General features: G+C 58.8%; 66 protein-coding genes and 1 pseudogene (2 of these 67 cut by a window edge). 24 read left to right on the plus strand and 43 right to left on the minus strand.

The window, feature by feature from the left end:
- Nucleotides 1–507, minus strand: the 5' end (the start) of a protein-coding gene (locus tag JL474_RS16170) for an isocitrate lyase (RefSeq protein ID WP_123636517.1). The gene continues 1,086 nt to the left of window position 1, outside the view; the window shows 507 of its 1,593 coding nt (coding positions 1–507); the start codon lies at nt 505–507; the stop codon falls past the left edge of the window.
- Nucleotides 508–834: 327 nt separating this feature from the next.
- Here JL474_RS16170 and JL474_RS16175 point away from each other — a divergent pair, with 327 nt between their 5' ends.
- The 15 genes from JL474_RS16175 (at nt 835) to JL474_RS16245 (ending at nt 17,372) form a co-directional block, all read left to right on the plus strand.
- A complete protein-coding gene (locus tag JL474_RS16175) occupies nt 835–1,914 on the plus strand; it encodes a PA0069 family radical SAM protein (RefSeq protein WP_203142882.1) in 1,080 nt (359 codons plus the stop codon).
- 71 nt (nt 1,915–1,985) lie between these two features.
- Nucleotides 1,986–2,384: a GtrA family protein gene (locus JL474_RS16180; protein ID WP_203142883.1), complete on the plus strand. Its 399-nt coding sequence runs from the start codon at nt 1,986–1,988 to the stop codon at nt 2,382–2,384.
- Entirely contained in the window at nt 2,377–3,399 is a 1,023-nt protein-coding gene (locus JL474_RS16185) for a glycosyltransferase family 2 protein (protein WP_203142884.1), read from the plus strand. Before JL474_RS16180 ends, JL474_RS16185 begins: the two co-directional genes overlap by 8 nt.
- A complete protein-coding gene (locus JL474_RS16190) occupies nt 3,383–4,849 on the plus strand; it encodes an ArnT family glycosyltransferase (RefSeq protein ID WP_203142885.1) in 1,467 nt (488 codons plus the stop codon). The genes JL474_RS16185 and JL474_RS16190 overlap by 17 nt, the downstream gene beginning before the upstream one ends.
- 9 nt (nt 4,850–4,858) lie before the next feature.
- Nucleotides 4,859–5,590: a response regulator transcription factor gene (locus JL474_RS16195; protein ID WP_203142886.1), complete on the plus strand. Its 732-nt coding sequence runs from the start codon at nt 4,859–4,861 to the stop codon at nt 5,588–5,590.
- Nucleotides 5,587–6,906 carry a sensor histidine kinase gene (locus JL474_RS16200; RefSeq protein ID WP_203142887.1) on the plus strand — a complete coding sequence of 440 codons (1,320 nt, stop codon included), beginning with the start codon at nt 5,587–5,589 and terminating at the stop codon, nt 6,904–6,906. The genes JL474_RS16195 and JL474_RS16200 overlap by 4 nt, the downstream gene beginning before the upstream one ends.
- 398 nt (nt 6,907–7,304) lie before the next feature.
- A complete protein-coding gene (locus JL474_RS16205) occupies nt 7,305–8,870 on the plus strand; it encodes an ABC transporter substrate-binding protein (protein WP_203142888.1) in 1,566 nt (521 codons plus the stop codon).
- 230 nt (nt 8,871–9,100) lie between these two features.
- Nucleotides 9,101–10,150 (plus strand): ABC transporter permease, encoded by a 1,050-nt coding sequence (locus JL474_RS16210; RefSeq protein WP_203142889.1) that lies wholly within the window; start codon nt 9,101–9,103, stop codon nt 10,148–10,150.
- Nucleotides 10,147–11,085, plus strand: a complete 939-nt coding sequence (locus JL474_RS16215; protein WP_203142890.1) for an ABC transporter permease — start codon at nt 10,147–10,149, stop codon at nt 11,083–11,085. The genes JL474_RS16210 and JL474_RS16215 overlap by 4 nt, the downstream gene beginning before the upstream one ends.
- A gap of 3 nt (nt 11,086–11,088) precedes the next feature.
- Nucleotides 11,089–12,087, plus strand: coding sequence for an ABC transporter ATP-binding protein (locus tag JL474_RS16220; protein WP_203142891.1), 999 nt, complete (start codon nt 11,089–11,091; stop codon nt 12,085–12,087).
- Nucleotides 12,084–13,103: an ABC transporter ATP-binding protein gene (locus JL474_RS16225; RefSeq protein WP_203142892.1), complete on the plus strand. Its 1,020-nt coding sequence runs from the start codon at nt 12,084–12,086 to the stop codon at nt 13,101–13,103. Before JL474_RS16220 ends, JL474_RS16225 begins: the two co-directional genes overlap by 4 nt.
- A 100-nt stretch (nt 13,104–13,203) precedes the next feature.
- Complete coding sequence (locus JL474_RS16230) at nt 13,204–14,118, plus strand: LysR family transcriptional regulator (protein WP_123636505.1); 915 nt, start codon at nt 13,204–13,206, stop codon at nt 14,116–14,118.
- Nucleotides 14,111–15,406 carry a Xaa-Pro dipeptidase gene (pepQ, locus tag JL474_RS16235; RefSeq protein WP_203142893.1) on the plus strand — a complete coding sequence of 432 codons (1,296 nt, stop codon included), beginning with the start codon at nt 14,111–14,113 and terminating at the stop codon, nt 15,404–15,406. The genes JL474_RS16230 and pepQ overlap by 8 nt, the downstream gene beginning before the upstream one ends.
- A 28-nt stretch (nt 15,407–15,434) precedes the next feature.
- Complete coding sequence (locus tag JL474_RS16240) at nt 15,435–16,472, plus strand: threonine aldolase family protein (RefSeq protein WP_203142894.1); 1,038 nt, start codon at nt 15,435–15,437, stop codon at nt 16,470–16,472.
- A gap of 96 nt (nt 16,473–16,568) precedes the next feature.
- A complete protein-coding gene (locus tag JL474_RS16245; protein ID WP_203142895.1) occupies nt 16,569–17,372 on the plus strand; it encodes a PaaX family transcriptional regulator C-terminal domain-containing protein in 804 nt (267 codons plus the stop codon).
- Here the strand turns inward: JL474_RS16245 and JL474_RS16250 are convergent, their stop codons facing one another.
- From JL474_RS16250 to hmpA, 6 genes are all read right to left on the minus strand, one after another.
- A complete protein-coding gene (locus tag JL474_RS16250) occupies nt 17,373–18,137 on the minus strand; it encodes a substrate-binding periplasmic protein (RefSeq protein WP_203142896.1) in 765 nt (254 codons plus the stop codon).
- Between the two features lie 103 nt (nt 18,138–18,240).
- Nucleotides 18,241–18,699: a protein tyrosine phosphatase family protein gene (locus JL474_RS16255; RefSeq protein WP_203142897.1), complete on the minus strand. Its 459-nt coding sequence runs from the start codon at nt 18,697–18,699 to the stop codon at nt 18,241–18,243.
- A 28-nt stretch (nt 18,700–18,727) separates the two neighbouring features.
- Entirely contained in the window at nt 18,728–18,943 is a 216-nt protein-coding gene (locus tag JL474_RS16260; RefSeq protein ID WP_203142898.1) for a hypothetical protein, read from the minus strand.
- A gap of 35 nt (nt 18,944–18,978) precedes the next feature.
- Complete coding sequence (locus JL474_RS16265; protein ID WP_123636499.1) at nt 18,979–19,767, minus strand: sulfotransferase family 2 domain-containing protein; 789 nt, start codon at nt 19,765–19,767, stop codon at nt 18,979–18,981.
- 161 nt (nt 19,768–19,928) lie between these two features.
- Nucleotides 19,929–20,948, minus strand: a complete 1,020-nt coding sequence (locus JL474_RS16270; protein ID WP_203142899.1) for a branched-chain amino acid aminotransferase — start codon at nt 20,946–20,948, stop codon at nt 19,929–19,931.
- 255 nt (nt 20,949–21,203) lie between these two features.
- Nucleotides 21,204–22,427: an NO-inducible flavohemoprotein gene (gene hmpA, locus JL474_RS16275; protein ID WP_203142900.1), complete on the minus strand. Its 1,224-nt coding sequence runs from the start codon at nt 22,425–22,427 to the stop codon at nt 21,204–21,206.
- Between the two features lie 157 nt (nt 22,428–22,584).
- Here hmpA and JL474_RS16280 point away from each other — a divergent pair, with 157 nt between their 5' ends.
- Nucleotides 22,585–23,025: an RrF2 family transcriptional regulator gene (locus JL474_RS16280; protein ID WP_123636496.1), complete on the plus strand. Its 441-nt coding sequence runs from the start codon at nt 22,585–22,587 to the stop codon at nt 23,023–23,025.
- On the opposite strand, the gene JL474_RS16285 is transcribed toward JL474_RS16280, so the two are convergent.
- The gene (locus JL474_RS16285; RefSeq protein WP_203142901.1) at nt 23,022–23,246 is read right to left on the minus strand and encodes a hypothetical protein; all 225 of its coding nucleotides are present in this window, start codon (nt 23,244–23,246) and stop codon (nt 23,022–23,024) included. The two genes, JL474_RS16280 and JL474_RS16285, sit on opposite strands and share 4 nt — an antisense overlap.
- A 145-nt stretch (nt 23,247–23,391) precedes the next feature.
- Between JL474_RS16285 and JL474_RS16290 the strand changes: the two genes are divergently transcribed.
- On the plus strand, nt 23,392–24,375 hold the full coding sequence (locus JL474_RS16290; protein WP_203142902.1) for a zinc-dependent alcohol dehydrogenase family protein: 984 nt from the start codon (nt 23,392–23,394) through the stop codon (nt 24,373–24,375).
- 25 nt (nt 24,376–24,400) lie between these two features.
- Here JL474_RS16290 and JL474_RS16295 read toward each other — a convergent pair whose 3' ends face one another.
- The 30 genes and pseudogenes from JL474_RS16295 to JL474_RS16435 form a co-directional block, all read right to left on the minus strand.
- On the minus strand, nt 24,401–24,799 hold the full coding sequence (locus JL474_RS16295) for a GFA family protein (protein ID WP_203142903.1): 399 nt from the start codon (nt 24,797–24,799) through the stop codon (nt 24,401–24,403).
- 153 nt (nt 24,800–24,952) lie between these two features.
- The gene (locus tag JL474_RS16300) at nt 24,953–25,285 is read right to left on the minus strand and encodes a YnfA family protein (RefSeq protein ID WP_203142904.1); all 333 of its coding nucleotides are present in this window, start codon (nt 25,283–25,285) and stop codon (nt 24,953–24,955) included.
- A 29-nt stretch (nt 25,286–25,314) separates the two neighbouring features.
- Entirely contained in the window at nt 25,315–25,746 is a 432-nt protein-coding gene (locus JL474_RS16305; RefSeq protein WP_203142905.1) for an SgcJ/EcaC family oxidoreductase, read from the minus strand.
- Nucleotides 25,747–25,847: 101 nt separating this feature from the next.
- On the minus strand, nt 25,848–26,225 hold the full coding sequence (locus JL474_RS16310; protein WP_203142906.1) for a nuclear transport factor 2 family protein: 378 nt from the start codon (nt 26,223–26,225) through the stop codon (nt 25,848–25,850).
- A 171-nt stretch (nt 26,226–26,396) separates the two neighbouring features.
- On the minus strand, nt 26,397–27,170 hold the full coding sequence (gene map, locus JL474_RS16315) for a type I methionyl aminopeptidase (RefSeq protein ID WP_203142907.1): 774 nt from the start codon (nt 27,168–27,170) through the stop codon (nt 26,397–26,399).
- On the minus strand, nt 27,163–27,369 hold the full coding sequence (locus JL474_RS16320) for a ParD-like family protein (RefSeq protein ID WP_203142908.1): 207 nt from the start codon (nt 27,367–27,369) through the stop codon (nt 27,163–27,165). The genes map and JL474_RS16320 overlap by 8 nt, the downstream gene beginning before the upstream one ends.
- Nucleotides 27,370–27,601: 232 nt before the next feature.
- Nucleotides 27,602–27,763 (minus strand): annotated as a pseudogene (locus JL474_RS21795) (IS1182 family transposase); the annotation flags it as partial.
- Between the two features lie 172 nt (nt 27,764–27,935).
- Nucleotides 27,936–28,283, minus strand: coding sequence for a DUF3024 domain-containing protein (locus JL474_RS16325; protein WP_203142909.1), 348 nt, complete (start codon nt 28,281–28,283; stop codon nt 27,936–27,938).
- Nucleotides 28,284–28,387: 104 nt separating this feature from the next.
- A complete protein-coding gene (locus tag JL474_RS16330) occupies nt 28,388–28,726 on the minus strand; it encodes a DUF2750 domain-containing protein (protein ID WP_203142910.1) in 339 nt (112 codons plus the stop codon).
- A 167-nt stretch (nt 28,727–28,893) separates the two neighbouring features.
- A complete protein-coding gene (locus JL474_RS16335; protein ID WP_203142911.1) occupies nt 28,894–29,286 on the minus strand; it encodes a hypothetical protein in 393 nt (130 codons plus the stop codon).
- Nucleotides 29,287–29,759: 473 nt separating this feature from the next.
- Entirely contained in the window at nt 29,760–30,119 is a 360-nt protein-coding gene (locus tag JL474_RS16340; RefSeq protein ID WP_203142912.1) for a VOC family protein, read from the minus strand.
- A gap of 119 nt (nt 30,120–30,238) precedes the next feature.
- Complete coding sequence (locus JL474_RS16345; protein WP_203142913.1) at nt 30,239–30,631, minus strand: contact-dependent growth inhibition system immunity protein; 393 nt, start codon at nt 30,629–30,631, stop codon at nt 30,239–30,241.
- A gap of 99 nt (nt 30,632–30,730) precedes the next feature.
- On the minus strand, nt 30,731–31,093 hold the full coding sequence (locus JL474_RS16350; protein ID WP_236012306.1) for a 2OG-Fe(II) oxygenase: 363 nt from the start codon (nt 31,091–31,093) through the stop codon (nt 30,731–30,733).
- A gap of 83 nt (nt 31,094–31,176) precedes the next feature.
- Nucleotides 31,177–31,620, minus strand: a complete 444-nt coding sequence (locus JL474_RS16355; protein ID WP_203142914.1) for a hypothetical protein — start codon at nt 31,618–31,620, stop codon at nt 31,177–31,179.
- A 96-nt stretch (nt 31,621–31,716) separates the two neighbouring features.
- Entirely contained in the window at nt 31,717–32,226 is a 510-nt protein-coding gene (locus tag JL474_RS16360; protein ID WP_203142915.1) for a hypothetical protein, read from the minus strand.
- A gap of 109 nt (nt 32,227–32,335) precedes the next feature.
- Nucleotides 32,336–32,608 (minus strand): hypothetical protein, encoded by a 273-nt coding sequence (locus JL474_RS16365; RefSeq protein ID WP_203142916.1) that lies wholly within the window; start codon nt 32,606–32,608, stop codon nt 32,336–32,338.
- Between the two features lie 95 nt (nt 32,609–32,703).
- Entirely contained in the window at nt 32,704–33,045 is a 342-nt protein-coding gene (locus JL474_RS16370) for a hypothetical protein (protein ID WP_203142917.1), read from the minus strand.
- 103 nt (nt 33,046–33,148) lie between these two features.
- Entirely contained in the window at nt 33,149–33,469 is a 321-nt protein-coding gene (locus JL474_RS16375; protein ID WP_203142918.1) for a low molecular weight protein tyrosine phosphatase family protein, read from the minus strand.
- A gap of 91 nt (nt 33,470–33,560) precedes the next feature.
- Nucleotides 33,561–33,929: a hypothetical protein gene (locus tag JL474_RS16380; RefSeq protein WP_203142919.1), complete on the minus strand. Its 369-nt coding sequence runs from the start codon at nt 33,927–33,929 to the stop codon at nt 33,561–33,563.
- A gap of 99 nt (nt 33,930–34,028) precedes the next feature.
- Entirely contained in the window at nt 34,029–34,562 is a 534-nt protein-coding gene (locus JL474_RS16385) for a hypothetical protein (RefSeq protein ID WP_203142920.1), read from the minus strand.
- A gap of 45 nt (nt 34,563–34,607) precedes the next feature.
- Complete coding sequence (locus JL474_RS16390) at nt 34,608–35,132, minus strand: hypothetical protein (protein WP_203142921.1); 525 nt, start codon at nt 35,130–35,132, stop codon at nt 34,608–34,610.
- Between the two features lie 91 nt (nt 35,133–35,223).
- Entirely contained in the window at nt 35,224–35,580 is a 357-nt protein-coding gene (locus tag JL474_RS16395) for a hypothetical protein (RefSeq protein WP_203142922.1), read from the minus strand.
- Nucleotides 35,581–36,411: 831 nt separating this feature from the next.
- Nucleotides 36,412–37,095: a DUF2314 domain-containing protein gene (locus tag JL474_RS21730; protein ID WP_203142923.1), complete on the minus strand. Its 684-nt coding sequence runs from the start codon at nt 37,093–37,095 to the stop codon at nt 36,412–36,414.
- A gap of 477 nt (nt 37,096–37,572) precedes the next feature.
- Nucleotides 37,573–38,001 (minus strand): hypothetical protein, encoded by a 429-nt coding sequence (locus JL474_RS16405; protein WP_203142924.1) that lies wholly within the window; start codon nt 37,999–38,001, stop codon nt 37,573–37,575.
- Between the two features lie 100 nt (nt 38,002–38,101).
- Nucleotides 38,102–38,455, minus strand: a complete 354-nt coding sequence (locus JL474_RS16410; RefSeq protein WP_203142925.1) for a hypothetical protein — start codon at nt 38,453–38,455, stop codon at nt 38,102–38,104.
- Nucleotides 38,456–38,550: 95 nt separating this feature from the next.
- Nucleotides 38,551–39,024 carry a L,D-transpeptidase family protein gene (locus tag JL474_RS16415; RefSeq protein WP_203142926.1) on the minus strand — a complete coding sequence of 158 codons (474 nt, stop codon included), beginning with the start codon at nt 39,022–39,024 and terminating at the stop codon, nt 38,551–38,553.
- 82 nt (nt 39,025–39,106) lie between these two features.
- Complete coding sequence (locus JL474_RS16420) at nt 39,107–39,529, minus strand: hypothetical protein (protein WP_203142927.1); 423 nt, start codon at nt 39,527–39,529, stop codon at nt 39,107–39,109.
- Nucleotides 39,530–39,658: 129 nt separating this feature from the next.
- The gene (locus tag JL474_RS16425) at nt 39,659–39,991 is read right to left on the minus strand and encodes a hypothetical protein (RefSeq protein WP_203142928.1); all 333 of its coding nucleotides are present in this window, start codon (nt 39,989–39,991) and stop codon (nt 39,659–39,661) included.
- Between the two features lie 403 nt (nt 39,992–40,394).
- Entirely contained in the window at nt 40,395–40,898 is a 504-nt protein-coding gene (locus tag JL474_RS16430) for a hypothetical protein (RefSeq protein WP_203142929.1), read from the minus strand.
- 39 nt (nt 40,899–40,937) lie between these two features.
- Nucleotides 40,938–41,141, minus strand: coding sequence for a hypothetical protein (locus tag JL474_RS16435; protein WP_203142930.1), 204 nt, complete (start codon nt 41,139–41,141; stop codon nt 40,938–40,940).
- Between the two features lie 135 nt (nt 41,142–41,276).
- On the opposite strand from JL474_RS16435, the gene JL474_RS16440 reads away from it, so the two are divergent.
- Complete coding sequence (locus tag JL474_RS16440; protein ID WP_236012307.1) at nt 41,277–42,260, plus strand: integron integrase; 984 nt, start codon at nt 41,277–41,279, stop codon at nt 42,258–42,260.
- A gap of 29 nt (nt 42,261–42,289) precedes the next feature.
- Here the strand turns inward: JL474_RS16440 and JL474_RS16445 are convergent, their stop codons facing one another.
- Nucleotides 42,290–42,883: an NADPH-dependent FMN reductase gene (locus JL474_RS16445; protein WP_203142932.1), complete on the minus strand. Its 594-nt coding sequence runs from the start codon at nt 42,881–42,883 to the stop codon at nt 42,290–42,292.
- Nucleotides 42,884–43,109: 226 nt separating this feature from the next.
- Here JL474_RS16445 and JL474_RS16450 point away from each other — a divergent pair, with 226 nt between their 5' ends.
- Nucleotides 43,110–44,426, plus strand: a complete 1,317-nt coding sequence (locus JL474_RS16450) for an SAM-dependent methyltransferase (RefSeq protein WP_203142933.1) — start codon at nt 43,110–43,112, stop codon at nt 44,424–44,426.
- 1 nt (nt 44,427) lies between these two features.
- Nucleotides 44,428–45,558, plus strand: a complete 1,131-nt coding sequence (locus JL474_RS16455) for an NAD(P)/FAD-dependent oxidoreductase (RefSeq protein WP_123636369.1) — start codon at nt 44,428–44,430, stop codon at nt 45,556–45,558.
- A gap of 260 nt (nt 45,559–45,818) precedes the next feature.
- Here the strand turns inward: JL474_RS16455 and JL474_RS16460 are convergent, their stop codons facing one another.
- The gene (locus JL474_RS16460; protein ID WP_203142934.1) at nt 45,819–47,744 is read right to left on the minus strand and encodes a choice-of-anchor I family protein; all 1,926 of its coding nucleotides are present in this window, start codon (nt 47,742–47,744) and stop codon (nt 45,819–45,821) included.
- A gap of 173 nt (nt 47,745–47,917) precedes the next feature.
- The gene (locus tag JL474_RS16465) at nt 47,918–48,391 is read right to left on the minus strand and encodes a Dps family protein (RefSeq protein ID WP_123636367.1); all 474 of its coding nucleotides are present in this window, start codon (nt 48,389–48,391) and stop codon (nt 47,918–47,920) included.
- A 254-nt stretch (nt 48,392–48,645) separates the two neighbouring features.
- Between JL474_RS16465 and JL474_RS16470 the strand changes: the two genes are divergently transcribed.
- Nucleotides 48,646–48,912, plus strand: a complete 267-nt coding sequence (locus JL474_RS16470) for a DUF2061 domain-containing protein (RefSeq protein ID WP_203142935.1) — start codon at nt 48,646–48,648, stop codon at nt 48,910–48,912.
- Nucleotides 48,913–48,982: 70 nt separating this feature from the next.
- On the opposite strand, the gene JL474_RS16475 is transcribed toward JL474_RS16470, so the two are convergent.
- Nucleotides 48,983–50,425, minus strand: a complete 1,443-nt coding sequence (locus JL474_RS16475; protein WP_203142936.1) for a dihydrolipoyl dehydrogenase — start codon at nt 50,423–50,425, stop codon at nt 48,983–48,985.
- A gap of 163 nt (nt 50,426–50,588) precedes the next feature.
- On the opposite strand from JL474_RS16475, the gene JL474_RS16480 reads away from it, so the two are divergent.
- Both JL474_RS16480 and JL474_RS16485 read left to right on the plus strand, forming a co-directional pair.
- A complete protein-coding gene (locus tag JL474_RS16480) occupies nt 50,589–51,236 on the plus strand; it encodes a LysE family translocator (protein WP_203142937.1) in 648 nt (215 codons plus the stop codon).
- A gap of 126 nt (nt 51,237–51,362) precedes the next feature.
- On the plus strand, nt 51,363–53,300 hold the full coding sequence (locus JL474_RS16485) for a methyl-accepting chemotaxis protein (RefSeq protein ID WP_203142938.1): 1,938 nt from the start codon (nt 51,363–51,365) through the stop codon (nt 53,298–53,300).
- A 354-nt stretch (nt 53,301–53,654) separates the two neighbouring features.
- Here JL474_RS16485 and JL474_RS16490 read toward each other — a convergent pair whose 3' ends face one another.
- Nucleotides 53,655–54,734: a 3-deoxy-7-phosphoheptulonate synthase gene (locus JL474_RS16490; protein WP_203142971.1), complete on the minus strand. Its 1,080-nt coding sequence runs from the start codon at nt 54,732–54,734 to the stop codon at nt 53,655–53,657.
- A gap of 484 nt (nt 54,735–55,218) precedes the next feature.
- Here JL474_RS16490 and JL474_RS16495 point away from each other — a divergent pair, with 484 nt between their 5' ends.
- Nucleotides 55,219–55,436: the 5' end (the start) of a secretin N-terminal domain-containing protein gene (locus tag JL474_RS16495; protein ID WP_203142939.1), read on the plus strand. The gene runs 571 nt beyond the window's last position; the window shows 218 of its 789 coding nt (coding positions 1–218); the start codon lies at nt 55,219–55,221; its stop codon lies off the right edge, out of view.

The following is a 55,436-nucleotide window of genomic DNA, read 5'->3' on the forward strand; positions in this document are numbered from 1 at the left end:
CTTGTTCAGCAGCTCTTGCTCTTTGGCGCTGTCGCCGGCTTTCTTGGCTTCTTCCAGGTCACGGAACAGGTGGTTCAGTTCCCAGGCATCCGCCTGACGCAGGAAGGTGTACAGCTCTTCGATCAGCGCAGCAACGGAGGTCTTCTCGTGCATGGACTGGTCAGGCAGCGGACCGAACTCGGAACGCAGGGCCGCAACCATCCAGCCGGACAGGTACAGGTAACGACGCTTGGTGGAACCAAAGTGCTTCTTGATGGAGATCAGCTTCTGCTGACCGATGAAGCCGTGCCAGCAGCCCAGGGACTGGGTGTACTGGGCGGTATCCGCGTCGTAGTTCGCCATGTCTTCACGCATGATCTTCGCGGTGTACTTGGCGATATCCAGACCGGTGTGGAATTTGTTCTGGGCGCGCATGCGAGCGGCGTGCTCAGGGTTGATCGCATCCCAGCCCTTCATCTTTTCCTTCAGAGCTTTGATGGCCTCAATGTCTTGGTTGTACTGTGACATGGTCGATCCTGTTATCAGTTGATGAGCCAACGTTCGGCCGCAGCACTTCACCCAACCCGCTGCTGACCGACGATGGGGGCCATTCTACGAACGTCGAATCCATCATTAAAATTTATATCGTGTATTCCGGATATTTTTTTGGTGAATGTAGAAAAACGGACGCCAACACCCTGTTTGGTCGAAAAATAATCAGGACGGCGACATGTCATGTCGACGCACCCAGCGCCTTGCGTCCATCCCCACCCTTGGTTATGCTTTAATCAGATACTGTTTATATATACAGTATTCAATGATCCTCGGCTTCCATCAACAGGGCAGGACGTCACCATGCGCACACGCGGCACCGGCCGGAATCCCCACAACCGCTATCAGCCCCTGACCTCGGACCGGACCACCAACGACGGCTGGTACCGGGATCCCGACGACATGCTGTGTCCGGACTCCCTGGCAACGACCGTGGTCGAGGAGCAGGTCAAATCCATCATCAGCTTTAACCAGTCGCCGGATGTGCCTTTTGATCAGTCCATCAACCCGTACCGGGGCTGTGAGCACGGTTGCGTCTACTGCTTTGCGCGACCCACCCACGCCTACTGGGATCTCTCACCGGGCCTGGATTTCGAGACCCGGTTGATCGCCAAACCCAACGGCGCGCGTCGTCTGCGGGAAGCCCTCGACAAGCCCGGCTACCAGTGCAAGCCCATCGCCCTGGGCGTCAACACCGACGCCTACCAGCCGCTGGAGAAACGGCGCCGCCTGACCCGGGAACTGCTGGAGGTGATCCGCGAGTACAACCACCCGGTCTCCATCATCACCAAAGGGGCGCTAATCCTGCGGGATCTGGACCTGCTGGCCATCCTGGCGGCCGACGGCCTTTGCTCCGTCCGGATCAGCCTTACCACCCTCGACAACGACCTCAAGCGGCGCATGGAACCAAGGACCGCGTCGCCGGGAACGCGCCTGCGCATGATCCGGGAGCTGTCCGACGCCGGCATCCCCACCGGCATCATCCTGGGCCCGGTCATTCCCTTTATCAATGACGCGGAAATCGAAGCCATCCTGGACGCCGCAGCCGACAACGGCGCCACCCGCGCCAGCTGGATCATGCTGCGCCTGCCACTGGAAATTCATGAGCTGTTCGAGGACTGGTTGCTGCGCCATTTCCCCGACCGCGCCCGCCACGTCATGAGCCGCATTCGCGACATGCGCGGCGGTCAGGTCTACGACAACCGCTTCGGCCACCGCATGCGCGGCCAGGGCATCTATGCCGACCTGATCCGCCAGCGCTTCAACCGCAAGGCCCGCAAAGTCGGCCTCAACCTGCACGAGTCGGAACCCCTGCGGACCGACCTGTTCCGCCGGCCCGGCGGTGAACAGCTGGATCTGATCCCCCTGCAGACCGTCGGCTAAGTCCCACTTTGATACTTTCCTGACATTTCCTGAACGCCTGCCTGACGGGCCGCCCATTAAGGTGTCGGCCCATGAAAGCACTCGTCAGCGTGATTGTGTCCGGCCGTCGGCCTTACCTCGGATTCCTGGTTTCAGGCGGCACGGCCACGCTGGTCCATTGGGCCACTATGGCGCTGTTGATGAGCAGTGGCCTGTCCGCCGCGATGGCCACGGCCATCGGCAGCCTGACGGGTGCGGCAGCAAACTACGGATTGCAACGGCGGCTGGCATTTCGCAATGCCGGCCCGCACACACGGACCCTGCCGCGATATGTGCTTTCCTGTGCGACGGGCTGGCTCGCCAATCTCGTCGTTTTCCGTGTGTTGTTTGAGGTCGCCGGCCTGCCGGCGGCACCCGCCCAGGTGCTGACCACCGGACTCGTGACCGGCCTCAACTACCTCATGTATGAGAGGCTCGTCTTCCATGAATAGTCCGCAATCCCGTATACCGGCTACGCCACCGTTGCTGTCGATCGTCGTGCCCGTCTACAACGAACGGGCGGTCCTGCCGCTGTTTCTCGACCGCATCCGCGAAGTGCTGGCCGGTCTGCCCCACACCGCCGAGCTGGTCTTTGTCGACGACGGCAGTGACGACGGCAGTGACGCCTTCCTGATCCAGGCGCTGCGTTACCAGGCCAACATCCGCCTGGTCCGGTTAAGCCGCAACTTCGGCAAAGAAGCCGCGCTGACCGCCGGCATCGAGCACGCCCGGGGAGAAGCCGTCATTATCCTCGACGCCGATCTGCAGGATCCGCCGGAACTGATTCCCGACATGATCCAGCGCTGGGAGGCCGGCGCCGACGTGGTGCTGATGCAGCGGCGTTCCCGCGCCGGCGAGAGCTGGTTCAAACGCGCCAGCGCCTACACGTTTTACCGGTTACTGAACCGCACCTGCCGCACCACGATCCCGGTGGACACCGGCGACTTCCGGCTGATGAGCCGCAAGGCGGTGGACGCCCTGCTCAGGCTGGGTGAACGCAACCGCTACATGAAAGGCCTGTTCGCCTGGATCGGTATGCCCACCGTGGTCCTCACCTACGACCGCGAAGCCCGGCCGGCCGGACAAACCAAGTGGGATGTCCTGGGCCTGGTCGGTCTGGCGCTGGAAGGGCTGACGTCGTTTTCCGTCGCACCGCTGCGCTGGGCCACCGTGATGGGCCTGCTGGCGGCTACCGTCGGCGCCATTTTCGGTTTGTGGATCGTGGTCAAGGCGACCCTCCTCGGTGACGCGACCGCCGGCTATCCGTCGCTGGTGGCCATCATTACATTCCTGGGCGGCATCCAGCTGATGGGGCTGGGCATCCTCGGGGAATACGTGGGTAAAACCTACATCGAAACCAAACAGCGGCCGGTGTACCTCACCCGCGATGTCATTGAGCAGACGCGAGCCACAACCGGTCATGCCGTACCCCGTACCGAGGATTCGTCGTATGTTGAAGCGGGTTGAACCCTGGCTGTGGGCCCTGCTGGCCATCCTCGCCACCCGCCTGATCGGGATGGCCCTGTTCCCCCTGGTGGACACCACCGAACCACGCTACGCCGAAATTGCCCGGCTGATGGCCGAGACCGGGGACTGGATCACGCCCTGGTTCTCGCCGGGCGTGCCGTTCTGGGGCAAGCCGCCCCTGTCGTTCTGGCTCCAGGCCCTGTCGATCCTGACCTTCGGCCTCAGTGAATTTGCCCTGCGCCTGCCGGCCTGGCTGGCCAACCTGGGCCTGGTCTACCTGATCTGGCGCTTTGCCCGGGAGCTGTATGGCGAACAGGTGGCACGCTGGACGGCGATCATCTTTGCCAGTATGTCGCTGACCTTCATCAGCGCCGGTACCGTGATGACCGATCCGTTCCTGACCCTGGGCACCACCCTGAGCCTGGTCAGCTTCGGCATGGTCGCCAATGGCCGTGAACGAGGTTGGCGCTGGCTGTTTTTCCTGGGGCTGGTGATCGGCCTGCTGGCCAAAGGGCCACTGACGCTGGTCCTGACGGGATTACCGATTGGCCTGTGGCTGATCATGGCCCGCGACCGTTTTCGTCTGCTGGGTGCGTTCCCCTGGGTTCGGGGGACTCTGCTGACACTGGCCCTGGCCCTGCCCTGGTACATCGCGGCGGAGCTGAAAACACCGGGCTTTATCGACTACTTCATCATTGGCGAGCACTTCAAACGTTTCCTGGATCCGGGTTGGGCGGGCGACCTGTACGGCACCGCGCATCTGCAGCCGAAGGGCATGATCTGGATGTTCTGGATCTGGGCGTCCTTCCCCTGGGGCATTGTCGGGTTGACGGTGGCGGCCTGGCTGCTGTTCCGTCACGACGGGCGGGCGAGACTGGCCATCGGAGTGAGCGGCGCTAATGCCCAGTTTGTGCTGATGGCCGCCCTGGCCCCGATGCTGTTCTTCACGATGGCGAGCAATACGCTGTGGACTTACGTGCTGCCGGCCCTGCCCTTCTCGGCCCTGGTTCTGGCCCGGCTGCTGCTGTCGCTCAACCTGTCCTGGCGGGGATTCCGGCGCATGGCGGTGTCCGCGGCGGTGTGCGTACCGGTGCTGACCACCGGGTTCGTCTTCTACGCGATGCACGACACCCGCCAGCTCAAGACCGAACAATCGATCGTTGACGACTACGTCAGCAACCGCCAGCCCGGCGACAGCCACCTGTTCTATCTGGATGACCTGCCGTTCTCGGCCCAGTATTACAGCCAGGGGCAGGCCAGACAGATCACCATGGAACAGCTGGGCGTTATGCGCCAGAATCACCGGTATCAACGGTATTTTCTGGCCGTTCCCAATAAAAAGACGGATCGTCTGTTGAATCGGCTGCCCCCGACCGCACAGGTTCATGACAGCAACCGGCGTTACTCCCTGTTGTCGTTTACCGATCCGGCGACCACTAACAAAGGCTAAATACTCACGATGTCTGCATCCGCTCCTGCCAACCGGCAGGCCCTGAGACTGCTGATTGTCGAAGATCAGATCGATCTGGCTGAAAACCTGTTCGAATTCCTGGGAGATACCCGGTATGCCCTGGATTTTGCAGCGGACGGGCTCACCGCCCTGCACCTGCTGGCCACCAATCCTTACGATGTGATCGTGCTGGATCTGATGCTGCCCGGCGTCTCCGGTTTCGACCTGTGCCAGCGCATCCGCCAGGATCTGCAGTGCGACACGCCCATCATCCTGATGACGGCCCGCGGCGCCCTGGCCGACAAGGAGCGGGGCTTCGAATGCGGCGCCGATGATTACCTGGTCAAACCGTTTGAGCTGCGCGAGCTGCAATTGCGCATCGATGCGCTTTACCGCCGCTATACGCCGCGCAGGACCAGCCTGAAGGCCGGCACGATCCACTTTGAACCCGGTACGTTGAGGGTCGAGCTCAACGGCGCCGACACCGAGTTGACCGGCATCCCGGCTCGGCTCTTTGAATTGCTGATCCGCGCCTATCCCAACTTCCTCAGCCATGAAGCACTGAGCGAGGCCATCTGGGGCGACAGCACCGGCGAAACCGACGGTCACTCCCTGCGCACTCACATCTACTCGCTGCGCCAAAGTCTGCAGCGGGCGTTTGGCCACTCGCTGATCCGGACCGTTTATGGCCGGGGCTATCGGATCGATCCTCCGGAAGCCCCTGAGGAGCCCGGGGCTTGAAACCCTCGCTGACCACACGTCTATTTCGAACGGTCTTTGCCGTCAGCCTGGCGACCGCCATTCTTTCGATCATCGCCATTGAAGTGTTTTTCGAGGATATGGAAGACACCATCCTCGATCTCGAACTGGCCGAAGAGCAGGCGCACTTTCGCCAACACATCGACCGCGATGATTTCCAGGAATGGGACACGGCCCTGCTGCACGCCATCTTTCTTGGTGACGGCCAGCCCGAAACCCGACTGCCGGATTACATGAAGGATCGGCCCACGCCGTATTCCGCCGAAATCGAGGTCGGTGACAAAACCTATCTGATGCTCATCGCCTCGACCGACCAACCGGCCGGCCGCCTCTACCTGTCGCAGGACATCACCATCATGGAGAGCAAGCAGCTGCTGCTGCAATTGATCGTCCTGGGGGTGCTGGGCGCGATGGCGCTGATCGGCCTGATGCTCTCGCGCCTGACCGCCCGACGCCTGACCCGCCCCCTGCAACAGCTGACTCACCAGATTCAGGCCACCGCTCCGGCATCATCCATGCGGCGGTTGTCCACCGATTACCAGGACGCGGAATTTGCCGACATCGCCTCGGCGTTCAACCGCTTCCTCGACGCCCTCGAAGCATTCGTCGACCGGGAAAAATCCTTCGTCAAACTGGCCAGCCATGAACTGCGGACACCGCTGGCCGTCATCACCGGTGCGCTGGATATCATCGAGAAGCGGGCCACCCTGTCGGAGGCCGATGCGCGTACAGTCGGCCGTATCCGGCGGGCGGCGACGGACATGCAGGCCGACGTCAACGTCCTGCTTCGACTGGCCCGCGGCAATCTGGACGAAGAGCAGCGGGCCCGGCTCGGTCTGCGTCAGGCGATCGACGACACGATCGCGGATCTGGAGAGCACCCCCGGCAGTTCGCCCGGCCGATTGCGCCTGCAGGCGGGAGAACTTGACCTGACCCTGCTGGCGGATCCGGCCCTGCTGCGGATGCTGATCCGCAACCTGCTCCAGAATGCCCTGAAGCATACCCGCGGCCCCGTCGATATCGACGTCACCGCCGATGGGTTGCAGATTGTCGATTACGGCAGCGGCCTGCCGGACCGGATCATCCAGCGTCTGTCGACACCGCTGCATGGCAAGGCCGGCATGCAGGAAAGCAGCTTCGGCCTGCTCATTGTGCAGCTGATCTGCGAACGGCTGGGCTGGACGCTGGACGTGGCCGAATCCGGCCCCGACGGCACCGCGATGTTCATCTCGTTCGGCACCTCGGTGCTCGACCGGACACCCAACACCAGCAGGCGGATGCGGCACGAGCGGACCTGACGTCTGCCCGTCCAAATGCGACTTCTTCTCATCGAAAAGGCGCGATCAGGCCGCCAATGTTCACGAAAACATTACGAAAGTCATCGGACCGATCTGGTGCATCCACGCATCAAGCTGGCACACCGCCCCGGTCAGCACCTCCGGAAAACGCGGTTACCCCTCTGTTTTTAAAACGCTTTCCAAATCCTGTCGGACAACGGTTTTTCTGACTCCATTCAGTTCATTCACCCCACGAATAGAGGCATGTCGTTTTTTCGATTGCTCACTGAACAGTCAGTCACTAGCTTTACAAACCACTGCAATCTGTACTTACCGCAGATTGCGACAGAACTGTCTTAAAAACGTTTAAGAACGATCCAATAAATTTCAGAAAAAAGACCGACAGGAAACGCATCGCTATGAAACGACTCCTCACTGCCTTTGTGAGCTGCGTGGCTCTGGCTGGGGCACCGATGGCAGGCTCTGCCGCGGAAGCCAACAAAGAGCTGAAGATGGCCTATGACGCCGACCCGGTGACACTGGACATTCACGAACAGCTCTCCGGCGGCATTCTGCAGCTGTCGCACATGACGTTCGACCCCCTGATCCGCTGGACCAAGGACCTGCAATTCGAACCGCGTCTGGCCAAGAGCTGGGAACGGATTGACGACAAAACCATGCGCTTCCACCTGCGCGAGGGCGTCAAGTTCCATTCCGGCAACACCCTGTCCAGTGAAGACGTGAAGTTCACCTTTGATCGTCTGAAGAAGAGTCAGGACTTCAAGGCCATCTTCCAGCCGTTCAGCGACCTCAAGATCATCGACGACACCACCTTCGACCTGATCACCAAAGAGCCGTACCCGCTGCTGCTGAACGCCGCCACCTACATCTTCCCGATGGACAAGAAGTTCTACTCCGGCAAGGACGACCAGGGTCGCGACAAGGACATGGTTTCCAAGCAGGTGGACACCTTCGCCTCGCGTCACGAGTCCGGTACCGGCCCGTATATCGTGACGTCGCGTCAGCAGGGCGTGAAGGTCGAGTTCAAACGCTTTGACGACTACTGGGACAAAGACTCCCCGGGCAACGTCGGTCACATCACCCTGACCCCGATCAAGGAAAACAACACCCGCGTTTCCGCCCTGCTGTCCGGCGGCGTGGACTTCATCGCGCCGGTACCGCCGACCGATCTGGACCGCATCAAACGCGACCCGAACACCGATCTGGTCACCATGAGCGGTACCCGCATCATCATCTTCGAGATGAACCAGAAGCGGGTTGAAGCCTTCAAGGACAAGCGTGTCCGTCAGGCCATCGCCTACGCCATCAACCAGGAAGGCATCGCCGCCAAGATCATGAAAGGCTTTGCCACCCCGGCCGCCCAGCTGTCGCCGGAAGGCTATCAGGGCCACGTGGACGGCCTGAAGCCGCGCTACGACATCGCCAAGGCCAAAGAGCTGATGAAGGAAGCGGGCTACGAGGACGGCTTCACCATCACCATGATGGCGCCGAACAACCGCTACGTGAACGACGACAAGATCGCCCAGGCGGTCGCGGCCATGCTGGCGCGCATCAACATCAAGGTGGACCTGAAGACCCTGCCGAAAGCGCAGTACTGGCCCGAGTTCGACAACCGCGCCGCGGACATGATGATGATCGGCTGGCACGCGGACACCGAGGACTCCGCCAACTTCTACGAGTTCCTGACCATGTGCCCGAATACCGACACCGGTGCCGGCCAGTACAACGCGGGTAACTACTGCAACCCGGAACTGGACAAGCTGGTCGAGCAGGCCAACGTCGAGACCGACCGGGACAAGCGCGCCAAGATGCTGCAGAAAGTCGAGCAGGGTCTGTACGACGACGCGGCCTTCATCCCGCTGCACTGGCAGGATCTGGCCTGGGCCTCCAAGAAGAACGTCGAGATCGAGCCGATCCTCAACGTGATGAACTTCCCTTACATCGGCGACCTGGTCGTCAAGTAAGTCGAAGGGCCTGACACGGAAGCCGGGCCCTCAGCATCACGCTGGGGCCCGGTTTTTGTATCCGGATGAGGAATCCGGATGAGTCTCTGAAAAGGTCCGGGTACGTCCCGGACACCGGCGGAGTACCGGGACTTTTTCAGAGGCGCACGATAAGACAAATAACCCAAGCAACCCGGGCCAGCAGCCGTCACGAGCGTCTGTGAAGCCCAAGCCAGCTATCGGTGTACCCCATGTTAGCTTTTTTGGTTCAGCGAATTGGCCAGGCCATCCTGGTCATGTTCGTCATCAGCGTGATCAGCTTCGCCATCCAGGATGGCCTGGGCGATCCGCTTCGACAGATGGTCGGCCAGTCCGTATCCGACGCCGAGCGGGAACAGCTGCGAGAGGATCTCGGGCTGAACGATCCCATCGTCGTGCAATACGCACGCTTTGCGACCAATGCGGTCCAGGGCGATCTGGGCAACTCCTATTTCTACGGCGAGCCGACGCTCGACGTGATCATGGACCACCTGCCCGCCACTCTGGAGCTGGTCATTGCCGCCAGCCTGATGATCATCTTCCTGTCGATCCCCATCGGGGTCTACGCCGCCATCCGCCCCCGGGCCTGGCTGTCAAAATTCTTCATGGGCGTAAGTACCGTCGGGATCTCGATCCCGGTGTTCCTCACGGCCATCGTCCTGATCCAGCTGTTCTCCATCGGCGTGACGGTGGACTGGTTCCCGGCGGACACCGGTTGGGGCCAGTGGCTGAATGACGTCTTCTCCACCGACGGCGGCATGCCGTCCTACGGTCGCGGCCAGGAACTGACGCACCTGTTCGGCACCTGGGATTCCAACTTCTTCTCCTGGGACGGCCTGCTGCACCTGCTGCTGCCGGCGGTGTCGCTGGCGTCGATCATGCTGCCGCTGTTCATCCGCCTGATCCGCGCGGAGATGATGGAAGTGCTGCAGAGCGACTACATCCGCTACGCCCAGGCCAAGGGCATCTCGCCCTGGCGCATCAACTTCCTGCATGCCCTGAAGAACACCATGCTGCCGGTGATCACCGTCGGCGGGGTCCAGATAGGGATCATGGTGGCCTACACCATCCTCACCGAGACGGTGTTCCAGTGGCCGGGCGTGGGCCTGATGTTCCTCGAGGCCATCACCCGCAGCGACATCCCCCTGATCGTGGCCTACCTCATGGTCGTGGGCCTGATTTTCGTGATCACCAACACGGTGGTTGACCTGGTCTACGGCCTGGTGAACCCGACCGTCAAACTGACAGGTAAGAAAGCATGACCACAGCCACCGCAAACGCGTCCCGCTGGAGCCGTTTCCGGGAGTCGTTCCTCTGGTACAGCTTCAAGCGCGACAAAGTCGCCATCGTCAGTTTCGTCGTCTTCGTGCTGATTGCCGCTGCCGCCTTCCTGGCGCCGCTGCTGGCCCCCCATGATCCGTACGATCTGGCCACCATCAACATCATGAACTCCGAACTGCCACCGGTCTGGATGGACGGCAGCGATCCGTCGTTCCCGCTGGGCACCGACGCCCAGGGCCGCGACCTGCTGTCCACCATCCTCTACGGTACCCGCGTGTCGCTGCTGATCGGCTTCGGTGCCGTCATCCTGCAGGCGGCGCTGGGCATCCTGTTCGGGCTGCTGGCCGGCTACCTGGGTGGCCGTGTGGATTCCATCCTGATGCGCATCGCCGATGTGCAGCTGTCCTTCTCCACCCTGATGGTCGCCATCATCGTCGGCGCCGTGTTCAAGGCGAGCTTCGGCAACCTGATGTTCGGCGAGATTGCCATCTACCTGCTGATCCTGATCATCGGTGTGGCCGAGTGGCCGCAGATTGCCCGGACCGTGCGCGCGTCCGTGCTCGCCGAGAAGAAAAAGGAATACGTGGATGCGGCCAAGGTGATGGGCTACCGCACCAACCGCATCATGTTCCGGCACATCCTGCCCAACACCCTGTCGCCGATTTTCGTCATCGGCACGGTGCAGATCGCCAACGCGATCATCTCCGAGGCGGCGCTGTCGTTCCTCGGCCTGGGCATGCCGGAGACCCAGCCGTCGCTGGGCTCACTGATCAAATCCGGCTTCGATTACATCCAGAGCGGTTCCTGGTGGATCACGCTGATCCCCGGCCTGGTGCTGGTGGTCCTCGTGCTGGTCATCAACCTGTTGGGTGACTGGCTGCGTGATGTGATGAACCCGAGACTGTACAAGGGGTAAACCATGGCACTGCTGGAAGTTAAAAATCTCGATGTCCGCTTCGCGGTGCGTGGCGGCGACCTCAAGGCCCTGCGCAAGATCAGCTTCTCCCTGGACAAGGGCGAACGGCTGGGTCTGGTGGGGGAATCCGGCGCCGGTAAATCCGTCGCGGCCTTCTCCATCCTCAACCTGATCGCCCGTCCCGGCTACATCGCCGGCGGCGAAATCCTGTTCGAAGGCAAGAACCTGGCGGCCATGAGCGACCGCGAGCTGCGCAAGATCCGCGGCAACCGCATCGCCATGATTTTCCAGGACCCGATGATGACCCTGAACCCGGTGCTGACCATCGGCAACCAGATGGTCGAGGCGCTCAAGGCGCACCGGCGCATCAGCACCAGGGCCGCCCGGCAGATCGCCCTGGACCGGCTCAAGCAGGTGCAGATCCCGTCACCGGACAAGCGGCTGGACCAGTATCCGCACGAACTGTCCGGCGGAATGCGCCAGCGGGTGATCATCGCCATCGCCCTGCTGCTGGACCCGGAAATCATCATCGCCGATGAGCCGACCACCGCCCTGGACGTGACCATCCAGGCGGAGATCATGGCCCTGCTGCTGGAGCTGTGCGAACAGCGCAACGTGGCCCTGATGCTGATCACCCACGACCTGGGCGTGGTGTCGCAGGTCACCCAGAACATGCTGGTCATGTACGCCGGGCGCATCATCGAACAGGGCCCGACCAAGGAAATCATCAACGACGCCCAGCATCCCTACACCCAGGGCCTGATCAACGCCCTGCCGCAGATGGGGGAACCAGGCCGTCGCCTGTATCAGATTCCGGGCGCCATGCCCTCGCTGAACCGGATACCCTCCGGGTGTCCGTTCCATCCGCGCTGCCAGTTCGCCACCGATCTGTGCAAGCAGGAGATGCCGGAGTATGTGACCTCCGGCAACGTCGATGTGGCCTGCCATGAGGTGCGCAAGCTGATCGAGGAAGAGCAACAACAGCGGGAGATGACGTCATGAATGCCCCGGCAAAACCGTTAGTCGAAATCCGGGATCTGGAGAAACGCTTCGATCTGTCCGGCAACTTCCTGGAGCAGCTGCGCTTCCGCAACGGCCGTTTCACCCGGCACCAGGAATACGTGCACGCCATCAACGGCGTTAACCTGGAGGTCCAGAAGGGCGAGGCCCTGTGTGTGGTGGGCGAGTCCGGCTGTGGCAAGTCTACCGTCGCGCGCACCGTGATGGGGCTGCTGTCGCCGTCCGGCGGCGAGATCCACTACGACGGCCAGCGCATCGACGATCTTGACGGCAAGACCGTATTGCCCTATCGCCGCAAGATGCAGATGATCTTCCAGAACCCCTACGCGTCGCTGAATCCGCGCATGACGATCCAGCAGACCCTGGAGGAACCGATCCGCTTCCACCATCCGGACTGGAACCGCCAGACCGTGCAGGACAAAGTCTACGACGTGATGCAGTCGGTCGGGATCGATCCAGACTGGGGCAAACGCTTCGGCCACGAGTTCTCCGGCGGCCAGCGCCAGCGCATCGCCATTGCGCGCGCCCTGGCGGTGGATCCGGAATTCATCGTCGCCGACGAACCCATCTCGGCTCTGGACGTATCCATCCAGGCCCAGGTCCTGAACCTGATGATGGACGCCCAGGAAGATCGCGGGCTGACCTACCTGTTCATCACCCACGACCTGTCGGTGGTCGAACACTTCGGCACCCGCGTGGCGGTCATGTACCTGGGCACGGTGTGCGAACTGGCGGACACCAAGACGTTGTTCGACAGTCCGCGCCACCCGTACACCCAGGCGCTGCTGTCGGCCATTCCGCGGCTGGAGGACGACCGCCCGAACCATATTCGCCTGCACGGCGAGGTGTCGACGCCGGTGAACCTGCCGTCGGGCTGTGTGTTCCACGGTCGCTGCCCTTATGCCAATGAACGTTGCCGGACTGAAGTGCCCAACCTGATTGCCACCGATGGCGGTGCGCAGGTGGCGTGTCATGCCGTCGAGGAAGGCCGTTTGTAGAGGCCGTCTATATTAGTGTTCTGTGACTCATCGTTATGCCGCCAACGGCGCGTATCGTTGAGGTGCAAGATAGTGAACACACACATCAGGTAATCGAGGCATGGAAGTACGCTGGTTGGAAGACTTTATGGCGCTGGCGCGGACGCAGCATTTCTCGCGTGCCGCGGAAATGCAGCACGTCAGCCAACCGACGTTCAGCCGGCGCATCAAACTGCTGGAAGAGGCGATGGGCACCACGCTCATCAACCGCCAGACCCTGCCGTTGTCGCTGACTCCGGCGGGAGACGTCTTCCTGGAGATGTGCGAGCGCATCACCCGGGACGTGCGCGACACCCGTGACCAGATCACGGCCCTGGAAGCCGACGCCGCGACCCGTATCAGCGTCGGCTCCACCCAGGGCCTGTTCTCCCATTTCTTTTCCGGGTGGGTGGAGCGCACCGGGATGCGCGACCGGCTGGAGATCAACCTCAAGTCCACCAACTGGGTGGGCGAGGATTTCCTGGATGCGCTGGATAACGGCGAAGTGGACATGGTGCTGTGCTACTGGCACGACAACCTGCCCTGGAGCAGCCGGCTGAATCCGGCGCGCTACGAGTGGCTGACACTGGAAAAGGAGCGGGTAACGCCCTTCACCATCAGCCAGGACAGCGGCGAACCCCGCTTCACGCTGCCCGGGACGCCGGAACAGCCGGTGCCGGTGATCGCCTATCACCCGCGCGGCTTCCTGGCGTCGGCGATCCTGTCGCACCTGGGGCGCACCGATCCCCAGGCGCACCTGCTGCCGCTGAATGAAAACACGCACTCCGCCAGCGTCAAGGCCCTGGTCAAACAGGGGTTTGGCATGGGCTGGCTGCCCTACCGGATGGGCGAGAAAAGCGAACACTTCGGCCAGCTGGTGCGGGCCGGCGACGACACCTGGGATGTGTTCGTGGATATCCGGCTCATCCGTCTGCGCCAACCCCGCGCCGACGACACACTCACGCTCTGGAATGAACTGGTGAAACAGTATGCCTGACAGTCGCCTCGCCCCCCTGCAAGCGGAACACATCGAACACCTGCAGTCCGCCTACGCGGACATCCTCAGCCAGCAGGGATACGACGCCGTCCTGATCAGCTCAGGGGCGGCGCCGATGCGCTACGCCGACGATCAGGCCCATCACCACCACGGCTACGGCCATTTCCTTCACTGGGTCGGGCTGTCCGACGTCGAGCACAGCTGGCTGCTGGTGGAGAAGGACGGCCGTGTCCGCCTGTGGCTGCATACCCCGGTGGACTTCTGGCATGCCGTCACACCGGTTCCGAACGAGGGCTGGACCCGGTTGATCGAGGTGACCGGTCAGGCCGGTATCGAGGCCCCCGACATCCCCTATCCCGATCGCCTGGCCGTGATCGGCGACCCAACGCAGATCCAAAGCGCGCCGGGCGACGCCAACCCGCCCAGCCTGCTGGCCGCCCTGGACAACCTGCGGGTGATCAAGACGGCCTATGAAGTCGCCTGTATGGATCAGGCCAGCGCCATCGCCGCCCGCGGCCACAACGCCGCCCGCGACGCCTTCATGGCCGGCGCCAGCGAGTTCGACATCAACCTGGCCTACCAGCAGGCCACCGGCCAACGGGAAACCCGGGCGCCGTACCACAGCATCATCGGCCTCAACGAACACGCCGGCACGCTGCATTACCAGCATTACGACAGCCTCACACCCCGGCGCCCTCGCAGCCTGCTGATCGACGCCGGCGCGCGCTACCGCGGCTACTGCTCGGACATCACCCGCACCACCGCCGCGCCCGGCGAGAACCGGTTCGGCGCCCTGATCGCCGGCCTGGAAAGCCTGCAGAAGCGCCTGTGTGATGCGGTCGCCCCCGGTGTGGATTACATCGAGCTGCACCAGCGCGCCCACCGGGGCCTGGCGGCGCTGCTCAAGGCCAGCGAACTGGTCCAGGACATCGACGACGACGCCATGGTGGCCAAGGGCATCACCCGCGCCTTCTTCCCCCATGGCCTGGGCCACTTCCTCGGCATCCAGGTGCACGACGTGGCCGGCAAGCCGCGCCCGGCGCCCGAGCATGCGCCTTTTCTCCGACTGACGCACAGCCTGAAGCCGGGTATGGTGGTGACCATCGAACCCGGTCTCTACTTCATCCCGTCCCTGCTCGATCCGCTGCTGGACAGCGCCGACGGCCAGTACCTGAACCGGAGCCTGATCGACGAGCTGCGAGGCTGTGGCGGTATCCGCATTGAGGACAACGTGCTGGTCACTGAAGCCGGCGCCCGCAACCTGACCCGCACTCACCTGCCCGTCTGAACCGGACATTGTCGCCATGAGGAGCCCCATGCCGCACCACGAACAGTTCGCCAGTGATAACTACGCCGGAATCTGCCCCGAGGCCGTGGATTACATGGCCCGCGCCAACGAGCGCGACGCCAGTGCCTACGGCGAGGATCCATGGACACAGATGGCGGCGGACCGCCTGCGCGAGACGTTCGAGTCGGACTGCGAGGTGTTCTTCGTGTTCAACGGCACGGCCGCCAACTCCCTGAGCCTGGCCGCCATGTGCCAGTCGTTCCACAGCGTGATCTGCCACGAACTGGCCCATGTGGAAACCGACGAGTGTGGCGGGCCGGAATACGCCTCCAACGGCTCCAAACTGCTGGTGGGCGACGGCCCCAACGGCAAGCTGACGCCCGAGAGCATCGAGCGCATGGTGACCCGGCGCACGGACATCCACTACCCCAAGCCGCGGGTGATCACCCTCACCCAGTCCACCGAAGTGGGCACGCTGTACAGCATCGAGGAACTCAAGGCGATTCGCGAAGTTGCCGACCGCTACGGGCTGCGTATCCACATGGACGGCGCCCGCTTTGCCAATGCGGCTGCCGCGCTGGACGCCACCCCGGCCGAGATCACCTGGAAAGCGGGGGTCGACGTGCTGTGTTTCTCCGGCACCAAGAACGGTCTGGCGGTGGGCGAGGCGATCCTGTTCTTCAACCGCCAGCTGGCCGAGGACTTCGAGTGGCGCTGCAAGCAGGCCGGACAACTGGCCTCGAAGATGCGCTTCATCTCCGCGCCCTGGTGCGGCCTGCTGGAAAACGACACCTGGCTGAAAAACGCGGCCCACGCCAACGCCTGCGCCGAACGCCTGGAAGCCGGCATCCGCCAGATCGACGGACTGGAACTGTGCTTCCCGCGGCAATCCAACGCCGTTTTCGTGGAGCTGCCGGAAGACGTCCAGACCGCCCTGCGGGCCCGGGGCTGGCACTTCTACACCTTTATCGGTGGTGCCGCCCGCTTTGTCTGCTCCTGGTCCAGCACCCTGGAGCGGGTGGATCAGCTGGTCCACGACATCGGCGATGTCATGCGCCATCGCTGACGTCGGTACAGCGACCGGGGCCGCCATGTTAATCTGCGGACCCGGCGCCCGGATGCGCGGCGCCAGGAATGCCTTCTGGACCGGAGAGGAAGTCCCGTGAAGCCCAAACCCCAGCGCCTGATCATGAACCTGATGACCGCCATGGATGAAGATGTCCTGCAGGTTCGGGATGCCATCAGCATGTGCGCCCTGTTCGGGGTCACCAGCAACAGTACCCGGGTGGCCCTGACCCGACTGTCAGGCGACGGCTTGATCGAATCCTGTGGTCGCGGCCAATACCAGCTCACCGACCGCGCCCACCAACTCACGGACGACCTGCGTCGCTGGCGCACCGCCCTGCAGCGTCTGGAAAACTGGAGCGGTCACTGGATCGGCGCGCACCTGGGCGGACTGGGCCGCAGCGACAAACCGGCCCTGCGCCGGCGCAACCGGGCGCTGGAGATGAGCGGGTTCCGGGAATTGAGCCGGGATCTGTTTATCCGGCCGGATAACCTGAGCGGCGGCGTGACCGGCATTCGTGAGCGGCTCTATCGACTGGGGCTGGAAAGCAGCGCTCCGGTGTTCCTGCTCAGTGACCTGGACGACCACCACGCCGGGCTCACCCAGCGCCTCTGGGACACCAACGCCCTGGAACAGCGTTACCGGGATTCCGCCAGCCGCCTGAAAAAGTGGCTGGACAAGGCCGACCGGCTGGAGCCCGACGCTGCGGCCCGGGAGTCGTTTGTGATCGGCGATCGGGCCATTCGTCAGATCGTGTTCGACCCGTTATTGCCGGCACCGATGATCGACACCACCGCCCGCCAGACCTTTGTGGATACCCTGCTCGCCTTCGACCAGACCGGCCACGCCATCTGGCGCCGGCTCTATCACCTCAGCTCCGGGGCCACGGCGCCCGCCTGATTATTCCGCTTCCGGAGCCGAAAAATCGGCCATCAGGCGTCGATAGTCCGCCGTCTGGCGAAAGGCCGTCAGCGCCTGATTGAAGTCCTGGACGAACGAGGTCGGCGTCTCCGGCGAAAACATCAGGTAGACCGGCCCCTCGCTGATGGGCTTGCGGGAGGCCGTCAGCTTGTCCGCCAGCCCCAGCCGATTGGCCTCGTACCAGCCCACCTGCCGGTTAGCAACAAACGCATCGACGCGCCCCAGCGCCACCATCTGCAGGCCGGACCGGATATCGCGCACCTCTTCCCGTGTCACCCCCGGTGCCGACCAGATTTCCGGGGTGTAGGAATACCCCGACGACAGGGCGATGGTCTTGCCAGCCAGCGCATCAAAGTCGGTGAATTGCACAGGCTCTTTGCGGTTGGAAAACAGAGTGGTTTCGCTGTTGGCCAGGGGCTCGTCCGGGTACTGGAACAGGCGCACCCGATCCTCCGTCTTGCCAGCTCCGACCACCGCATCGGCGCGATTGCGGGCCACCAGATCCAGCGCCCGCTTCCAGGGAACGAACACCAACTGGGAGTCGTAACCCATGCGCTCGAACACCGCCTCGGTCACCGACCAGAGCGGACCGCTGGGCCGACCATCCCGCTGATCCACCAACGGCGGCCAGGCTTCGGTCACCAGACGCAGCGATTCCGCCGAGGCCAGACTGCTGGCGCCCAGCAGGCACAGACCGGCAACAGCCGCCCGCAAGCGGCGATGTAAAGCATCAGGAATCGCCATGGATCAGGGCCTCGGTTGGATAGCGTCCCGGTCATCTTAACAGCCTGCTGACGGATGCGACGCTGGCCTTCAGTCGTATACCGGCCCCCCGTTAGGACAACGGTCACAGCCCCATGTCGTCCCGATCCCAGGCCAGCAGAGCCTGCCAGGTCGCATTGGGTTGCCACTGCCCGAACAGGGGCGAGCGGGCCGCCTCGGCGTCATAGTCTTCCACCAGACGCAGATAATGGGTCATAAACGCCGACACCCGGTAATTCATGATGCAGTGAATGAAGATCCTCTGCTGCGGATCGTCAGCGCGCAGGGCCTGCAACAGCCGGCAGAATCGGCGCACATGGCTGGGTTGCGGCGCATCGAATGGCACCGGCAGGTGCAGGTAGGTCATGCCTTCACGGGTGACCAACTCCCCTTCGTTGGTCAGGGCCCGGGGATGGTCCGGCATGGCCAGGTTGATGACCGTGGTGTAGCCATGGCGCGCGATCAGTGCAAACTGCTCCGGCGTGGGCTGACCCGCGGTCCCGAAATGCTCGGTGAGTGGCACGAAATTGAAGATGCGATCCACGTCAGGCTCCCTGTGATCGGTTGGCGGGTCAGTCAGCCGGTTTATCGGAGCTGACATTCGGCCGCACGCTGAGCACCGCCAAATAGATCAGGCCCAGGACCGGGATCAGCGACAAAAAGGTGCCGATGATGCCCACAAGAAACGGCGTCCGGGTCTTGCGCCGCCCCAGGTAAAAACTCAAACCGCCGCCGATCAGCATGCAGGCAGCAGCGATCAGTCCCACTTCATTCAGGCTCATCGCCATGGCGCACTCCGGTTAGCCACCAGCGCCATCGTGCCTCAGGAACGCAACGTGTAGATCCGGCCGCTGTCCCGACTGGCGATCTGCTGGGGCAGGTTGCCGTTGTCAAAACTGTACCCGAGCAACCTTATATCCTCCGCATAGACTTCGGCAACGATGTCGCGGGTCTGGGGCGTGTAGTAATCCCGGTAATCCGCGTGATGCCTGGTGGCGGCTTCGCTCAGCCGGGCATCCACCCCGATGCGGTCGGCAACGTAGGCAAAATCGGCCTCGATATTCTCGACAAAGCCGACAAAGTCCAGGCGCACTTTCTCACGCCGATCCAGCATGTAGTAGTACTGCGGCGTGAAGTGATGCCATTGGCGCACCTGCCGGCGGGTCAGCCAGTGACGCACAAACTCGTCAAAGTCGGCGTAGCCGCTCAGGTGGTCTTCATACCAGTGGCGGTCCTGCTCACCGGCACCGCCGCGCTTCAGGTAAAAGTAAGCTGACACCAACCGATCCCAGGGATTGCGGACAAAGGTGAACTTGAAGTAGTCGGCGATGCAGCGGGGTTCGAAGATGTTGAGGTACTGCTCCAGCGTGGTGTAGCCCCCACCCCGGTTGCCGAACAGGCACTGGTTGATGGCGTCGCCGGCACACTTGGGGATGTGTACGAAGATCGCCTGCTGTTCGTCGAATGACCGGTAGGAAAAGCCGTCCTCGGTCACGGTGGTGCGCCGCTGCTGTTCCGTCTCGAAGGCTTCCTTTGCCTTCAGGCGGTAGTCCCAGCGTTTGAGTTGCAAATACAGGTGGGAGGGCAGTTTCTCCCAGATGTCGTGTTTCATGGCCCAATCTCCCTATCTGGCGGATGAACAAGGGAGAACACGCTCTCCCCTGCCCACACCGCCAAGGATAGCGGCGCAAACCAGTGTGACCAGTGTGGTCAGGGACGACACGGCCACTTTGTCTGCAGATTGGACGCCCGCGCTAGCGGGTTATGCGACTTTTAGCTGAGCCAGCCGAAACGATCCGGGGTGCGACCGGATTGCAGCGCACGCAGGGCTTCGCTCAGCTTGCGGGTGTTGGGACCGACGCCACCGTCGCCCACCTGATAGCGCTCACCGCCGTGAATAAAGGCGCCAACGCCGGAGAGTACCGCCGCGGTGCCGGACAGGGCCGCCTCGCCGGTGCGGATCCAGTCCTTGATCTCATCCACGGTGAAGTCGCGCTCGATGACCTCGTAGCCCAGGTCCCGCGCCAGGGTGATCACCGAGTCCCGGGTGATGCCGTGCAGGAAGGACGGATCCAGCGGCTTGGTGAGCAGCCGGTTGTCGTCGATCAGGAAGAAGTTGGAGGCGCCGGTTTCCTGGACGTCGCCGTTGGGGCAGAACAGGACCTGGTCGGCACTGAATTCCTTCTTCGCACGCATCACGTGTCGCAGGGCCGAGGCGTAATTGCCGCCGGTTTTGGCCTGGCCGAAGCCCGGCGTGCTGCGCATTTCCTGATCCTCGATCAGGATGTTCAGGCCCCGGCCGCCAGCGAAGTATTCCCCCACCGGCGAGGCCAGCACGTACACCATCGCTTCCGCCGACGGCGCACCGGCCGCGCCGATGTTCTCCTCGGTGCCGATCAACGTCGGGCGCAGGTACAGCGCACCCGGCGCATCAGGAATAACGTCGTGTCCCAGGGCCACCACCTCGCGGATCATGGCTTCCATCATGTCCGCCGGCGGCTGTGGCAGGCACAACAGGGCGGCACTGCGCTGGAAGCGGGCAATGTGCTGGTCGAGACGGAAAATCTTGATTTCGCCGTCCGGCATGCGATACGCCTTCAGGCCTTCGAAACAGGTACTCCCGTAATGCAGCACGTGCGATGCCGGATGCAGGGGCAACGGGCCCACCGGTACGGTTTCCACGCCCTGCCACTGACCGTCGCTGTAACGCGCCAGGGTCATCTGGCTGGTGAACGCGGTGCCGAACGGTGCGGCGGTCTTGGCTGTTGCGGTTTCGGGAGCAACCTCTTCCATCAATCTGTCCTCATAAAACGGTGGCGTGGCGAGACCCACCCGGCGGGTTACAAGACAGGCCGGGGGAACTGTTCAAAATACCACCTGCAGCGCAAACCGCACAGAGACAGATTCAAAATCGGGACCGGTACAGTTGATTTGGGAAATGATCTTTTCGTCAAAAAACAGGAAACTGTACCGCATCGGGAGAGGACGCCGGGCAGCCGCGGGATCGCAGCGGCCCGGCTTGGGAGGGAGACGTGTCCGGTTCGTCCCTCAGTCGAGGGCTTTGGCCGGGCCGAAGAACTCGAAGTGCTGATCTTCGTCCGCCACGCCACGTTGCTTCAGCAGCTGACGCATATGCTGGAGCATCGGCGTCGGACCGCAGAAGTACCAGGCCGCCTTTTCACCGCCCACCAGTTCATCCAGCAAAGCGTTATCCACAAAGCCCTCACTGTCGCAGCGGCCGGCCACCCGCTCACCGGCCTGCGGCTCGCTGAAACGCACGTGCAGGGTGAGGTTGTCATACCGCTTCTCCAGCGCCTCAAGCTCGGTCGCAAAGGGCTGGACCGCGCCGTTCAGGGCCGCCTGGATAAAGACGATCGGCCGCTGGGCCGGGGATTCGTCCAGCGCCACCTGCAGCATGGACATCAGCGGGGTGATGCCCACGCCACCGGCCACGAAGACCAGCGGCTTGTCGGCTTCCTGCGGCAGTTCCAGGGTGAACTCGCCGGCCGGCGGTGCCACTTCGATGCTGTCACCGGTGCGCAGTTTGTCGTGCAGGTAGCTGGACACCACACCGTCCGGCAGGCCCGCGCCATCACCCGTTTCGCGTTTGACGCTGATGCGGAACCAGGGCTCACCCGGCATGTTGGAAACGCTGTAGTTGCGCATGGTGGTCGTGCCGTCCGCCAGCGGAATCCGCACAGTGAGGTACTGGCCGGGCTGGTGCATCGCCAGCTTGCTGCCGTCCGCCGGGCACAGGTAGAAGGACTCGATGTTGTCGCTGCACCGCTCACGCTTCTCCACGAGGAACGGCTTGAAGCCTTCCCAACCGTAGGTGTCTTCCTGCTGCTGATAAATCTGGCCTTCGCGCTGGATGAAGAGATCCGCCAGCACGCCATAGGCTTCGCCCCAGGCGTTGATGATGTCGTCGGTGGCCGCCTCACCCAATACCTCGCGGATGGACGCCAGCAGGTTCTCACCCACGATCGGATAGTGCTCCGCCTTGATCCCCAGGGACGCGTGTTTCTGGGCGATCAGTTCCACCGCACCGGCCAGGGCCGCCGGGTTGTCGATGTGCTGGGCGTAGGCGCAGATTGCCCCGGCCAGGGCCCGCTGCTGGGTGCCGGCCTGTTGGTGGGCCGGATTGAAGAACGCCTTCACCTCCGGGTTGTGGGTGAACATCCGCTGGTAGAAATGGCGGGTCAGGGTTTCGCCGTGTTCCTGCAGGACAGGCACGGTCTGTTTGATGACATCGATGGTGGCGGGGCTGAGCATGGCCGATCTCCTTTCTGGATCAAAAGCACGCGGTTTCAAGGACACAAGTTTCAAGGACACCAAAGCGATCGCGATTCGGACGCGGCGCTTAAAGTGGTATTTTACTTACCTCTTTAAATAGGCATATTATTTACCAAATTATGAAAGGTCAATAGGCATGCAACTCACCGCGCATACTGATTACTCCCTACGCCTGCTCATCTACATGGCGGTGCGTACGGATGCCGAGCCGGCCACCGTGCAGGATGTCGCGCTGCATTACGGGATTTCCGCCAACCACGTGGCCAAGGTGGCCCGCACCCTGGTGCAGTTGGGTTACCTGAAGAGTCAGCGAGGCCGGGGCGGCGGACTGGAACTCACCCGGGCGCCCAACGAGATCAACATCGGAGAAGTGGTCCGCAAGACAGAGAACCTGCGGCTACTGGAATGCTTCGGGCCGAATTCCACCTGCCCCATCGAACCCGGCTGCGCCCTCAAAGGCGTGCTGGGGGAAGCACTGCAGGCGTTTATCGACGTGCTGGACCGGTACGTGCTGTCGGATGTGGTAGAAAACCGGCAGGAATTGCGGGGACTGCTGGCGAAACAGGCGGCGAGCTAGAAGGTACTGCCTTTGACGCCGAGCCGATCAAGAAACACATGCAGTTCGGCTTCACTCATATTGATGTGCTCGACCACCCGGCCATAGAGCATGGCCGTGGGCACGTTGCGCCCGCCCAGCTCCTTCTGGGTCTCGCTGAGCACGTAGAGAATCAGCCGTTCCACGCGGTTCAGCCCATCGCGCACATCGGGGATAAAATCACGTTCGTCCTGATACTCCATGGGCCTGCCCTCGCGGTTGGAAACCCAAGTATGAAAAATCGACCGCCATCGGGCAACCGGCCGTCAGATTGATCCTGGGCAATATCCCCATCGCCCACCGGCGTTAGGCTGATGACTCACCTTCAGCCTGCAGGAAGCGCCACCCATGCGTGCCATGGTCCTCCATCAGCAACGCCAACCCCTCCGCCTTGAGGACGTTCCGATCCCGGAACCCGACGACCATCAGGTGCAGATCCGCGTGACGGCCTGCGGCATCTGCCGGACCGACCTCCACGTGGTGGATGCCGACCTGACCGAGCCGGCGCTGCCGCTGATTCCCGGACACCAGATCGTCGGCATCGTTTCCAAAACCGGCCGCAACGTAAGCGGCTTCGAAGTGGGCCAGCGTATCGGCGTGCCCTGGCTGGGCGGCAGTTGCGGTCACTGCGATTATTGCCAGAGCGACCGGGAAAACCTCTGCGACAATGCCCGCTACACCGGTTACCAGATCAACGGCGGCTTCGCCGAATACACCGTCGCCGATGCCAGCTACTGCTTCCCGATTCCCGACGGCTTCAGTGACCAACAGGCCGCGCCGTTGCTCTGCGCCGGCCTGATCGGCTACCGCGCCTACCGGCGAATCAGCGATGCCCGGCACATCGGCCTGTACGGTTTTGGCTCGGCGGCCCACATCCTGATCCAGGTGGCCCGCCATGCCGGCCAGGCCGTCTACGCCTTCACCCGGCCGGGGGATACCGAGGCAAAATCCTTCGCCCTGTCCCTCGGTGCGACCTGGGTCGGGGATGCCTCCATGACGCCCCCACACCTTCTGGACGGCGCCATCATCTTCGCCCCGGCGGGCGAGCTGGTGCCCGACGCTTTGCACACCGTGCGCAAGGGCGGTCGCGTCGTCTGCGCCGGCATCCACATGTCCGACATCCCGTCGTTCCCTTACGACCTGCTCTGGGGCGAGCGGGAACTCTGTTCCATCGCCAACCTGACCCGGCGCGACGGCGAAGCCTTCCTGCCCCTCGCGGCCCGGATTCCGGTGGAGACCACCGTCCACACCTACTCCCTGGAGCGGGCGAACGAGGCACTGGATGATTTGCGAGCCGGGCGCTTCAATGGCTCCGCCGTCCTGACGCTGTGATGGGCCTCAGCCGACCCGTTCGGCCTCAATCGTATTCAGCGGCTTGCGGCAAATCGTCGGTGATGTCGAACCACGGCGCCTTGCTCCCCACGAACACATGGCGCTCCGCTTTGACGACCGGGTCCGTATCCAGCGTTCCCAGCGGGAAGCCGTAGATGTCAGGATGCTCATCAAAGCGGGTATACAGGCTGGAACCGCAGCGCGAGCAGAATCCCTTGTGCTCGCCAGGCGACGATTCAAAGAACGTGATCAACTCCGCGCCGGTCAACGTCGTCCAGTCCGCCGCATTCACCTTCGCCCGCGTGCGAAACGCCGAGGCGTGCAGTTTACGGCACATGGAGCAATGGCAGTTCAGTACATCCGTCAGTTCACCGCGGATGTCGTAGGTCACACCCCCGCAGAGGCAGCTGCCTTTATGGATCATCGACGTTTCTCCTTGTCGAATGTGGTATGAATCAATCCTGTTTCGCTTGCGCGTAGTTGACGCTGGCCAAGGCGGCACAGACCGCTATACCGCAGCCGGTGGCTTCTTCCTGAATAACCGCTTTCACGGGTTTACTCCGCTCGGAACGAATCGTCAGGAGTCCCGGGGCGCAAACATGATGATGGCCATACCCGCCAGAGCCACGCCGGAACCCACCAGATCCCACACCGTTGGCCGGATGCCATCCACCGCCCATAGCCACAGGATGGCGACAAAGATGTAGACGCCCCCGTAAGCCGCATACACCCGACCGGCTGCGGTCGGATGAAGCGACAACAGCCACGCAAAAGCCGCCAGACTCAACGCGCCCGGCACCAGCAGCCAGGCCGTCTTACCCTCGCGCAGCCACAGATACGGCAGATAACAGCCCACGATTTCCGCCACGGCGGTGACCAGGAAGAGGCCGAGTGTCTTTAGTTCAGTCAAAAACGAGTCTCCCGTGAGTCATGCCGGTGTTACTGACCTCGCAACACCACCTCGCCCGTTCGAGGATTCGTCAGCGTCACATTTTCAAGCGCTTTGATAAGCCACTGCTCGTCCTGCTTCTTCAGGACAGCGAGGATCAGCGTATCGACCTGATGTGGTCCAGCAGGGTGAGCCGCCCCGGCCGACAGACGGCTCCAAAAATGGATCACGACCGCGCCCTCCGCAATTGGAACCACGTCGATCAGCTCATTGGACAGCGTCGAGTCGCTGTAGATGGTGCTGTGAATCGGGGTATGCATCGCCACGATCGCCTCAACGCCCCGGACATAGTGACCGAAGCGATTGACGAACGTGGCATCGTCATCAAACAGGCGACCAAAAGCGGCCATATCGTGGGCATTCCAGGCCGCCTGGAATGCGGCAGGTACATCTTCGGGTTGCTCGATTCGGGTCATGGACATGGACGGCGCCTTGATTCTTTTTGTGGCGGAGCGGAAAAGAAGCGCGGACTGTACGGTTGCGAATTCTGGAGAGCATCGGGGAATTCGTGGTGGCCTTTCCGTTACTCGGCAGAAGGAAGATTGCCGCCCAGCATGTTCTCGACCACCGCGGCGTTGTAGAAGGTTTCAACGGTCTGGATTTTATCGTTCCGGACGCGGAACCAGACCGCCAGTCGCACATCCCCGATGGGCTCGAAATAGGTCTGGTAATCCAGGATCGCGAAGACGTGATCATCGTCAGCACTGAGCTGGCGCACGATCAGATCTTTCTGGATGGCCGCCATGCCGAACTGATAGGCCAGCATGTCGTCGCGGCTGAGCAAGTGCATGTTCGGCCCGACATACTCGAACCCCTGATCAACAAGCAGGGCCTTCGCCTCATCGAAACGCTGGGCCTGAATATCGGCGATAAACTGCGCCACGATGTCTTTTGGCTGCATAGGTGGACTCCACTTCCTGTGGGGGGCGGTTTGGACGTCTGGATTCAGGTGAATGCTACAAAACTCCGGCATCCGTTTCACGTGTATACCAGAAGTGGGGGGATGACAACGAGTCTTTGGGCATTATTTTTCGGCGCTGGGGGGAAGTCCACATCGTCGTGCCTGCGATGGTTATAATCGCTCTTCGGCTCTAAGCGTCAGCACCTCGTAACCATCAGAAGTAACGGCGATGGTATGCTCCCACTGAGCAGATAATTTCTTATCGCTGGTGACGACCGTCCAACCGTCTTTCTTCAGCTTAACCTTGGCCTTACCCTGATTAATCATCGGCTCTATGGTAAACACCATCCCTTCTTGCAGCACTAAACCTTTACCCGGTTGGCCATAATGCAGAACCTGTGGTTCCTCATGCATTTCACGCCCAATTCCATGCCCACAATACTCGCGAACGACAGAATAGCCGTGTTTGTGGGCGTGGCTCTGAATAGCATGGCCAACATCACCGAGGGTTGAGCCAGGCTTTACACGACGAATTCCTTCCCACATTGCCTCGTAGGTTTTATCGACCAAACGCTTGGCGACCGGAGTCACGGTGCCGATCATGTACATTTTGCTGGAGTCCGCTATAAACCCGCCTTTCTCTAACGTGATATCAACGTTGATGATGTCGCCGGATTTCAGCGTCTGAGTGCTTGAAGGGACACCGTGGCATACAACGCGGTTTACAGAGCTATTCAATACATACTGATACCCGTACTGCCCTTTACTCGCTGGACGGGCATGCAGTTGATCGACGATGTACCTTTCCGCCAGATCATTGATCTCCATCGTAGAGATACCCGCCTCGATAAAGCCATCGAGGTAATCAAAAACCGTTGCCAGAAGCCGACCAGACTCCCGCATTACGCTCAATTCTTCAGCACTTTTCAGATTGATACTACCCACCCACAGCCTTCCTTATATCAACTTCCGCCAGCTTCATTTGGTCGCGCATGATGTCAGAGAAAGACATAGTGGGATTCGCCTCTGCAAGCATGCCTATTTTGATCCAATACTCAGCCTGCGCATTGATAGAGCGCACCATTACTGCACTGGCCTTGCGAATCTCCCCATGGAGTTCGTCGTCAATTTTGACAATTCCCATAGCAACCCCGATATATGAAATGTATACGAATCATATATCACCCGCTAAAGGAATGGGAAGTTGGTCAATTTGAATGTAACGAGGCTGCAGAAAAACCCAATCCCGAGTCGTTCCCCAAAGCCTTTTCAGTGGCTCTTCCTGGCGCGGTGTCACCACCTGCGCGAACGCCTTGATCTCATCGGTATGACCCCTGACGAACCAGCCGGCGTCGTGAAGTGCCGCACTGTACGCAGGCCACTCGGCAGGTGCGTTCGTTGCGGTACTTGGAGTGGAAGACGGAGAGATCCAACTGATGACAGATCAGCTAGTGCACCGCATGTTCGAAACGCTGCTCCCGGCCGTTGACCACGACCATCGCATGTTGATGGTAGCTACAGTGCTTGAAGCGGGGCATGGGAAACGGGTTCTTGTCGGCCCGCGATCAGTCAGGCTGCCAAATGACGATTCCGGGACTTTTTCTGCAGCCTCAACGCTGAGCTTAGCGGCGCCCCTGTCGTGAAGGCTAAGCCGCAATGAAAAGGGCGTCCGGCGGCCACAGGCCGCGTACTACAGCACCTGGTTATGTGCTACCCGAAGAAACAGCCATTCTCATCGGCATTCACGATAGCAAAGAATTCCTCGATGGATCGTGACTCAGGTTCTGGCGTGTACGAATGCCACTTCAGATCGCTACGCATACAGTAGATTTTCCAGCGCTGCGCTTTCTTGACGTAGGTAGCTTTTGCTACGGGTGATTCAATGATCGTGGACGGTTCCCGGAAATGAGGTCGGATCTCGACAATTTGCACGCTTTGGCCAGACACCCGAACGTCCATATCTAACTTGGGTCGGATCTCGACTGGCGGCCTCCGATTTTCCAGAAACTCTGAAGCTGCCCGCTCAATTTTCTTTGATTCAAACTCACTGAATGCCATATGGATTCTCTAAGGGAACGCCCACATAACGCCAGCCATAAGCGGCGGCCCGACAGGGACGTCCGGTGGAGGGTCATCGGCCCGGAACAGACTTAATGGCATTGTTACGTTTTGAGTCTGGCACGGAGTTCTTCGGCTGTGTAGGTGAGAGACTCTTGGCCATAGCGGGGTGAAGCCAAAACATCGACGATTTGTAAGCTCGACGAACCCAACCAGGCGGCACCCAGGAAATTGCTCATCGGTACGAACACCGGGGACAGCCCTCTTTGGTTCAAACTCTCGGCGAACACTTCTGCTTTTTCTGCTGACGACCAAACAGGAAGATCCCTGCCACCCTCAGTTGGGAGAGCATAAAGCGATTGGCCTGCCATTAGCACCCAAACACCGTCTTGCTCCTGAACAGAGGTGATAAATTCGCGATCACCGATGATTTCTACACTCATTCAAATACTCGATGCATTGTCGACGACGAAACGTAACGCCGAAAATAAGCGACCGCCTTGGAGCGCAGCGGAAAGGCGGTCCGGTGGAGGGCCGTCAGGCCCGGAGTTATCGATGCGTGTCCACTCGACTGGGGGAAGTCCACCACTGACCTGACTGGTTAGTTGGGTTACTCCAAGTTCGGCTCTTCATGCTCCTCCCGTAAATCTAAAAGCTCAGATCCCGATGCGACCAGAAATACACAGTTGGGCTCAACAGAGACTCCGGTAACAGCAAAATATCTAAGTTCATATGCTGTATCACTAATCTCTTGTGCCTGCTTCAGCAAGAAATCGGCATTGGCAAAGTTGTCACCGAATCTTCCTAGTTCATCAACTAAATCACCAACCCTCTTTTCCCGTAGCTCAGGCTCGCGATCGCCCAAGATCGCCCCGGGAATATCTGGCCGAACCTGACCTACAACGTAGATACGAGATACCCGACTCAAATTTGTGATTCGGCAACTTACATCCGAATCGGCTGGAGCACTTCCAAGCGCCGTAATCACCTCAGATAATTTCATTGTGGGATAGACACCAACTAACGCTTTTGTTCAGCGGTGCCCTTGCAGCGTAGCGAAAAGGGCATCCGGTGGAGGGCCCTTTGGCCCGGAACAAACTGGAACTATTAGTTAAAAAATGATCGCGACCAGTGCGAACAACGTGACCACAGCCACAATCACCCACCACAGCCCATAAAACTCTAGCTGCCTGGAAATAGCAGAATTTTTACAGCGCTTGTTACGTTGTTTAGCCTCGTTCCAAAAGGTGCTGAAGTTCGTCCATGACCAAAGTGGGCTAGCCTTCATCTCATAACCATGTTTTCGAAACTCAGCCCTAATTCGAAAGGCTGTCGTAACAGGCCAAAGAGAGCACCCGATGAAGATCGTGATAAAGATATAGTCCGTCATCTACTTTGATTTAACGCCCGCAGTATGCGCGACTTTGGAATGGAGGCGAAGCCGCAATGGAAAAGACGTCGCCGTGCCTGCGATGGTTATGCATTTGGCTCTGACCAGACGGCATATTCATTGCCATTTGGATCACTGAAATGAAAACGGCGACCACCCGGGAACGGGAAAATATCTTTGACGATTTTTCCGCCAGACAACTCTACTTGCTCGAGAGTTACTTCCAAGTCAGTGCTGAAAAGGACGACCAATACACTTCCAGCATCAGTTGTGGCCACATTGTCTGACTTGAAGAATCCACCATCCAGTCCCGCGTTCTCGATCGCTACGTACTCTGAACCATAGTCTACAAACGTCCACCCAAATGCATCACCAAAGAACCTTTTCGTGGCTTCAAGATCCTTGGCGGGAATCTCAACATAATTGATCTTTCCGGTCTCTTTCACAGCTTCCTCCTTGATGCATAACATCAATGTTCAGCGGACGACTTGAAGCACAGCTTTAAGGCGGCCCGGTGGAAGGCCGTCAGGCCTGGAACGAACTGGAACGCCTGGTTATGGGGCATTCACCGAAACTCGAACGAACTGATAGAAGATAACAACTCTTTCGCTATAGTCTCGGCCACTATTTCCAGCTCATATTTTATTTCCACCAACCGATTATTCAGCTCTGGGTGTGATTGCCAGAAACCGTCAGGCAAGTTTAATACGTTGGCCAATAGGTCCCCACGATACATTGCGCCCGCAGCTAATGGATTCTCTTCCAGAAACTCAAGGGCAAGTGGGACCGTATATTCCAAGCTCACCTTTTGCCCGACAAGAAGCCGAAGATCTTCCACGGACAAGTTTTCTAGGGGCACTTTTCTTAACCGGTGGTTTTCCACAACTACGTGGGACTCTAATTCTGGCGCGGGCCACACCTCGCCTTCTAATTCTTCGATTGATTTGGTGCGATCCACCACAGTCTTCCTTTGAACCCATAACGCCAGCTATAAGCAGCGCCCTGACAAGGGCGTCCGGTGGAGGGCCGCAGGCCCGGAACAACCTTAATGGCTTTGTTATGTATTTTTGACCCATCCAATACTGAGAACATAACGTGTCCCTTGCTTGACTGGCGCGACCGAATGCTCAGAAACATCAGATCGAAAAAATTTGACGCGTGAACTATCAAAAATCGGATTGATGCAACGAAACTGCCCACCAGACTTTGGCTGCTTTAGCACTAAATTTAATCGGTAATGCTCTCCGCTATTAACTTGATCAACATGGGGCGGTATACCCTGCCCCTCACGAAATCGAAGCAGATAAACATCAAAACGGTTCGGCCAGAGACCGCCCCCTAAGAGCATCTTGTCGTATCCCGTGTTTTGCCGGCCTTTCTCCCAGCGGAAAAGACGGGAAAGAAATTTCTTGATACTCAACTTCGGTGATCCCTGATTACAGATAGCGCATGCAGCAGGGGCGCGACGTCAGGAGCGTCCCTTGCCTGCATTTGTTAACTTTTTCACAGACCACTGAGGGAATCCTCAATTTCCTTGACAATTTCGACTAACGAGCGGCCTTTAGGCTGGCTTGTGAGCACAAAGGCGGCTTCCATTGGGTCAAAGAGTGCATTCGCATTGTCGAATGACGAGAACTCACCAACTACGAAATGGCCATAGTATCTGGAGCTAGGAGCTTGGCAAACACTCCAACAACCCCCGTGCCTTTCCACGAATAGCTCCCCTAAGAAATAGCCTATGCGGACAGTTATCCAGTTCTTAGATTCAGCAGAGATTTCCTGGTCCGACAGCCACGAACTTATCGGCTGCAAGAATTTCTCAGGATTGATCAGAATCTCATGTGGATCTTGAAAGCCTAGTCCTTTCGAGAAATCGTGAAGGACGGGAAGCCTTTCCTCGCGGAAGGAATTAAACCGTTCTTTCTGTTTCTCAATATCTAAGGACATTCTCAAGCTCGATTATAAAGTTAACGCTTGCAGCATGCGCGCCCATGGAATGGAGCCGAAGGCGCAATGTAATGGGCGTCGCCGTGCCTGCACTTGTTATATTTTTTTCTTACAAAGCCCAGTTAGAACATATATATCTTCGATCTGGAGTACAAAAAACAGACAGCTCTCGTAGTTTTCGTTTTTGATGTCGAGTCTGTGAACAGTCCTTTTTATGGGGGGATGAAAAACCCCCTCCGGATTTATCGACGTAGATGCTAAGCCGTAATATTCGATAATGTCTTCTAAAATCACTCCTGCCACAGCGCTTCTTCCAGCCTCCGAAAGTTTTCCGGGACCGAGGAGGCCATGCATTACGTACCTCGTGATCTCTGACTGAAGTTCACCGTATTCAATGATCGATTTGCCAACGTACCGAAACTCAGATGCAGGAATATATTCATCACCTTTGCTCCAAGTGGCGACAACCTCACTCACAAAAGAGTCAACGTCGGCATCCACTACGTACGCATGTGCCCCGAAAGAATAACCACGACCGGCCAAGCGAGAAAGACATAACAAGTAGCCGTTGAGTTCATGGATGTAGGGGTTTAAAGCCTCCTGCATGCAACGCCCTCTTCAGAAAATATAACGCCAGTGGTAATGGGCGACAACGGAGCGCAGCGTAGTTGGCGTCCCGTTGACCACCTTGTTAAATGCCCTGGTTGACGCTTGCTCAGTTGTTAATAGCATATATTTTTTCGACTTCTTCAGGATCAAGCTTTAACAACGCGACTTCCACTTCGGCTAGTGAAAGCTTTGGATTAAAGTACATAGTGTGTACCTCACCCTTTGCAGCTTCCTTCACAGTCTTGTCTTGCCAATCTAGGTCACACTCTTCGGTGACATAGTAGTCAATAAAATCGAAAAGCTCATAGTCCTCTACGCTGACTGCAACAGCCCCGTATTGATCTAGTCCGATTTCGATATGCGGCAGTATTTTCTTCATGGCATTTAACGCCAATGTTCAGCGGCCGGTTTGGAGGCGCAACGCGCCGGAATACCGGTCCGGTGGAGGCCCGTTAGGGCCGGAACGTACTGCAACTACTTGTTAGAGGCAGAAAGGCTCGACTTGTCTGTCAGGATGAATTCAGTAACCAGATTTGCCCCAATTGCAGCGATTACCGCTGGACCTATATAAATCCAAACGCCTACAGTATGCTGAGCTTCCTTTAGGACCTCTTTTTCACTGCCTGCCGCCAGCTTTTCACTTATAAAATGCTCCAATATATCTAAGCTTCCAGCCAGCATCCCTGCGATGGCGATAATCAAAATGCCGAAAATCCAGAGACCGTGATATTTTGGCTTTGCTTCTTTATATAGAAGAACAACGAAAAATAAGGGAAGTCCCCCCATTCCCATCGAAATCGCACTAGCAATATCCATAATTTTCTACGTTTTCCTCTTGTGTATTGAATCGATCAAGCCTCTAACGCAGAGCTCAGCCGCGCGCTTTGGGCGTCGGCTGCAGCGGATTGTTAAGTGTTTGCTACAAAAACTGCGGAATGCTGGTTTTTAAGATCTTAACCAACTCCGGGTCCATGTATTCATAGTTGTCCGGAATTCCCAAGCAAACCACTTTTTGATCTTTTAGATGCTCTCTGAATCTTTTTCGCAACTTCCGTTTATGGGCGCTCTCCATCACAAAAATGATCTCAGCCCACTCGACATCTTCAACTCCCAGGGGAATCTCAGCATCATTGTTCAAGCCCGCCGACCGAACCTCTAGGTTCGCATCATTGCAAAAAACCGCCTCCGCAGTCGGGGAGCGAAGCTTGTTTTGACTGCACACAAATAGAACTTTAATCATTTTCCTCAACAACACTTAACGCTTTGATCAGCGGCGCACTTTAGTGCGTCCGGTGGAGGGCCATCGGCCCGGAACGAACTGCATCAACTTGTTAAGCACGTCCGAACTTCCACCATGGCTTCTTTTTGGCAGAAGTAGAAGAAGCTGGAGGCGTCTTCGCGTACTGAAAGGAGGTGTTAAATTTGCCATCGTCGCCTTCTTGAAAAAAGGTCACAACTGCTTGCGTCCAAGCGTCTCCGCTGTGCGCCATGCGGACATACAATTCGTCGATTAAGTCCCGCAGTTTTTCGCTGATTAGGGCCTTACCCGGTTGGTCTTCATTCTTCAGTTTGTAGTCAATGCGGGTGCCATCGCACTCGATGGTAAGAGTACCCCTTGTCCATTCCTGAGGAGTACACGCGACCGCCTCTGATACGAGCCGTGTGATGACATCCGAATATTGTTCAAGCTTATCGCTCACCTAGATCTCCCTTAAGGTGCTTAACGCCTGGGCTCAGCGGCCGATTTGGAGGCGCACCGCGCCGGAAAAGCGGTCCGCTGCAGCCCCTGGTTAGGCCTTTCAATCCTGGGGAACAGATAGGAGCCCACTTTTAGCCAGCTCCCTCCACGTGTCGATATATGCTTGCTGGCCTTCAAGGTTTGAAATACAGGTTTTAACCGTATTTGCCACCTTCTCCACAAATTTGTCAGAACCTTTCTCGCCTGCGTTTTCCGCGTCGGCCAATATCATTGTTTTTTGAGTTTCTGGAATCGACTCTGACAATGTCTTTGAATAATTCCAAAGTGCCCCAAATTGCTCTGGACTCATATCCCGTTCGAGCCCATCTGAGACGTGAGCCATTACCACAGCGAGGGCCGCGCCATTGCCATAGTTCTTGAATTGCTGCGCCTGAGCCGGCCTCTCCTCCAGTAGCATAGCCATTACGTCGTATGCTGCGGAGCATGTACCCCATGCCTCTGCTTCACGATTCATATTATCAATCTGGATTATTGGTCCATCGACACTGAGATAGGAATTGGACTCTTCGGCCAAAGCGAAGCTAGACAGCAATGATGTCGCCAGAACTATCGGAATAAATGCCTTTTGCACCATTGCTCTCTACTTACTTGGGCCTAACGCGGAGCGCAGTAGCGTGCTTTAGCACGTCCGCTGACGCGATTTGTTAGCCGAGTTCCGGGGAAACTGACCTCTTTCCTCCGGATGAACCAAAACCCGAGGAGTCCATTTCTTGTCTATGAGCTCAAAAGACTCACGGGCTTTCATGCCAGATCCAATCGGATATTCGAGTTCACAAACCTCAAGCTTGCTCTTCTTCTCAAGTATTTGAAAATTTCGAGCATATATAAACCATTCACCGCCGCCATTTTGATCACGGATAAAGGCCTTTGTGTGCTCAAACTCCAAATAAGGAGCGACATCGATACCTTTTCCTATTCTATGGACCGAGTCAGCCCTTCGTTCTTCAATAAAATCAATAAGTGCTACAAAGCCCGCCGATTGAGAAAGCTGAATTTCTTCGAAGCCTGGTAGTCTGGGATAAAACTGGTGGAGGGCAAAAGACCACTGGCAGCCAAAGAAAGCCGACTTGGAAAGAATAACGAAAATGTAGTAGGCCCCCCGATTATCGAGCGCAATGAGTTCTCCCGGTCGTAGGTGCTGCATGCTCGTCCTCCATGGCTAACGCTTTGATCAGCGGCGCGCTTTAGCGCGTCCGGTGGAGGGCCATAAGCCCGGAACGAACTGTATCAACTTGTTAACTGTTCTTTTCCAAGCATGAGAATGATGGCCACAACTTTCCCCAAATAGACTCAAAATCGGCAGCAACCTTCGCGCTGGGCTCTTTGTACCCCAGCCAATCATCCGAGCTGTCGGTGAGGAAACCACTGTTCTCTCCAACCGGCCCGAGCACAATAGGTTTTCTATTGTTATCAAAGCCGATTTCCCTTTGTGGGTGCCCTTCATCATCGAATTCGAGCCACCAAAATTTTGTTTTCTTATAGAGTGTTTCAAGATCCGGGTTTGCCGCAGGCAATACACGCTTCAACACCCTTTCGAGCAACGAAGACTCCTCTTTTCGCCACTCGTCAGTTTCAATTTCGATGTAATTCATGTGTACAGTTAACGCTTGCGTAACAGGTTGGTTTGGAGCGCCAGCGGAAAACCAATCCTGTTGACGCACTTGTTAGAGCATGGTGCCGGATTATCCCTCACGGTAGCTCCACTTTGCCGCAGTTATACGCAACAGATCGCCCGACTGGAGTTCAATTACAAACTCTGTTGCTTCCGGTTGCGTGGCCGAGTTTATGGAGCTGGAGGGCCCCCAAGGCTCATTTCTCGGAAACTCAAGCTTGGTGAATCCTTCGAACACAAGTGAGTGCGCTTTCTCTCCCACTGGATAGATCCGAAAGTCACAGCGCGCGGCCTCCCAGCTTATATGGGCCGCAGCCAGAACCGCATCGTGAAGCGGTAGATTCTCAAATGACATTCTTATGCTCTAACGCTGGCATAACGGGCCGGCTTGTGGAGCGCAGCGGAACAATCCGGTCCCGTTGATGCGTTGGTTAGAAGCCGTTCACCCGATGGTTTTCGGTCCGCCCCGCAGCTCGCATGCGAACTCCAAAGAAGACCCGCACCTGCTCGCGATCCGGCACCGATACAAACCACCAAACTACCTGCCCTACTCAGGATTTACGACGAACAGCCCCACAAACTGGGCACGTTGCTGAAAACCAGAAAGAAGCCAAAACAGGCTTCCAGATTGATCGACGAGGTTGCGGGCGTTGGCCAGGTACCAAGCCAGAAAGCTCCGCCCAACTTTCCGCCAAGGCCATATGCACCCAAACACCAGAAAATGACCGAGGGCCTTGGCTTTTAACGCCTGGGCTCAGCGGCCGGTTTGGAGGCGCACCGCGCCGGAAAAGCGGTCCGCTGCAGCCCCTGGTTATGCGTACTTTGTGACACCAACATGTTGATCGAACTGCTTTTGCTCAGCTTCAGATAACCTAGACCGATGCAATCTGAGTGAAAATCCTCCGTGCAAGACGCCACCTTCATTCACCATCCAATCCACGAGATCGGTAGCACCGACAGAGAATTGTTGTCCCACTTCAACATTAGGAAAGAACTCTGGGACCTCAAATATCTCGGCTATAAATCCGTTTCCATCAAGGCGAGTGTTGGCCAACCACATGAAGGCAGAATTGTCGCCATCCCTGAGCTTCAGCTTGACCATGGCCTCAAACCTTGGCGACCCATCTTCTGGCAACATGGCCCTAAACTTCGAAAGCGTCTCATGAGCGTGGCTTATCGCATTTTGATACTCGGCACTCTTGCTATCCATTTGGGCAAAGGACGGCCCCGGATCAATGTCTGGCTTTCTCCCGAGATCTCGTCGGAGCATTTGCCATTCATACCAAACATTCTCTGGGTCAAGATCCACGTATCCACGACTCTCGTCCATCTTCTTCGCATCATCTGCCTCCATCATCATGCAGGACGCATCATCGCGAATAGAGATGACCTCTTCATAGTCCAGAGGTGAACCCTTTTTGTCTTCCGCATTAACAAGAATCGCAGATAGCGCAGGTATGAAATACGGAATCAAATTATTTGAATCCTCGGACACCTTTTACTCCTTCTCCCGCATAACGCTCATGCGCAGCGGCCGGTTTGGCGCGCGCAGCGTGACAAACCGGTCCGACTGACGCGGCTGGTTAGAAGCCGGTTCACCCGATGGTTTCCGATCCACCCCTCAACTCGCATGCGAACTCCAAAGAAGCCCCGCACCTGCTCGCGATCCGGCACCGATACGAACCACCAAACTACCCGGCCCACCTAGAATTTACGACGAACGGCCCCGCAAACTGGGCACGTTGCTGAAAACCAGAGAGAAGCCAATACAGGCTTCCAGATTGAACGACCAGGTTGCTGGCCTTGGCCATTAATGAAGGCCAAAAAATACGGCCCTATTTGCCGCCAAGGCCCATGCACTTAACCACCAGAGAATGACCGAAGCTTTGGCTTATAACGTTTAAGCTGTGCGGCGCAAATGAAGCGCAGCGTAATTTGCGTCCGAACGAGCGCCTTGTTAGAGCGCATGGTTCTATAAATAAATACATACGCCAGGACCACCGCTTGACATCATTTCGGATACTGCGCTTAGCATGACTGCTTCCTTTTCTGCGGAATAGCTTACCTGCTGCATGGTATCTGTATGAAACCCTGCCGAGAGACTTGCATTCCCTGACCTAAAAAGCGGCAGATAATCTTTGGCTTGAGGAAGGACCTTGGCCTTTATTTCTTCTAAAAATCCTTCTCCAAAGTCACTATAGTTTTTTGGTACTGCACTCGGTGTTTCATCGAGAGTCGCTTGTGCACGCTCCGGGGACATTACATGAACCGACTTTATTGTACGTGCATTTCCGGACCGATTTGTGCCAATAAGGTGCCAGTGCTCATGCAAAAATAAAATAACAAAGTCTCCGCGAAGTACTGCTTTTTCGTTTTTCTGAAGGGCTTCAAATGTGCTCATTTTCTTGCGCTCTAACGCCAAGTTCAGCGGCCGCCTTGGAGTGCAACAGAAAGGCGGTCCGGTGGAGGCCCATAGGGCCGGAACGAACTGGAACGATTGGTTATGCAGCCGGCTCCTCGTAGATGACCTCAATTTCTCCGACGATATTGTCGTTGAAGTTTTCTAGGTCCTCTGCGGGAATCCACCACTCTGTGTGGTGCCTGCCACCAACTTGCTCAATACGGTATTTCTCGACGAACTCACGTCTTACCCTAAATTTGGTGACGTACCCTTTGCCGAACTGAGAGACATTCCATTTGTTGACCTCGATGGCATAGGCCTCGTTTGTCACCGGATAGAAAATGGGTTGTTCAGGAAGCCTTGGAGGCCACCTTTTGAACCCGCTCTCCGCCACAAGATCCAGTTCTTTTTGACCGCAAGGGCGATACATTGTTATCAGTTCTTCTTCACTCAACTCTGGATATCTCCCTTGCATAACGCTGGCGTAACGGGCCGATTTGTGGAGCGGCAGCGGAACAAAACGGTCCCGTTGACGCACTTGTTACATGCCTACCACTCAATTTGGATCTCAGTACCGACTTGAACCAGATCCATGAACTCATCCATTTCTGAATTTGTGAGTGCGATACAACCGTCTGTCCAATTGAAATGCTGGGTAATTGGTGCCAACCACCCCAACCAGTTCCTTTGACCATGAACCATTATGAAACCACCCGGTGAAACACCACGCTTTTTCGCGTCAGCCCTATCTTGGGCATTTGGATATCTCACGTGCATGGCACGATAAAACGCCGAATCTTCCTTTTTATAATCTAAAGTATAGGTGCCTTCCGGCGTCCGTTCATCGCCTTCTTGTTGTTTATGTCCTTTTGGATTAGCTCCAAAAGCGACGTCATATTCTTTCACAACTGTGCCATCATCAATCAGGTACAGCTTACGCTCTGATTTATCCACTTTGACAAGATCAACTTGTGCAAGCGCAGCGTTCGTGAAGAACAGGAACAAAAGTGCGATGTATCTCATAGCATGTAACGCCGCTCAGCACGCGCGGCTACGGAATGAAGGCGAAGCCGCAATGTAGTAGCTGTCGCCGTGACTGGCCTGGTTAGGTGATCTCAACATGAAGCCTCCATTCTGGCGAATTTCGTGCATAGCTATAACGTTCTGAGTATTCACTGATATAGCTATAACCATTCCCCCGCCCCGCAAGGTCTCGCAGGAACGACTGCAAGGCAGAAAGAACGCTACCGCTTCCATAAATTCTTAATATGGTTCGGTTATTCCAGTCATCGAAAGAAAAGTATTCGTTCTGCTCGTTCTGGAGAGAGGTGAATAACTCAGCCTTGGCTTCTTCACGAGTAATCTCAACTACAATGTCCGACTCAGATGCCATCGAAATCGGCTCTTCTGAGCTAACAGCCTTACCCAAATAATCTGCAAACAGCAAATAGTCCTCTGGCTTGCCATAGACAACCAAGTCATCAATCAATCCATTTGGCCGGAACATCTGCCTTGCTTCGATTCTCACGACTGTCTCATCTAACGCCAAGGTAAGCGGCGGAACGGAGCACGCGTAGCGTGCGAAGTGGTTTGTAGCGGGGCGCAAAATTTTGCGAAGCAAAATGCCCCGCTGCAAACCGTCCGCTTGACCGCCTGGTTAAATGACACTACGCCACTCACTTTCTAGTGAAATCCCATTGGTAGCAGCATGTTGCTCAGCGTAGGATTTTGCCTCAGCCTCTGACACCAGAATTGCAGCGATGCTGGGAGTAACGCAGTGCCACGAGTGACTACGAATACAATCGCCCGCATCTCGCCAAGCAACCCACGCCAGATAGCCAAAGCCAAATGTACCACTATCGCGGCGCAACACTTGAACGATGGTGGCTCCGTCTAAAGACGGCTTCCAAGCAATTACACCAGATTGAAACTCGACGTTGGAATCAGGCTCGTCAACTGGCATTAGGAATTCATCAATTATCGGAGCCATTTACTCGCTCGTGTCATTTAACGCTGCCAGCAGCGGCCGAGTGAAACGAGGTCCAGCCCCGCAGGGGCGATGCTGCCTGGCCTTGTTATAAGATTTAGGTACAGCATTAATGCCCGCCTGAGTGTTTTTTTCTGCTCTTGCTTTTTATCCAAAGATATATGAGCAGCCCAAGGCTTACCAACAAGCACGCCGAAGAAATTTTGAACATGAGCTGTATGCCAGTATTGGGGCAGCCCCACATACAGGTAGACATTAACCCGACTACCGAAATAGCAAGAATAAATATATTTGCTACAACTGCTAAAAAATATCTCATGGGTAAACGAGCTTATAACGCTGTTGACAGCGGCCGAGCGTAGCGAGGTCCAGCCCCGAAGGGGCGATGCTGCTCAACCTTGTTACATTATTCCTGACCTTTAAGTTTTCGTATTGTATTTTCAGCATCATCATACACTTGCTCTACTGACAGCCCGTGCGAGACATGGTGATCAAGAAGATCAGACTCAATTTCCTTTTGGAGAGCAATCGCATTGTTTGTAAACTCTAAAATTCGACCGAACACCTCAGCCCTACCGGCATCAGTATATAAATCATGTCCTGATTCCCTGCTGGAATTATGCACCACCCATTTCCTGGTATCGTTAAAAGACTTAAGTTTAGCAATTAGAGAGTCGGGAACTAACGACGCCTTTTCTACCATTCCAATTAATTGCCCAAGCGTCTTCCTGCTGAGCTTGGCCATTTCCTCTTTGGCCATAGATTCGGTAATGCTAGAAGGACCTGACGCAATTTTCTTCACAAAGTAGAGTTTCGAGAGAAAATCTTCTACATACTGCAAATGCCAGATAGCCTCCCCTGTCTTTTGATAAAAAAACCTTAACTCGTCTTCACTAATCTCTCTTCTCACTCAATACCCTTCCGTAGAAATGTAACAGCTAATTCAACGTCATTTAACATATATCCCCCAGACGTTTAACTCCGCCGGGCCATACTGCCCTATGTCGAAAAAGGCTAGCCCTTTCATAAAGATAAAGCCAACGCTCGCTCCTAGATTGGTGGAGTTTTTCATCATTTGATGGATAACTCCAAATTTCCGACGATGTTGGTCACCGGTATAGCGATCCAAAAAACCAAATGAAATCATGGCCATGGAAAATAGGCATCATTCTGTGGAGCGGACTTTTCGATCACTTTGACGCTGAACTCCAGTCGGACGGCACCATTGACGAGCACCTCGCTGATAAATACTGTATATATAAACAGCGATTGAATGGATGCATATGTCATGGATGTTCCACCTCCTTTGCCGGCGAAGCCCATGCGCTTTATGGATCAGCTGCGTGTCACGATTCGTTCCCGGAATCTCGCTTACAAGACTGAAAAAACCTATCTCCACTGGGTCCGTCGATATATTCATTTTCACGACCGAATCCATCCAGCCAAACTAGGCGCCTTAGACGTTGAACGGTTCCTTTCGCATCTTGCCGTCGATAGAGACAGCAGTGTCAACACGCAGAAAACTGCGCTGAATGCCCTTGTTTTTCTATACACCCATCACTTGAATCAGCCACTTGGAGATCTGCAGTTCGAATCAGCGAACCGGGCAAAACGCCTGCCCATCGTTTTCTCCCATGAGGAAGTGGTGGCCGTTCTGGCCTGCCTGGAGGAGACCAATGCCCTGGTCGCAAAACTCATGTACGGAACGGGTTTGAGGATCAATGAAGCGCTGCGGCTGCGCATCAAGGATGTGGATTTCAGCATGCAGCAGATCGTTGTCCGAAACGGAAAGGGAAATAAAGACCGTGTAACTTTGCTGCCCCAGACCCTCACGGAACCACTACGTAGTCAGAAAGCCTTCGTGGAGGCGCAACATCATCGCGATCTGCTGAGCGGGTTTGGCGAGGTTTACATGCCAGCGGCCCTGGCGAGGAAATATCCGAGTGCTGCGCGCGAGTTGGCATGGCAATACCTGTTCCCCGCACAAAGGATATCGGTCGATCCCCGAAGTGGCATAAAACGTCGGCATCACATACAGGATCAGGTGGTACAACGAGCCATCCGAAGGGCAATTCAAACAGCGGGCATCCATAAGCAAGCCAACAGTCATGTCCTCCGCCACAGCTTCGCGACTCGACTGCTCGAAGCCGGCTATGACATCCGCACCATTCAAAAGCTGCTGGGTCACTCCGATGTAAGGACCACGGAGATATACACGCACGTGGTCAGGCAGGGTGGCTTTGGCGTGCGTAGCCCCGTTGACGTGGGCTGATGTCAACGGGGGTGTGAAGGGATCGCCGGCTACCCTTCAGCCTTCCCAATAGCGCCGGCCGTCCGAGCCAATTCATCGATCACACCATCCAGCTTCTTCTGCCACTCGGCGTCCCTGAACTCGCCGTTGCCGTCGAACGCGTCGCCGGCTTTGACGATGGCCAGTTGACTGGGAATGACCTGCACGCCGATGTTGCCCAACATCATGCGCAGCGGCACCAGGCCGCGCAGGCCGCCGAGGGCGCCGGGCGATGCGGCCACGAGGCCGGCGACTTTGCCGCGGAAGGCGACCAGTCCGGGAACGTCGCCGTCCGGGCGGCTGATCCAGTGCAGGGCGTTGACCAGCAGCGGGCTGAGGGTGCTGTTGTATTCCGGTGAGGCGATGCAGAAGCCGTGATGGCTGGCGAACAGTTGCCTCAGGTCACGAACGTCCTGTGGAATCCCTTTTTCCTGCTCCAGGTCCCCATTATAGATCGGAATATTGTAATGGGAGAGGTTGACGCGGGTGACGTCGATGTCGCCCCGTTTTTCCGCCGTGCGGGCCGCCGCTTCGGCAAGTTGGGCGTTGAAGGAACCGGTCCGCGTGCTGCCGGCCATGAACAGGATTCGGGTGTTCTGGGTCATGAGGGTCTCCTTGACGAGGTTCGGTAACATCCTAAACAGTATAGGGATATGGTGGGTCTATAAGGGTGATAGTAACCCGGGTTTGACGCGCATCAGTGACATTAAGTGGCTAATTTCTATACTGGGAGAGCATAATCACAAAAACGTGACAGTGTATTTCTTGAGACAACATGGCGAAGTGATTGGGGACCTCGAAGTGAGGGCTTAAATTTTCAGGGAGAGCACCATGGCGTATCAGAACACCGAAACCCAGAGCGACTCGACGAGCGAGCCGCAAACCGACAATGCCCTGTCCATTCCCATGGGCGAGTACGAAACCCATCGGGCACCGTACTTCTGGGAACGCAAACTACTGACCAAGCTGATGGAGTTTGCGGGCGGGCCGCCGGTGCAGTTCGAGCTCTGGGACGGCTCCCAGGTTCGACTCGATGATACCTGCCCCCGCTTTACCCTGGGCCTCACCGATCCCAAAGCCCTCTACCACCTGGTGGCCAATCCCAATCTCGCCTTCGGCGATCTCTACAGCGCCGGCCGCCTGACCGTATCCGGCGACCTGACGGAACTGCTCACGACACTCTACCGCGCCACCCACAATGCCCGCCAGAAATGGCCAGCCTGGCTGGAGAAGCTCTGGGCCAACCACGCGCCCCGCTCCACCGACCTGACCGAAGCCCGCCAGAACATCCATCACCACTACGACCTGGGCAACGCCTTTTACCGCCTGTGGCTGGATACGGCGGAGATGCAGTACACCTGCGCCTATTACGAAAGCCCGGACCTTACCCTGGAACAGGCCCAACTGGCCAAGCTGGAACACGTCTGCCGCAAGCTCCAGCTCAAGCCCGGCCAGACCGTGGTGGAAGCCGGTTGCGGCTGGGGCGGCCTGGCCCGCTATATGGCCCGCAACTACGGGGTGAAGGTCCACGCCTACAACATCTCCAAGGAACAGCTCGCCTTTGCCCGGGAAGAGGCCAAAAGACAGCAACTGGACCATCTGATCGAGTATGTGGAGGACGACTACCGCAACATCAGCGGCCAGTACGATGCCTTCGTCTCCGTTGGTATGCTCGAGCACGTGGGCACCAGCCACTACAGCGACATGGCCGCGGTGATCAAGCGCGCCCTGAAGCCGGACGGCCTGGCCCTGCTGCACAGCATCGGCCGCAACCGGCCCATGAAGATGAACGCCTGGATCGAGAAGCGCATCTTCCCCGGCGCCTACCCGCCCAGCATCGGCGAGTTCATGAGCATTTGCGAGGAAGGCGCGTTCTCGGTGCTGGACGTGGAAAACCTGCGCCTGCATTACGCCCGCACACTGGAGCACTGGAAGGAGCGCTTCGAAGACCATGTGGACGAGGTGATCGCGATGTACGACGAGCACTTCGCCCGGGCCTGGCGCATGTACCTGTCCGGCTCGATCGCCGCCTTCGAGGCCAGTTCACTGCAGCTGTTCCAGGTGGTCTTCAGCCACGGCGAGAACAATACGGTTCCGCGCAATCGCAAGCACCTCTATGAATCACCGGCTGCACCGGAGTCTGTCTGACATGGAACATTATGACGTGATGATCGTCGGCGGCGGCCCGGCCGGCTCGACCCTGGCCTGGGCGCTGCGCAACAGCGGCAAACGCATCCTGATCCTGGACAAGGCCGAGTTCCCCCGGGACAAGACCTGCGCCGGCTGGGTGACGCCCGCCGTTGCGGAGAGCCTGCAGCTCGACCTGGACGATTACCGCCGGGAGCATGTGCTGCAACCGATCACCCGGTTCCGGATCGGCATGATGGGCCAGCCGGCGGTGGACAACGACCACGGCGATGACCCGGTCAGTTACGGCATCCGCCGCTGCGAGTTCGACACCTATCTGCTGGACCGGGTGGAGAATGCCGACAAGGTGTTAAAGACCCCGGTCAAGGACATCCGGCGCGAGGGTGGTAACTGGATCATCAACGACACCTACCAGGCGCCGCTGCTGGTGGGTGCCGGCGGGCATTTCTGTCCGGTGGCGCGCCAGTTGGGCGACGGTCCCGGCAGCCACGAAACCGTGGTCGCCGCCAAGGAAGTGGAATTCGAGATGACGCCGGAACAGGCGGAGACCTGCGCGGCTAGCGGCGACCAGCCGGAGCTCTGGTTCTGTCGGGATCTGAAGGGGTATGCCTGGGTCTTCCGCAAGGGCAACTTCCTCAACATCGGTCTGGGCCGAGAGGACAATCACAAGCTCACCGATCACCTGGAGGCCTTCGTCCAGGAGATGAAGGATCAGGGCCGGATTCCCGCGGACCTGCCCGGCCGGTTTAAGGGCCATGCCTATTTGCTTTACGCGCACGCGGAAAGACCGCTGGTGGATGACGGCATGATGCTGATCGGCGACGCCGCCGGACTGGCCTATACGCAAAGCGGCGAGGGCATCCGCCCGGCGATCGAATCCGCCCTGCTGGCCGCCGAAACCATTCGCCGCGCACCGGACATGAGTGCCCAGAGTCTGCAACGCTACGGCGATGCCATTGCCGACCGCTTCGGCCGGCGCGCCATGCCGGATCAGGACGGCTGGCAGATGCCGGGCTGGGTGAAAACGTCCGTCGCCAGCGGGCTGATGCGGTCGCACTGGTTTACCCGCAAGGTGGTGACGGAGAAGTGGTTCCTGCATCAGGATGTGCCGCCGTTGAAGGTGGCGGTTTAGACGCGAGTCTGGCGCTTGGCTTTTGTTTTGAATGTAGCCGACGCTTTAGCTTCGGTGGGGCCGTGAGGCCCCCGTGGTCTTACCCGGCAGCTCAGGTAGGTTGGGCTGACGCAGGAAGCCCAACATGGCATGCCCCCCCCCCAAACCTCGGATTGTTGGGCTTCCTGCGTCAGCCCAACCTACGGAAGCCAAACCGGGAAAATCGTTACGCACGAAAAAAGAGGCCCCGTTGGGCCTCTTTTCATGTCCGCGGAACTCTCTTATTCCACGTCTTCTTCCGTCACCTTGATGGTGTACAGCGTGGTCGAACCACTCACTTCGTTGCCCACCGCCAGCATCGGTTCACCGGTGGGGCTGTCGTCGCCGCTGATGAAGTCGATGCATTCCGGCGCCAGGTCGCCGGCGGCATAGGCCGGTTGGTCGCCGTCGTCGATGTTGTCCTTGATCGGGTAGCTGAAGTCACGGTTGTTGAGGTACTGGACGAACTCGGGCGCTTCCGGGTTGCTCACGTCGTACACCATGATGCCGCCAACCCGCTCCAGGCCGATGAAGGCGAACGTCTGCTCACCGATCCGGCCCACGGCCATGGCTTCGGGCTCGGGGCCCTTGGCGTCGCTGCGGCTGTCGCCGGAGTCGTTCTCGTCGTTGTCGCTGTTGAAGTCCTCACCCAGCTGCTCGGCGGTGATGGTCTCGAAATCGCTGCCGCTGTCGGACACCAGGGCCCCTTCGCTGTCCCAGATCGAGAAGCTGCGGGCGCCGTAGATTTCGGCGGTGTCGAGGATGCCGTTGCCGTCGGTGTCTGAGGTCAGGCTGGTGGCCAGGCGGCCGACGGTCGTCTTGTCGCCGAAGTCGGCGGTGGCCAGATCGCCTTCGCGCGGGGCGTCCTCGAAGCGGATTTCTTCCACGAAGCCGTCGTATTCCCGGCTGTCGCCCTCATTGGCGGTGAAGTAGTAGTCCTTGCCGCCAATCTGGATCGAGGCGATGGTGTCCGGCATGTAGAGGCCTTTCACTGGCCATTGCGCGATGTTGATGCCGTCGTCCTTGTCGGAGGGGTCGAGGCCCACGCCGTCGGCGTTAAAGTCCTTGGTGCCCAGCGCCACGATGCGATCGACGCTGGCGTTGGCAATGTCGATGACGGCGAAGGCGTTGTTCTCCTGCAGGGTCACCCACGCCTGGCCGCCGTCCGTTGAGAGGGCAATGTATTCCGGCTCCAGATCCTGGGCCACGGAGGACTGGCCGTCGTGTAGATAAACCGTCAGGCCGGCGGCCGTCGCCGCCGTCACTTCCGAGTCGCCGTCAAAATCGGTGGTCAGGGTCAGGATCTTGTTCGCGGCGTCGACCGCAGCCACCTGGTACGGCAGCGGATCGCCCTCGGTCGAGGCGAGCGTCAGCCAGTCGTTGACGCTGACGCCGGAAATGTCCTCGTTCACCGTTAACGTGGCAGGATCGGTGTCCGCAAAGCCGTCGACCGTGAGTGCTGTCCGGCCGTAGTTGCCGAAGATGCGCACGCCTTCCGGCAGCTCGTCGGCACGGCTGTTGCCCACATTGAAATCGGTGAAGCCCACGGTCTGGGCCGTCGGGTTATCCGGATCGGTGACGTCGACAATGCTGACCGAGCCTTCCGGATCCACGCTGTAATCGTCGTTGGGTTCGCCCTCGTTGGCCACCAGCACTTTGGTGCCGTCGCGGTTGAAGGTGACCATGTCCGGCAGGCTGCCGACCTCGACCTGGCCGCGGAAGTTGCGATCGGCGCTGTTGTAGATCTGCACGCGACCGTGTTCGGTCTTGGTGTCGTGCTCAACCGCCACGGCGATCAGCCCGTTGGCAAACGTCACGCTGTTGATGTCGCCGGCATCGGCCCAGTTGGCGGACGCGTCGATCTGGTCGATCAACTGAGGGTTGGTGGGATCCTGCACGTCCACCACATCCACCCGTTTGGCGTCTGCGTTGGTGATGAACAGGGTGGTGGAGTCCTTGTCGTAGGTGAGGATTTCCGCGGCGCCTTCGTCGAAGCCGTTGTCGTCGCTGGTGTAGCGACCGGTCTGCTCCAGCGCAATGCTGACGCGGGTGTCGGCGTCGTCACCGTTATCGTTGTTATCGTCATTGTTGCAGGCCGTCAGCCCCAGTGTTGCGGCCAGGACGGCGCAGGCCAGCAGGCGCTTTTGGGTTTGCCATTCATTCGTCATTCTTTCTGTCCTTTTTCTTGGTGTGATCGAGCCCGAAATAAAAGATCACGCCTGACGCTAGACGCGACAGGTGACAGAGCCGTGACGAATAAAAGTCAATCCCATGACAAGTGAATGACAAACAAAAAGGCCCCGGCATCGATACTGCCGGGGCCTCTGGAGCCTGGCGCGTGTTACTGGCCGAGGTAGCTGCGATACATCCAGACCGTTTTTTCCTGCTCGGAGATGTAGTCGCTCATCAGCGATACGGTGCCTTCGTCTTCGGCATCGCCCGCCGTGTTCAGGATCTCGCGCTGTTTCTTGATCAGCGTGGCGAAGCTGTCGACGATCTGCCCGACCGCGGTCTTGCCGTCGCTGACGTCCTTGCGCTCTTCAACGCTGGAACGCTCGATGTAGACGCTGTAGCTGTGCGCCGGACGATGGCCCAGCGTCAGGACGCGTTCGGCGATCTCGTCCACTTTCAGCAGCAGGTCGTCGTACAGTTCCTCGAACTTGGCGTGCAGCTCGAAGAAGTTGTCACCCTTGATGTTCCAGTGGTAGCCCCGGACGTTCATGTAGAAGATCTGGTAGTTCGCCAGCAGTTCGTTCAGGTCACTGGCGAGCTGCTCGGTTTTTGCCGTATCAAGACCAATCAGGTTGGTGCTCATGAAAACTCCTTTTATCAGCGGAAAGAAGAACGTGCTTACGCCCGAACTTGGCAAATAGTTTATGACTCAACAGGATAAGTTGGTGTCGATCGATCCAGTTTCAATCTATCTGACGACTTTGTCATATTGTGGAACATACCAATACGCTCAATCTAATAGCCCTCTCCTATCAATACACCCAACAAAATTTATTTAAAATCTATTCTCATTTAGATTTCAATAGAGACATACGATCACGAGCGGTGGAGCTGATCATGCGTTTTCTCAAACTCCTGTTTCACAGTCATGGCCATGAAGGTGACCAGTCGCTGCTGAAGACGATGACCTTTGCCATCACCCACTTTACGGTGGCGTTCACGGTGGCTTACGTGCTGACCGGCGACATTATCCTCGGCAGTCTGATCGCCATGGTGGAGCCCGCCATCAACACCGTGGCCTATTTCTTCCACGAGAAAATCTGGGCGCGACGGGCCCGGCGACACCAGCACGCGCCCAACCACACGACGGCGACGGCCGCCTGACATCGATCCAGTTGCCCTTCCCCCTTTGACCCCGCTTCGAGCGGGGATTTTTTTGTGTACGGCCAGCGCCTCAGGCCCCCGGCCCACAATCCAGGCAGCGCTCACCCATTTTCGGGCCGATACGGAGGGCGTGGTTCAGATCACTCAGGGCCGTGCGTACGCCTTCTTCGATCACCGGGTGGTAGAACGGCATGCCCAGCATCTGGCTGACCGTCATGCGCTGTTGCACCGCCCAGGCCAGCAGGTGGCCGATGTGTTCCGCGGCTGGCCCGAACATCTCTGCTCCGAGGAACTGGCCGCTGCCATGCTCGCCGTAGACCTTGAGCAACCCGCGGTTCTTGCCGATGACGCGGCTTCGGCCCTGGTCTTCGAAGGAGACCTGGCCTACGGCATAGCCGTCACCGTAGCGTTGCTGCAGCAGCTCGCCGGTGACGCCGACGCGGATGATCTGGGGATCGGTAAACACGATGGACAGCGGTGCCCGGCGCGAACCGGAGCGAATCTCGGGCCAGCGGCCGGCATTGTCACCGGCCAGCCGGCCCTCATCGGTGGCCTCGTGAAGCAGCGGTGCGTCGGCGTTCACGTCGCCGGCCATAAAGACCGGCTGGTCGCCGCATTGCATCGAGTAGCGGTTGAATGTCGGGATGCCACGATCGTCCAGCGCCAGCCCGGACTTTTCGAGCGCCAGCGACGCCAGGTTGGGCCGCCGGCCGGTGGCCGCCAGCAGGTACTCGAAGGTTTCGGTCACCTCGCCCTGTTGCGGATCGATGAAGGTGACGGCAACACCCTCATCGGTGCGGCGAACCTGCTTCACGTCGGCCGACGGATCCAGCGGGAAAGCCTCACGGAAGGTGTCGAGCGCGCATTGGCGAATCGCCTCGTCAGCAATGCCGCCGATACCACCGCCTACGCCGAACAGTCGAATCCGCACGCCGAGTCGCGCCAGGGCCGCGCCCAGTTCCAGGCCGATCGCCCCCGGTCCGAACACGACCATGGACTCCGGCAGGGCTTCCAGCTCAAAGATCGTGTCGTTGGTCAGCAGCCGGTCCCCCGCTGCCTGCAGGAACGCCGGCACGTGGGGATGGGAGCCGGTGGCGATCACGATCCGCTCCGCCTCGATCTCGATGCGCTCGTCCACCACCAGTCGACCCGGCGCCACAAACTTCGCCGTCCCGCGCAGGCGGTGTTCCGGCGGGAACCGGTCGATGGCGTCCAGAACGGAACCCACGAAACCGTCGCGTTCAGCCCGGACCCGCGCCATCACGGCGCGCCGGTCGATGCTCAGGTCGTTGACGTGCACTCCGAACAGATCCGCACCCCGGGCGGTGTGGGCCGCTTCCGCCGCGGCAATCAGCAGTTTGCTGGGCATGCAACCGATGCGCGCGCAGGTGGTGCCGTACGCCCCACCCTCGATGGCCAATACGCTGTCCGTGTGTTTGCGAGCCGCCTTGTAGGCCACCATGCCCGCGGTACCCGTGCCGATGATGGCGACGTCGACCTGTCGCTGTTCCATGGGAGACTCCTTCCGCCAAGTGAATATCCACCATAGGTGTCGTTTGTTGCCGCGTCACTGATCCGGGACAAGGCTGAGGTCGATTTCCCCAGGCAGGGATAGCTTGACCCCACCCCGGCTTTTACCGATGCTTTCTTTTTTAATCCGATCAGCGAGTCCCGTCATGCTCTCCTACTGGCCCGAATTTCTCACCGTTGCCCTGATCCACCTGCTGGCTGTCGCCAGCCCGGGACCGGATTTCGCCGTCGTGCTGCGCCAGGCCCTGACCCAGAACCGGCGCAACGCGCTGCTCACGTCCGTCGGGGTTGGCCTGGGCATCCTGGTGCATGTGACCTACTCGCTGTTGGGCATCGGCCTGCTGATCCAGCAGTCGATCCTGCTGTTCAATATCCTCAAGGTCGTCGGCGCGCTCTACCTCACCTGGATCGCGCTGCAATGTCTGCGCTCAAAACCCGGCAACCTCAATGTGGAAGCCGCCCAGGGGCCGCACCAATCCGGTGCAAAAGCGTTCCGTCTTGGCTTCCTGACCAACGCCCTCAACCCCAAGGCCACCCTGTTCTTCGTGGCCCTGTTTTCGGTGGTGATCGACCATGCCACACCGGTACCGGTGCAAGCCTTCTACGGCATCTACATGGCCGTCGCTACCGGCGCCTGGTTCTGCATTGTGGCCCTGTTCTTCACCCTGCCGGGCATCCGCCGGGGCTTTGCCCGCTTTGGCCACTGGGTAGACCGGCTGATGGGCGGTGCGCTTCTGGCCCTGGCCGGTCGTCTCGCTTTTTCTGCCGCCACTGGCACGGAAGCTGCTGAGTAGCCTCCACCGGTCGGAAACCGGAAACATCCGGCCGCTTTGAACTACGCTTTAAGATCAGGGGGCCGTTGATGCGCTCCCGAGTCGCTCTAAAAGCCAGGGATGAACCACCAGCAGTAGAGGCCCTTTATGCTCGGCTTTTTCAGGAACGCGTTGCGCAGCCGGCTCGCGCTGCCCATTTTTGTCACACTCATCGTCATCGCGGTTGCCCAGGCCGTCATCGTGGCGGGCGTCACCAGCTTCAAGCTGAATGGGTTGGACCGGGCCATGTCCGGGGAGTTGCAACGGGCGCAGGCCACTGTGGGCGAGCGGCTGGACGAAAACCGCAAGCGCATTGATACGGTGGTGGCCAACATGGCCACCAATGTGCAGGGCCAACTCGAGCAGACCCTGACCCAGGACCTGAAATCGGAACAGGACCGGGTGGTCCAGCGCTTCGAGGATACGCTGGTGGATTCCAGTAAGACGGTCGCCCAGATCCTCGCGCAAATCGCGGCCCCGTACATCTGGGACAAGGACATCCCCACCCTCACCCGGTTTGTGGAGATGGCCCACGAAAACCCCAATGTCATCTTCGCCATCTACCTCGACCGGGACGGCAACCCGCTGACCCGCTACGTCGACCGCACCAACCCGGACGTGAAGCGACTGATCGACGCCAGCCCGATCCGCAGCTCCGTGCGCAGTGTGCTGGACTCTGCCCCCAAGGACGAAGGCACCCGCGTGATTACCACGCCGGTCACGTCCCAGGATCAGGAGATCGGCAAGCTGGTGCTCGGGGTGTCCAACGCCGCCATCAATGAAGAGACCCAGGCCCTGACGGACCGCTTCAACGCACTGACGAAATCCGCCACCGGGGCCACTGAATCCGCCATCCGTTCGGCCTCATCGGGCATGAGCGAACCGCTGGAGAACGCCCTGGCGGCGGTCAGCAGTTCTTTCGACGAGACCGCCCGCAAACTGCAGGACACCACCCACGAGCAGGCGTCCACGCTGATCAGTACGGTGGTCCTGGTGCTGGTGATCAGCGCGCTGGTGCTGATCCTGATCATTGGCCTGCTGATTGGCGCCCGGGTCATTCGTCGCCTCAACCTGCTGAAGGACGCCGCCGCCAACATTGCCGACGGCGAAGGCGACCTGACCCGTCGCGTGCCGGAAACCGGCAAGGACGAGATGACCGACATGGCCCGGGCCCTGAACCGGTTTATCGGCCGCACCCAGGACACCATCCGCGAGGTGAACGACGCCGTCGCCGACACCCGCGACCAGGTCCGCCAACTGACCGGAGCCGCCGGGGATGCGGACAGCGCTTCCCAGAATCAGCGGGCGGAGCTGGAACAGCTCACCTCCGCCATGCAGGAAATGGGCGCCTCAATCCAGCAGGTGGCCGAGAGCATCCAGTTGGCCAACAGCCATGTGGACACCATCAAGGGCGACATGACCCGCAACCGGGAGATCACCCGGCAGGTCAACGCCCAGCTCAACGGCTTGCTGGAGAAAGTGGCGGACACCGCCGAGGTGATCAACAAACTGGACAGCCGCAGCCAGGAAATCGGCTCGGTGCTGGACGTGATTGCCGGCATTGCCGAACAGACCAACCTGTTGGCCCTGAACGCCGCCATCGAAGCGGCCCGGGCGGGTGAGAGTGGTCGCGGCTTTGCGGTGGTGGCGGACGAGGTGCGCAGCCTGGCCAGTCGCACCCAGTCCTCCACCGAGGAAATCCGCGCCAGCATCGAATCCCTGCAGGACGGCAGTCGCAATGCGGTGACCGCGATCAAAAGCGCGTCGAAGCTGGCTCAGGAAGGTCAGCAGAGCTTCACCGAATCCGACGCGCTGATGGGCAACATCGACACCGCCACCGCACAATTGTTCGACATGAGCAGCGAAGTGGCCTCCATGGCGGAGCAGCAGAGTTCGGTATCGGACGAAGTGAATCGCAATGCGGTGAACATCAGCGAAGCGGCCGAGCACGCGAGTGAGTCGGTGTCGCAGGCGTCGAGCGTGGCGCGCGAGCTGGATGCGTCGATGCAGCGGTTGGCTGAGACCGTGGGGCGGTTTAGGGTTTAGTGCGCTCCGCGGGCCGCTCCGAAGCTACAGCGAGCCCCAAATACCGTAGGTTGGGCTGACGCAGGAAGCCCAACAACCTCTAGACACTCTTCGTCGATCGCCTGTTCTGGCCGATCAACGGGGTGGCCGCATCCGTTGATTTTCTGCGGCGGGACACTGTTGGGCTTCCTGCGTCAGCCCAACCTACGGTCCTGCAAAACCCGCCCTGGCAGCCTACCGGCTGCTCCGAAGCTGAAGCATCGGCTACATTTGAAGACCACTCGAGTCTGTAGCAGATGCTTTAGCTTCTGAGGCGCCAAAGGCGCCCGGCGTTATCCCTGTGGCCAGCGGGAAAACCGGGCGCTCCTATCGACCTCAAGGATTCCGCCCGGTCGCCGCCAACGCCTTAAGCAGCGTCTCCGTCTGCGCCCAGCCAATGCACGGATCCGTGATCGACTGCCCATAGACCAGTTCCTCACCGTCGTTCTGGCGCCCTTCTTCCAGGAAACTTTCCAGCATCAGCGCGCGGATGTCGGTATTGCCGGCACAGCGTTGAGCCATCACGTGGTGGGCAATGTCCAGTTGGCGCTCGGCCTGCTTGCAGGCGTTGTCGTGACTGCAGTCGACCATCACCGCCGGGCTGACGCCGGCGGCCCGCAGCGTGGCGGTCGCCTCGGCGATGCTCTCGGGATCGTAGTTGGTGATGCCGCGGCCGCCGCGCAGGACCAGGTGTACATCCGGGTTGCCGGCGGTGGCGATCATGGCCGGGTGGCCGTCACCATCGCTGCCCAGCCGATGATGGGCGTGGGCGGCGGATTTCATGGCGTTGACGGCCATGCCGACGCTGCCGTCGGTGCCGTTCTTGAAGCCCACCGGCATCGGCAGGCCGCTGGCCATTTCACGGTGCAGCTGGGATTCGGTGGTGCGGGCACCGATGGCGGTCCAGCTCACCAGGTCTTCCAGGTAGCTGAAGCCCACCGGGTTGAGGGCTTCGGTCGCCAGCGGCAGCCCCAGCCGCGCCAGGTTGAGCATCAGCCGGCGGGACCGTACCAGCCCCTGGGCCAGATCCCCTTCGCCGTTGCGTTCGGGATCGTACATCAGGCCTTTCCAGCCCACGGTGGTGCGGGGCTTTTCCACGTAGGCGCGCATCACCAGGACGAACTGGTCGGCCACCTCGTCCGCCAGTTTGGCCAGCCGCTCGCCGTATTCCAGGGCCGCCACTTCGTCGTGTACGGAACAGGGGCCGATGACCAGCAACAGGCGCGGGTCGGTGCCGTCGAGCACACGGCGGACGGTATCACGGTGTTCGGCGATCTGGCGGGCGAGGTCCGCATCCAGCGGCAGTTCCTGACGCAGCTGCGTCGGGGTGGGCAGTTTGACGACGGTGTTGGTGGCGGTGTCCGGGAGGACGGTCGATCGTTCTTCGGTTTGGGTGTCTGTCAGTTGCATGTTCATCATGAGTACTCCGGTTAAATCGAATCAGTTGGCAATCGGTCAAGGCGCTTGAGACCCGGTGGGCTGACGTTCAATAACGCCAGCCGCCGATAAATCGCCAACCGGTCCGGCCGGAGAGCCGTCGGCTGCAAGGAAGCTGGTTTTCGGGTTGAGCTTCGCTACTCATGGTTGTGTCCTTTCACTCGCTTTCAGTTCCGAAATCAAAAAGCCCCGATGGCTGGCTGCCGATCGGGGCTTTTTAGTCCGGTGGCAGCCTGGGTTTTCGCCGGGCCGCCTTCCTGAATTCTGTGAAGGTTTTTACGCGTGGCCCGACCTCTGGCTAAAGTAAAAGCCATAGGCAAACCACCAAAAATACACGGACGCAGAAACGCCTGCCGGGGTACCCGCAGTCGCTACAGAGTTAAATTGACAGACGTCGCGTGAAATATTCATGCTCAGCATCATAGCGCAGATCGACCGTTTTGCAACCACCGGAGACTACTTAATGACCAGAGACGGCTTATGCACCCGCGGCGTCGTCACGCTGCTGTTCCTGCTGATGGCCCAGGTGGCCCTGGCCGCCCCGCAAGTACGAACCTTTTCACTGAATAACCGTCCGGCCCAGGATGTCGCGGCGCAACTCCGCCAGCTCTACCCCAGCGACCAGATCAACATCACCTCTCAAGGCCAGCAGATGGTGGTGCGGGCCGAGCCGCAGATTCT

Origin of the sequence: Marinobacter mangrovi, from assembly GCF_016798325.1 — a bacterium.
Lineage (GTDB): Bacteria > Pseudomonadota > Gammaproteobacteria > Pseudomonadales > Oleiphilaceae > Marinobacter_A > Marinobacter_A mangrovi.

Excerpts from the sequence above, each read along its gene's own strand:
- JL474_RS16175 (WP_203142882.1), top strand. The coding sequence starts at position 835 with ATGCGCACACGCGGCACCGGCCGGAATCCCCACAACCGCTATCAGCCC.
- JL474_RS16180 (WP_203142883.1), top strand. The coding sequence starts at position 1,986 with ATGAAAGCACTCGTCAGCGTGATTGTGTCCGGCCGTCGGCCTTACCTC.
- JL474_RS16185 (WP_203142884.1), top strand. The coding sequence starts at position 2,377 with ATGAATAGTCCGCAATCCCGTATACCGGCTACGCCACCGTTGCTGTCG.
- JL474_RS16190 (WP_203142885.1), top strand. The coding sequence starts at position 3,383 with ATGTTGAAGCGGGTTGAACCCTGGCTGTGGGCCCTGCTGGCCATCCTC.
- JL474_RS16195 (WP_203142886.1), top strand. The coding sequence starts at position 4,859 with ATGTCTGCATCCGCTCCTGCCAACCGGCAGGCCCTGAGACTGCTGATT.
- JL474_RS16205 (WP_203142888.1), top strand. The coding sequence starts at position 7,305 with ATGAAACGACTCCTCACTGCCTTTGTGAGCTGCGTGGCTCTGGCTGGG.
- JL474_RS16210 (WP_203142889.1), top strand. The coding sequence starts at position 9,101 with ATGTTAGCTTTTTTGGTTCAGCGAATTGGCCAGGCCATCCTGGTCATG.
- JL474_RS16215 (WP_203142890.1), top strand. The coding sequence starts at position 10,147 with ATGACCACAGCCACCGCAAACGCGTCCCGCTGGAGCCGTTTCCGGGAG.
- JL474_RS16220 (WP_203142891.1), top strand. The coding sequence starts at position 11,089 with ATGGCACTGCTGGAAGTTAAAAATCTCGATGTCCGCTTCGCGGTGCGT.
- JL474_RS16225 (WP_203142892.1), top strand. The coding sequence starts at position 12,084 with ATGAATGCCCCGGCAAAACCGTTAGTCGAAATCCGGGATCTGGAGAAA.
- JL474_RS16230 (WP_123636505.1), top strand. The coding sequence starts at position 13,204 with ATGGAAGTACGCTGGTTGGAAGACTTTATGGCGCTGGCGCGGACGCAG.
- pepQ (WP_203142893.1), top strand. The coding sequence starts at position 14,111 with ATGCCTGACAGTCGCCTCGCCCCCCTGCAAGCGGAACACATCGAACAC.
- JL474_RS16240 (WP_203142894.1), top strand. The coding sequence starts at position 15,435 with ATGCCGCACCACGAACAGTTCGCCAGTGATAACTACGCCGGAATCTGC.
- JL474_RS16250 (WP_203142896.1), bottom strand. The coding sequence starts at position 18,137 with ATGGCGATTCCTGATGCTTTACATCGCCGCTTGCGGGCGGCTGTTGCC.
- JL474_RS16260 (WP_203142898.1), bottom strand. The coding sequence starts at position 18,943 with ATGGCGATGAGCCTGAATGAAGTGGGACTGATCGCTGCTGCCTGCATG.
- JL474_RS16265 (WP_123636499.1), bottom strand. The coding sequence starts at position 19,767 with ATGAAACACGACATCTGGGAGAAACTGCCCTCCCACCTGTATTTGCAA.
- JL474_RS16270 (WP_203142899.1), bottom strand. The coding sequence starts at position 20,948 with ATGGAAGAGGTTGCTCCCGAAACCGCAACAGCCAAGACCGCCGCACCG.
- hmpA (WP_203142900.1), bottom strand. The coding sequence starts at position 22,427 with ATGCTCAGCCCCGCCACCATCGATGTCATCAAACAGACCGTGCCTGTC.
- JL474_RS16280 (WP_123636496.1), top strand. The coding sequence starts at position 22,585 with ATGCAACTCACCGCGCATACTGATTACTCCCTACGCCTGCTCATCTAC.
- JL474_RS16285 (WP_203142901.1), bottom strand. The coding sequence starts at position 23,246 with ATGGAGTATCAGGACGAACGTGATTTTATCCCCGATGTGCGCGATGGG.
- JL474_RS16290 (WP_203142902.1), top strand. The coding sequence starts at position 23,392 with ATGCGTGCCATGGTCCTCCATCAGCAACGCCAACCCCTCCGCCTTGAG.
- JL474_RS16295 (WP_203142903.1), bottom strand. The coding sequence starts at position 24,799 with ATGATCCATAAAGGCAGCTGCCTCTGCGGGGGTGTGACCTACGACATC.
- JL474_RS16305 (WP_203142905.1), bottom strand. The coding sequence starts at position 25,746 with ATGTCCATGACCCGAATCGAGCAACCCGAAGATGTACCTGCCGCATTC.
- JL474_RS16310 (WP_203142906.1), bottom strand. The coding sequence starts at position 26,225 with ATGCAGCCAAAAGACATCGTGGCGCAGTTTATCGCCGATATTCAGGCC.
- JL474_RS16320 (WP_203142908.1), bottom strand. The coding sequence starts at position 27,369 with ATGGGAATTGTCAAAATTGACGACGAACTCCATGGGGAGATTCGCAAG.
- JL474_RS16325 (WP_203142909.1), bottom strand. The coding sequence starts at position 28,283 with ATGGCATTCAGTGAGTTTGAATCAAAGAAAATTGAGCGGGCAGCTTCA.
- JL474_RS16330 (WP_203142910.1), bottom strand. The coding sequence starts at position 28,726 with ATGAGTGTAGAAATCATCGGTGATCGCGAATTTATCACCTCTGTTCAG.
- JL474_RS16335 (WP_203142911.1), bottom strand. The coding sequence starts at position 29,286 with ATGAAATTATCTGAGGTGATTACGGCGCTTGGAAGTGCTCCAGCCGAT.
- JL474_RS16355 (WP_203142914.1), bottom strand. The coding sequence starts at position 31,620 with ATGTCCTTAGATATTGAGAAACAGAAAGAACGGTTTAATTCCTTCCGC.
- JL474_RS16360 (WP_203142915.1), bottom strand. The coding sequence starts at position 32,226 with ATGCAGGAGGCTTTAAACCCCTACATCCATGAACTCAACGGCTACTTG.
- JL474_RS16365 (WP_203142916.1), bottom strand. The coding sequence starts at position 32,608 with ATGAAGAAAATACTGCCGCATATCGAAATCGGACTAGATCAATACGGG.
- JL474_RS16370 (WP_203142917.1), bottom strand. The coding sequence starts at position 33,045 with ATGGATATTGCTAGTGCGATTTCGATGGGAATGGGGGGACTTCCCTTA.
- JL474_RS16375 (WP_203142918.1), bottom strand. The coding sequence starts at position 33,469 with ATGATTAAAGTTCTATTTGTGTGCAGTCAAAACAAGCTTCGCTCCCCG.
- JL474_RS16385 (WP_203142920.1), bottom strand. The coding sequence starts at position 34,562 with ATGGTGCAAAAGGCATTTATTCCGATAGTTCTGGCGACATCATTGCTG.
- JL474_RS16390 (WP_203142921.1), bottom strand. The coding sequence starts at position 35,132 with ATGCAGCACCTACGACCGGGAGAACTCATTGCGCTCGATAATCGGGGG.
- JL474_RS16395 (WP_203142922.1), bottom strand. The coding sequence starts at position 35,580 with ATGAATTACATCGAAATTGAAACTGACGAGTGGCGAAAAGAGGAGTCT.
- JL474_RS16405 (WP_203142924.1), bottom strand. The coding sequence starts at position 38,001 with ATGAGCACATTTGAAGCCCTTCAGAAAAACGAAAAAGCAGTACTTCGC.
- JL474_RS16415 (WP_203142926.1), bottom strand. The coding sequence starts at position 39,024 with ATGAGATACATCGCACTTTTGTTCCTGTTCTTCACGAACGCTGCGCTT.
- JL474_RS16425 (WP_203142928.1), bottom strand. The coding sequence starts at position 39,991 with ATGGCTCCGATAATTGATGAATTCCTAATGCCAGTTGACGAGCCTGAT.
- JL474_RS16435 (WP_203142930.1), bottom strand. The coding sequence starts at position 41,141 with ATGGCCATGATTTCATTTGGTTTTTTGGATCGCTATACCGGTGACCAA.
- JL474_RS16440 (WP_236012307.1), top strand. The coding sequence starts at position 41,277 with ATGGATGTTCCACCTCCTTTGCCGGCGAAGCCCATGCGCTTTATGGAT.
- JL474_RS16445 (WP_203142932.1), bottom strand. The coding sequence starts at position 42,883 with ATGACCCAGAACACCCGAATCCTGTTCATGGCCGGCAGCACGCGGACC.
- JL474_RS16450 (WP_203142933.1), top strand. The coding sequence starts at position 43,110 with ATGGCGTATCAGAACACCGAAACCCAGAGCGACTCGACGAGCGAGCCG.
- JL474_RS16455 (WP_123636369.1), top strand. The coding sequence starts at position 44,428 with ATGGAACATTATGACGTGATGATCGTCGGCGGCGGCCCGGCCGGCTCG.
- JL474_RS16460 (WP_203142934.1), bottom strand. The coding sequence starts at position 47,744 with ATGACGAATGAATGGCAAACCCAAAAGCGCCTGCTGGCCTGCGCCGTC.
- JL474_RS16465 (WP_123636367.1), bottom strand. The coding sequence starts at position 48,391 with ATGAGCACCAACCTGATTGGTCTTGATACGGCAAAAACCGAGCAGCTC.
- JL474_RS16470 (WP_203142935.1), top strand. The coding sequence starts at position 48,646 with ATGCGTTTTCTCAAACTCCTGTTTCACAGTCATGGCCATGAAGGTGAC.
- JL474_RS16475 (WP_203142936.1), bottom strand. The coding sequence starts at position 50,425 with ATGGAACAGCGACAGGTCGACGTCGCCATCATCGGCACGGGTACCGCG.
- JL474_RS16480 (WP_203142937.1), top strand. The coding sequence starts at position 50,589 with ATGCTCTCCTACTGGCCCGAATTTCTCACCGTTGCCCTGATCCACCTG.
- JL474_RS16485 (WP_203142938.1), top strand. The coding sequence starts at position 51,363 with ATGCTCGGCTTTTTCAGGAACGCGTTGCGCAGCCGGCTCGCGCTGCCC.
- JL474_RS16490 (WP_203142971.1), bottom strand. The coding sequence starts at position 54,734 with ATGAACATGCAACTGACAGACACCCAAACCGAAGAACGATCGACCGTC.